General features: G+C 70.3%; 59 protein-coding genes, 1 tRNA gene and 2 pseudogenes (2 of these 62 running past the window's edge). 26 read left to right on the top strand and 36 right to left on the bottom strand.

What is annotated here, in order from left to right; translation table 11 throughout:
• Positions 1-337 carry the beginning of a hypothetical protein gene (locus AB0950_RS24410; protein WP_360572424.1) on the bottom strand. The gene continues 521 nt to the left of window position 1, outside the view, so only the first 337 of its 858 coding nucleotides appear in the window; it begins with the start codon at positions 335-337; its stop codon lies beyond the left edge, outside the window.
• A 123-nt stretch (positions 338-460) separates the two neighbouring features.
• Positions 461-832 (bottom strand): hypothetical protein, encoded by a 372-nt coding sequence (locus AB0950_RS24405; protein WP_366779393.1) that lies wholly within the window; start codon positions 830-832, stop codon positions 461-463.
• Between the two features lie 115 nt (positions 833-947).
• On the opposite strand from AB0950_RS24405, the gene AB0950_RS24400 reads away from it, so the two are divergent.
• Positions 948-1,361, top strand: a complete 414-nt coding sequence (locus AB0950_RS24400) for a VOC family protein (protein WP_360572426.1) — start codon at positions 948-950, stop codon at positions 1,359-1,361.
• Positions 1,362-1,502: 141 nt separating this feature from the next.
• Here the strand turns inward: AB0950_RS24400 and AB0950_RS24395 are convergent, their stop codons facing one another.
• Positions 1,503-2,645, bottom strand: coding sequence for an ROK family transcriptional regulator (locus AB0950_RS24395; RefSeq protein WP_360145297.1), 1,143 nt, complete (start codon positions 2,643-2,645; stop codon positions 1,503-1,505).
• A 225-nt stretch (positions 2,646-2,870) separates the two neighbouring features.
• Here AB0950_RS24395 and AB0950_RS24390 point away from each other — a divergent pair, with 225 nt between their 5' ends.
• The 3 genes from AB0950_RS24390 to AB0950_RS24380 all read left to right on the top strand — a co-directional run bounded on the left by AB0950_RS24390 (position 2,871) and on the right by AB0950_RS24380 (position 5,446).
• Positions 2,871-3,950: a Gfo/Idh/MocA family oxidoreductase gene (locus AB0950_RS24390; RefSeq protein ID WP_360145300.1), complete on the top strand. Its 1,080-nt coding sequence runs from the start codon at positions 2,871-2,873 to the stop codon at positions 3,948-3,950.
• A complete protein-coding gene (locus AB0950_RS24385; protein ID WP_366779392.1) occupies positions 3,950-4,462 on the top strand; it encodes a heme-degrading domain-containing protein in 513 nt (170 codons plus the stop codon). Before AB0950_RS24390 ends, AB0950_RS24385 begins: the two co-directional genes overlap by 1 nt.
• 111 nt (positions 4,463-4,573) lie before the next feature.
• Complete coding sequence (locus AB0950_RS24380) at positions 4,574-5,446, top strand: LLM class F420-dependent oxidoreductase (RefSeq protein WP_360145306.1); 873 nt, start codon at positions 4,574-4,576, stop codon at positions 5,444-5,446.
• Positions 5,447-5,557: 111 nt separating this feature from the next.
• Here AB0950_RS24380 and AB0950_RS24375 read toward each other — a convergent pair whose 3' ends face one another.
• The 3 genes from AB0950_RS24375 to AB0950_RS24365 form a co-directional block, all read right to left on the bottom strand.
• Positions 5,558-6,415, bottom strand: coding sequence for a fumarylacetoacetate hydrolase family protein (locus AB0950_RS24375; RefSeq protein ID WP_366779391.1), 858 nt, complete (start codon positions 6,413-6,415; stop codon positions 5,558-5,560).
• Positions 6,416-6,543: 128 nt separating this feature from the next.
• The gene (locus AB0950_RS24370) at positions 6,544-7,278 is read right to left on the bottom strand and encodes a YidC/Oxa1 family membrane protein insertase (protein WP_360145312.1); all 735 of its coding nucleotides are present in this window, start codon (positions 7,276-7,278) and stop codon (positions 6,544-6,546) included.
• 89 nt (positions 7,279-7,367) lie between these two features.
• On the bottom strand, positions 7,368-7,679 hold the full coding sequence (locus AB0950_RS24365) for a DUF6412 domain-containing protein (RefSeq protein WP_360145315.1): 312 nt from the start codon (positions 7,677-7,679) through the stop codon (positions 7,368-7,370).
• A 91-nt stretch (positions 7,680-7,770) separates the two neighbouring features.
• On the opposite strand from AB0950_RS24365, the gene AB0950_RS24360 reads away from it, so the two are divergent.
• Positions 7,771-8,604, top strand: a complete 834-nt coding sequence (locus AB0950_RS24360; RefSeq protein ID WP_360145318.1) for a serine hydrolase domain-containing protein — start codon at positions 7,771-7,773, stop codon at positions 8,602-8,604.
• Positions 8,605-8,608: 4 nt separating this feature from the next.
• On the opposite strand, the gene AB0950_RS24355 is transcribed toward AB0950_RS24360, so the two are convergent.
• Positions 8,609-9,136, bottom strand: a complete 528-nt coding sequence (locus tag AB0950_RS24355; protein ID WP_360145321.1) for a helix-turn-helix domain-containing protein — start codon at positions 9,134-9,136, stop codon at positions 8,609-8,611.
• A 147-nt stretch (positions 9,137-9,283) separates the two neighbouring features.
• Between AB0950_RS24355 and AB0950_RS24350 the strand changes: the two genes are divergently transcribed.
• From AB0950_RS24350 to AB0950_RS24340, 3 genes are all read left to right on the top strand, one after another.
• A complete protein-coding gene (locus tag AB0950_RS24350; RefSeq protein WP_366779390.1) occupies positions 9,284-10,690 on the top strand; it encodes an MFS transporter in 1,407 nt (468 codons plus the stop codon).
• 243 nt (positions 10,691-10,933) lie between these two features.
• The gene (locus AB0950_RS24345; protein ID WP_366779389.1) at positions 10,934-12,409 is read left to right on the top strand and encodes a beta-1,6-galactanase; all 1,476 of its coding nucleotides are present in this window, start codon (positions 10,934-10,936) and stop codon (positions 12,407-12,409) included.
• A 70-nt stretch (positions 12,410-12,479) separates the two neighbouring features.
• Positions 12,480-13,490: an SEC-C domain-containing protein gene (locus AB0950_RS24340; RefSeq protein ID WP_360572446.1), complete on the top strand. Its 1,011-nt coding sequence runs from the start codon at positions 12,480-12,482 to the stop codon at positions 13,488-13,490.
• Positions 13,491-13,592: 102 nt separating this feature from the next.
• On the opposite strand, the gene AB0950_RS24335 is transcribed toward AB0950_RS24340, so the two are convergent.
• From AB0950_RS24335 to AB0950_RS24325, 3 genes are read right to left on the bottom strand one after another with little or no spacing between them, the layout of a single operon-like run.
• Positions 13,593-13,826 carry a hypothetical protein gene (locus tag AB0950_RS24335; protein ID WP_360572448.1) on the bottom strand — a complete coding sequence of 78 codons (234 nt, stop codon included), beginning with the start codon at positions 13,824-13,826 and terminating at the stop codon, positions 13,593-13,595.
• 60 nt (positions 13,827-13,886) lie between these two features.
• Positions 13,887-14,480: a HEPN domain-containing protein gene (locus AB0950_RS24330; protein WP_366779388.1), complete on the bottom strand. Its 594-nt coding sequence runs from the start codon at positions 14,478-14,480 to the stop codon at positions 13,887-13,889.
• A 31-nt stretch (positions 14,481-14,511) separates the two neighbouring features.
• Positions 14,512-15,723, bottom strand: a complete 1,212-nt coding sequence (locus AB0950_RS24325) for a DUF262 domain-containing protein (RefSeq protein ID WP_360572452.1) — start codon at positions 15,721-15,723, stop codon at positions 14,512-14,514.
• A 191-nt stretch (positions 15,724-15,914) separates the two neighbouring features.
• Between AB0950_RS24325 and AB0950_RS24320 the strand changes: the two genes are divergently transcribed.
• The gene (locus tag AB0950_RS24320) at positions 15,915-16,577 is read left to right on the top strand and encodes an HAD family hydrolase (RefSeq protein ID WP_360572454.1); all 663 of its coding nucleotides are present in this window, start codon (positions 15,915-15,917) and stop codon (positions 16,575-16,577) included.
• Here the strand turns inward: AB0950_RS24320 and AB0950_RS24315 are convergent.
• The gene (locus AB0950_RS24315) at positions 16,558-17,835 is read right to left on the bottom strand and encodes a transcriptional regulator (protein WP_360572457.1); all 1,278 of its coding nucleotides are present in this window, start codon (positions 17,833-17,835) and stop codon (positions 16,558-16,560) included. The genes AB0950_RS24320 and AB0950_RS24315 overlap by 20 nt on opposite strands.
• 777 nt (positions 17,836-18,612) lie before the next feature.
• Between AB0950_RS24315 and AB0950_RS24310 the strand changes: the two genes are divergently transcribed.
• Complete coding sequence (locus AB0950_RS24310) at positions 18,613-18,837, top strand: DUF397 domain-containing protein (protein ID WP_360572459.1); 225 nt, start codon at positions 18,613-18,615, stop codon at positions 18,835-18,837.
• Between the two features lie 80 nt (positions 18,838-18,917).
• Positions 18,918-19,385 (top strand): hypothetical protein, encoded by a 468-nt coding sequence (locus tag AB0950_RS24305; protein ID WP_366779387.1) that lies wholly within the window; start codon positions 18,918-18,920, stop codon positions 19,383-19,385.
• 381 nt (positions 19,386-19,766) lie between these two features.
• Here AB0950_RS24305 and AB0950_RS24300 read toward each other — a convergent pair whose 3' ends face one another.
• Both AB0950_RS24300 and AB0950_RS24295 read right to left on the bottom strand, forming a co-directional pair.
• Positions 19,767-20,246, bottom strand: coding sequence for a DUF2267 domain-containing protein (locus AB0950_RS24300; protein WP_360145377.1), 480 nt, complete (start codon positions 20,244-20,246; stop codon positions 19,767-19,769).
• A gap of 281 nt (positions 20,247-20,527) precedes the next feature.
• A complete protein-coding gene (locus AB0950_RS24295; protein WP_360145380.1) occupies positions 20,528-20,953 on the bottom strand; it encodes an Hsp20/alpha crystallin family protein in 426 nt (141 codons plus the stop codon).
• 171 nt (positions 20,954-21,124) lie between these two features.
• On the opposite strand from AB0950_RS24295, the gene AB0950_RS24290 reads away from it, so the two are divergent.
• Positions 21,125-21,427, top strand: coding sequence for a hypothetical protein (locus AB0950_RS24290; protein WP_360145383.1), 303 nt, complete (start codon positions 21,125-21,127; stop codon positions 21,425-21,427).
• Between the two features lie 44 nt (positions 21,428-21,471).
• Here the strand turns inward: AB0950_RS24290 and AB0950_RS24285 are convergent, their stop codons facing one another.
• The gene (locus AB0950_RS24285) at positions 21,472-22,425 is read right to left on the bottom strand and encodes a helix-turn-helix domain-containing protein (protein WP_366779386.1); all 954 of its coding nucleotides are present in this window, start codon (positions 22,423-22,425) and stop codon (positions 21,472-21,474) included.
• A gap of 199 nt (positions 22,426-22,624) precedes the next feature.
• Here AB0950_RS24285 and AB0950_RS24280 point away from each other — a divergent pair, with 199 nt between their 5' ends.
• Positions 22,625-23,068 carry a hypothetical protein gene (locus AB0950_RS24280; protein ID WP_360145389.1) on the top strand — a complete coding sequence of 148 codons (444 nt, stop codon included), beginning with the start codon at positions 22,625-22,627 and terminating at the stop codon, positions 23,066-23,068.
• Between the two features lie 11 nt (positions 23,069-23,079).
• On the opposite strand, the gene AB0950_RS24275 is transcribed toward AB0950_RS24280, so the two are convergent.
• Both AB0950_RS24275 and AB0950_RS24270 read right to left on the bottom strand, forming a co-directional pair.
• The gene (locus AB0950_RS24275) at positions 23,080-24,639 is read right to left on the bottom strand and encodes an MFS transporter (protein WP_366779385.1); all 1,560 of its coding nucleotides are present in this window, start codon (positions 24,637-24,639) and stop codon (positions 23,080-23,082) included.
• A gap of 94 nt (positions 24,640-24,733) precedes the next feature.
• A complete protein-coding gene (locus AB0950_RS24270; protein ID WP_366779384.1) occupies positions 24,734-26,050 on the bottom strand; it encodes a DUF445 domain-containing protein in 1,317 nt (438 codons plus the stop codon).
• 246 nt (positions 26,051-26,296) lie between these two features.
• Here AB0950_RS24270 and AB0950_RS24265 point away from each other — a divergent pair, with 246 nt between their 5' ends.
• Both AB0950_RS24265 and rdgB read left to right on the top strand, forming a co-directional pair.
• Positions 26,297-27,631 carry an SGNH/GDSL hydrolase family protein gene (locus AB0950_RS24265; protein WP_360572473.1) on the top strand — a complete coding sequence of 445 codons (1,335 nt, stop codon included), beginning with the start codon at positions 26,297-26,299 and terminating at the stop codon, positions 27,629-27,631.
• Between the two features lie 28 nt (positions 27,632-27,659).
• Entirely contained in the window at positions 27,660-28,262 is a 603-nt protein-coding gene (rdgB, locus tag AB0950_RS24260; RefSeq protein ID WP_360145401.1) for an RdgB/HAM1 family non-canonical purine NTP pyrophosphatase, read from the top strand.
• 52 nt (positions 28,263-28,314) lie between these two features.
• On the opposite strand, the gene AB0950_RS24255 is transcribed toward rdgB, so the two are convergent.
• The 4 genes and pseudogenes from AB0950_RS24255 to bcp form a co-directional block, all read right to left on the bottom strand.
• Positions 28,315-28,398: transfer RNA gene (locus AB0950_RS24255), tRNA-Leu, on the bottom strand.
• Positions 28,399-28,439: 41 nt separating this feature from the next.
• Positions 28,440-29,072 (bottom strand): annotated as a pseudogene (locus AB0950_RS24250) (HNH endonuclease signature motif containing protein); the annotation flags it as partial.
• A gap of 11 nt (positions 29,073-29,083) precedes the next feature.
• Positions 29,084-29,390, bottom strand: a pseudogene (locus tag AB0950_RS24245) (HNH endonuclease); the annotation flags it as partial.
• A gap of 137 nt (positions 29,391-29,527) precedes the next feature.
• On the bottom strand, positions 29,528-29,995 hold the full coding sequence (gene bcp, locus AB0950_RS24240; RefSeq protein WP_360145404.1) for a thioredoxin-dependent thiol peroxidase: 468 nt from the start codon (positions 29,993-29,995) through the stop codon (positions 29,528-29,530).
• 103 nt (positions 29,996-30,098) lie between these two features.
• Here bcp and AB0950_RS24235 point away from each other — a divergent pair, with 103 nt between their 5' ends.
• Together AB0950_RS24235 and AB0950_RS24230 are read left to right on the top strand one after the other, a co-directional pair.
• Entirely contained in the window at positions 30,099-30,428 is a 330-nt protein-coding gene (locus AB0950_RS24235; RefSeq protein ID WP_360145407.1) for a DUF3618 domain-containing protein, read from the top strand.
• Between the two features lie 43 nt (positions 30,429-30,471).
• Positions 30,472-30,831, top strand: coding sequence for a co-chaperone GroES (locus AB0950_RS24230; protein WP_360145410.1), 360 nt, complete (start codon positions 30,472-30,474; stop codon positions 30,829-30,831).
• A gap of 119 nt (positions 30,832-30,950) precedes the next feature.
• Here the strand turns inward: AB0950_RS24230 and AB0950_RS24225 are convergent, their stop codons facing one another.
• Complete coding sequence (locus AB0950_RS24225) at positions 30,951-33,653, bottom strand: transglycosylase domain-containing protein (RefSeq protein WP_366779440.1); 2,703 nt, start codon at positions 33,651-33,653, stop codon at positions 30,951-30,953.
• A gap of 1,057 nt (positions 33,654-34,710) precedes the next feature.
• Here AB0950_RS24225 and AB0950_RS24220 point away from each other — a divergent pair.
• The 4 genes from AB0950_RS24220 to AB0950_RS24205 are packed head-to-tail and all read left to right on the top strand — an operon-like array spanning position 34,711 to position 38,046.
• Positions 34,711-35,511, top strand: coding sequence for an ABC-2 family transporter protein (locus AB0950_RS24220; RefSeq protein ID WP_366779383.1), 801 nt, complete (start codon positions 34,711-34,713; stop codon positions 35,509-35,511).
• Between the two features lie 49 nt (positions 35,512-35,560).
• Complete coding sequence (locus tag AB0950_RS24215) at positions 35,561-36,325, top strand: ABC transporter permease (protein WP_366779439.1); 765 nt, start codon at positions 35,561-35,563, stop codon at positions 36,323-36,325.
• A 2-nt stretch (positions 36,326-36,327) separates the two neighbouring features.
• On the top strand, positions 36,328-37,290 hold the full coding sequence (locus tag AB0950_RS24210) for an ATP-binding cassette domain-containing protein (protein WP_366779382.1): 963 nt from the start codon (positions 36,328-36,330) through the stop codon (positions 37,288-37,290).
• A gap of 9 nt (positions 37,291-37,299) precedes the next feature.
• Complete coding sequence (locus AB0950_RS24205; protein ID WP_360145419.1) at positions 37,300-38,046, top strand: DUF1707 domain-containing protein; 747 nt, start codon at positions 37,300-37,302, stop codon at positions 38,044-38,046.
• A 21-nt stretch (positions 38,047-38,067) separates the two neighbouring features.
• On the opposite strand, the gene AB0950_RS24200 is transcribed toward AB0950_RS24205, so the two are convergent.
• From AB0950_RS24200 to AB0950_RS24190, 3 genes are all read right to left on the bottom strand, one after another.
• Positions 38,068-38,463, bottom strand: coding sequence for a hypothetical protein (locus AB0950_RS24200; RefSeq protein WP_360145422.1), 396 nt, complete (start codon positions 38,461-38,463; stop codon positions 38,068-38,070).
• Positions 38,464-38,558: 95 nt separating this feature from the next.
• Entirely contained in the window at positions 38,559-39,302 is a 744-nt protein-coding gene (rph, locus tag AB0950_RS24195; RefSeq protein WP_360145425.1) for a ribonuclease PH, read from the bottom strand.
• A gap of 78 nt (positions 39,303-39,380) precedes the next feature.
• Positions 39,381-39,614, bottom strand: a complete 234-nt coding sequence (locus AB0950_RS24190; protein WP_360145428.1) for a PTS glucose/sucrose transporter subunit IIB — start codon at positions 39,612-39,614, stop codon at positions 39,381-39,383.
• Between the two features lie 183 nt (positions 39,615-39,797).
• Between AB0950_RS24190 and AB0950_RS24185 the strand changes: the two genes are divergently transcribed.
• Complete coding sequence (locus AB0950_RS24185; RefSeq protein ID WP_366779381.1) at positions 39,798-41,114, top strand: PTS transporter subunit EIIC; 1,317 nt, start codon at positions 39,798-39,800, stop codon at positions 41,112-41,114.
• 131 nt (positions 41,115-41,245) lie between these two features.
• On the top strand, positions 41,246-42,493 hold the full coding sequence (locus tag AB0950_RS24180) for a PTS transporter subunit EIIC (protein WP_360145434.1): 1,248 nt from the start codon (positions 41,246-41,248) through the stop codon (positions 42,491-42,493).
• A 72-nt stretch (positions 42,494-42,565) separates the two neighbouring features.
• On the opposite strand, the gene AB0950_RS24175 is transcribed toward AB0950_RS24180, so the two are convergent.
• Positions 42,566-43,318 carry an MBL fold metallo-hydrolase gene (locus AB0950_RS24175; protein WP_360145437.1) on the bottom strand — a complete coding sequence of 251 codons (753 nt, stop codon included), beginning with the start codon at positions 43,316-43,318 and terminating at the stop codon, positions 42,566-42,568.
• A 215-nt stretch (positions 43,319-43,533) separates the two neighbouring features.
• Between AB0950_RS24175 and AB0950_RS24170 the strand changes: the two genes are divergently transcribed.
• Positions 43,534-44,046, top strand: coding sequence for a type II toxin-antitoxin system PemK/MazF family toxin (locus AB0950_RS24170; protein WP_360145440.1), 513 nt, complete (start codon positions 43,534-43,536; stop codon positions 44,044-44,046).
• Here AB0950_RS24170 and AB0950_RS24165 read toward each other — a convergent pair whose 3' ends face one another.
• The 9 genes from AB0950_RS24165 to clpS form a co-directional block, all read right to left on the bottom strand.
• A complete protein-coding gene (locus AB0950_RS24165; protein WP_360145443.1) occupies positions 44,047-44,499 on the bottom strand; it encodes a hypothetical protein in 453 nt (150 codons plus the stop codon).
• A 128-nt stretch (positions 44,500-44,627) separates the two neighbouring features.
• Positions 44,628-46,697 carry a putative Ig domain-containing protein gene (locus AB0950_RS24160; protein WP_360572480.1) on the bottom strand — a complete coding sequence of 690 codons (2,070 nt, stop codon included), beginning with the start codon at positions 46,695-46,697 and terminating at the stop codon, positions 44,628-44,630.
• 276 nt (positions 46,698-46,973) lie between these two features.
• A complete protein-coding gene (locus tag AB0950_RS24155; protein ID WP_360160436.1) occupies positions 46,974-47,924 on the bottom strand; it encodes a cysteine synthase in 951 nt (316 codons plus the stop codon).
• 8 nt (positions 47,925-47,932) lie between these two features.
• Positions 47,933-48,211: a MoaD/ThiS family protein gene (locus tag AB0950_RS24150; protein WP_330339705.1), complete on the bottom strand. Its 279-nt coding sequence runs from the start codon at positions 48,209-48,211 to the stop codon at positions 47,933-47,935.
• Positions 48,212-48,306: 95 nt separating this feature from the next.
• The gene (locus tag AB0950_RS24145; RefSeq protein ID WP_313905537.1) at positions 48,307-48,402 is read right to left on the bottom strand and encodes a putative leader peptide; all 96 of its coding nucleotides are present in this window, start codon (positions 48,400-48,402) and stop codon (positions 48,307-48,309) included.
• 102 nt (positions 48,403-48,504) lie between these two features.
• Positions 48,505-48,927, bottom strand: a complete 423-nt coding sequence (locus AB0950_RS24140) for a M67 family metallopeptidase (protein WP_360160437.1) — start codon at positions 48,925-48,927, stop codon at positions 48,505-48,507.
• 135 nt (positions 48,928-49,062) lie between these two features.
• Complete coding sequence (locus AB0950_RS24135) at positions 49,063-50,496, bottom strand: amino acid permease (RefSeq protein WP_360160438.1); 1,434 nt, start codon at positions 50,494-50,496, stop codon at positions 49,063-49,065.
• A 371-nt stretch (positions 50,497-50,867) separates the two neighbouring features.
• Positions 50,868-51,473, bottom strand: coding sequence for a DUF2017 domain-containing protein (locus AB0950_RS24130; RefSeq protein WP_360160439.1), 606 nt, complete (start codon positions 51,471-51,473; stop codon positions 50,868-50,870).
• A 42-nt stretch (positions 51,474-51,515) separates the two neighbouring features.
• Complete coding sequence (gene clpS, locus AB0950_RS24125; protein WP_097264689.1) at positions 51,516-51,833, bottom strand: ATP-dependent Clp protease adapter ClpS; 318 nt, start codon at positions 51,831-51,833, stop codon at positions 51,516-51,518.
• Between the two features lie 57 nt (positions 51,834-51,890).
• Here clpS and AB0950_RS24120 point away from each other — a divergent pair, with 57 nt between their 5' ends.
• Complete coding sequence (locus tag AB0950_RS24120) at positions 51,891-53,219, top strand: nicotinate phosphoribosyltransferase (protein WP_360160440.1); 1,329 nt, start codon at positions 51,891-51,893, stop codon at positions 53,217-53,219.
• Positions 53,220-53,335: 116 nt separating this feature from the next.
• On the top strand, positions 53,336-53,929 hold the full coding sequence (locus AB0950_RS24115; RefSeq protein WP_360160441.1) for an isochorismatase family protein: 594 nt from the start codon (positions 53,336-53,338) through the stop codon (positions 53,927-53,929).
• 3 nt (positions 53,930-53,932) lie between these two features.
• Here AB0950_RS24115 and AB0950_RS24110 read toward each other — a convergent pair whose 3' ends face one another.
• Both AB0950_RS24110 and AB0950_RS24105 read right to left on the bottom strand, forming a co-directional pair.
• A complete protein-coding gene (locus tag AB0950_RS24110; RefSeq protein WP_360160442.1) occupies positions 53,933-54,253 on the bottom strand; it encodes a hypothetical protein in 321 nt (106 codons plus the stop codon).
• 121 nt (positions 54,254-54,374) lie between these two features.
• Positions 54,375-54,390: the 3' end of an immune inhibitor A domain-containing protein gene (locus tag AB0950_RS24105; RefSeq protein WP_360572482.1), read on the bottom strand. 2,360 nt of this gene lie beyond the right edge of the window; the window shows 16 of its 2,376 coding nt (coding positions 2,361-2,376); its start codon lies beyond the right edge, outside the window — the gene reads right to left on this strand; the stop codon is at positions 54,375-54,377.

Genomic DNA, 54,390 nt, shown 5'->3' with positions numbered 1-54,390 from the left:
GAGCGCCGTCGTAGAACTCCAGCTGGGGCTGGTCGGGGCGCAGCGCGTGCTTGTCGTCGACGAGGACGACCACCGGGTGGATGCCGGTGCAGGTCTCGCCGGCCGTGTTGGTGAGGTCGAGGTACCAGGTGCCGTATCCGCCGCCCGCCTCGTAGGACGGCGGACCGCCCCGGATCCGGGCGGCCAGCGGGAAGGCCCGCGCGTCCGCGCCCGCACACGCGGGCGGCGGGGCGGCCGACGCGGCGGCCGGCGCGGTGGTGACGACCACGACGACGGACGCGGACGCGGCGGCCGCGGCGAGCCGGAGCGACGGAGGCAGGGGTGGCGGCAGTCTCATGAACACATGAGCATGCCGGTCGGCCGGCTCGCCGTGGCCCGCCACTCCGGCAGGGGGCGGGAAGTCCGCTCGATCAGCGGGATGGGGGCGGGATGGCTCGTGACGGTGTGCCGGTGAAGCAGGTCAGCTGGTGACGGTGACGTCCACCGTGACCACGTTGTCCGGATCGGAGGCGCAGGCCATGTAGATGTGCTGCACGCCCGGGCGCGTGTTCCGCTCGATCCCGGCGACCCCGACCAGCACACCCTTCTTCGTCGGCCTCAGCTGGGTGGTGCGGATGGGGGTGCGTTCCGAGGTGTGCGCGCCGACCTGCTCGCCTTCGGCCCGGCCGCCCTCGGCGGGATCACTGCATCCCCTGAGCGTGAGGGAGACGGTCTGGCCGGGCTTCACCTTCGCGGGACTGACGGTGCCGGCCGGGGAGGCGGCGGCCGTCCCGGCGAGGGCGACGACGCTGACGCCGACGAGGGTGGCGGTGGTGATGCGGGAGCAGCGCATACTCACTCCTCACCGCGCCGCGAGGCGCTTGATGCGATTGGATGCGCTTGATTCAGTCGATGCTGTTGGTTCCATTGTGGGCACAGGTATGGATCCGTGTCGAAGGAGCGGTGGGATGAGGATCGAGTCGTCGCAGAAGATCACCACGTTTCTGATGTTCGAGGGCAACGCCGAGGCCGCGATGACCTTCTACACCTCGCTCTTCGACGACGCCGAGATCGTGCACATCACCCGCTACGGCGCCGACGGGCCCGGCAAGGAGGGCAGCGTGCAGCACGCGACGTTCTCGCTCGCCGGTCAGCAGTTCATGTGCATCGACAGCCCCGCGCAGCACGAGTTCACCTTCACGCCGGCGATCTCGCTCTTCGTCCAGTGCGACGACGAGGCCGAGATCGACCGCCTCCACACCGCCCTCTCCGACGAGGGCACCGAACTGATGCCCCTGGGCAACTACGGCTTCAGCCCCAAGTTCAGCTGGGTCAACGACCGCTTCGGGGTGTCGTGGCAGCTGAACCTGCCGGGGGCGTGAACCGAGCGCCTACCCATCGGGTCGTCCGGGACCGTGCGCGGCTGCGGGCCCCCTGTGGCTGGTCGCGCAGTTCCCCGCGCCCCTTACGGGGCGCTGCAGTGCCGCCGGCTTCATGACCCGCCGCCGCAGCACAGCACACCGTCACGCCTCCCCCCTCCCGAACACCGGCGCCAGCAACAGCTGCGCCGCCCCCTCCACCACCACCCGCTCCCCCCGCGGAGCGCACCGCACCGGCACCGCCCCGCCCGTCGCCCCCTCCCGCCGGGCCCGGGCGTCGAGGACCTCCCCGACCCCCCGGACGAACACCTCCGGCGCTCCGGCGACGGTCCGCCCACCCAGCAGCACCGCGTCGATGTCCAGCAGCCCGACCAGGTTCGCGGCCCCCACCCCGAGCACCCGCGCCGCCTCCGCCGCCTCCCCGCGCCGTACCGCGTCCAGGCACAGCGCCTCCACGCACCCCCGGTCCCCGCACTCGCACACCGGCCCGTCCAGCTGGATCACCTGGTGCCCGAACTCCCCCGCCCCGGTCCGCGCCCCCCGGTGCACCCGCCCGCCGATCACCAGCCCGGCACCGAGCCCCGTACCGAGATGCAGATACGCGAAGGACCCACCGGTACCCCCCTCGCCGCCCACCGACAGCCCGAGCGCCGCGGCGTTGGTGTCCTTGTCCACCACGACCGGCACCCCCAGCCGCTCCCCGAGCGCGTCCCGCAGCGGGAACCCGTCCCACTCGGGAAACCCGGTCACCCGGTGCAGCACCCCGCGCGCATGATCGAGCGGCCCCGGCACCGCCACCCCCACCCCGAGCAGCGTCCCGGCGCCGGAAAGCCCCGGGCCGTCGCAGCCCAGGCTCTCCCGCACCACCGTCTCCACCGCGTCCCCGACCACCGCCGGTACGGCGTCCACGCCGGCCCCGAGCCCCAGCTCGGCCCGCCGCTCGCCCACCACGGCCCCGTCGAGATCGACCAGCACCACCCGCAGCTCGTCCCGGTCCAGATGCACCCCCACCGCGTGCCCGGCCTCCGGTACCAGCCGCAGCACGGTCCGCGGCTTGCCCCCGGTCGACGCCCGCCGCCCGGCCTCCGCCGCGAACCCCTCCTCCCGCAGCCGCGCGGTGATCTTGCTGACGGCCTGCGGGGTCAGCCCCGTACGCTCGGCCAGTTCCAGCCGGCTGATCCCCTCGGCCCCGGCGTCCCGCAGCAACCCCAGCACCAGCGCGGCGTTATGACTCCGCACCGCCCCCAGATTCGCCCCCGCACGCCCCGCGGCCTGACCACGCCCCATCCCCGCTCCCGACGCGGACCCGACCCGACCCCCCGGCCCGGACCGCGACCCCACCCCGGCCTCGTCCCCGGACCTCACCCCGCCCCCAGCCCCCGGCCGCCCCATGCCCGGCCCCGAAGCGGACTGCGCCCCCATCTCCGCACCCGACCCCGTACTCGCCCTGTTCACGCCACCCATTCTCCCCACCACTTGCACTTTGGCAACAGCGTTGCGAAAGTGGACGGCATGACAGGACGCACGACTGCCACCCCCCTCCGCGTCGGCCTGATCGGCTACGGCCTCGCCGGCTCCGTCTTCCACGCCCCGCTGATCGCCGCGACCGACGGGCTCGCCCTCGACACGGTGGTCACCTCCAGCCCGGAGCGGCAGCGGCAGGCCCGCGCCGAGTTCCCGGACGTGCGGCCGGCCGCCACCGCCGAGGAGCTGTTCGACCGCGCGGACGAGCTGGACCTGGTCGTCGTCGCCTCCCCGAACAAGACGCACGTACCGCTCGCCGCCACCGCCCTGAAGGCGGGCCTGCCGGTCGTCGTCGACAAGCCGCTCGCGGGTACGGCGGCCGAGGCCCGCGACCTCGCCGCCCTCGCCGAGGAGCGCGGTCTGCTCCTGTCCGTCTTCCAGAACCGCCGCTGGGACAACGACTTCCTGACCCTGCGCAAGCTGATCTCCCAGGGCGACCTGGGTGACGTATGGCGCTTCGAGTCCCGCTTCGAGCGCTGGCGCCCCCAGCTCAAGGGCGGCTGGCGCGAGTCCGGCGACCCGGCAGAGATCGGAGGTCTGCTGTACGACCTCGGCAGCCATGTCGTCGACCAGGCGCTGGTCCTCTTCGGCCCGGTCACCGAGGTGTACGCCGAGACGGACGTCCGCCGCCCCGGCGCCGAGACCGACGACGACACCTTCATCGCGCTCACCCACGCCGGCGGCGTCCGCTCCCACCTCTACGTCTCCGCGACGACCGCCCAGCTCGGCCCCCGTTTCCGGGTGCTCGGCTCCCGGGCGGGCTATGTGAAGTACGGCCTCGATCCGCAGGAGGCCGCGCTGCGCGAGGGCCTGCGCCCCGGCCCGCAGTGGGGCGCGGAGCCGGAGTCCCTGTACGGCCGTATCGGCGCCGGGGAGTCCCCGCTGACCGGCGGCGGCACCGCCGTCCCGACCGTCCCCGGCGACTACCCCGCCTACTACGCGGCCGTCGCCCGCGCCCTGACCGGCGCCGGCCCCAACCCGGTGACCGCCCTGGAGGCGGCCGCCGCCCTCGACGTACTGGAAGCGGCCCGCACGTCGGCCCGAGACAAGGTGACGGTGACCCTCTGATGCCCCACCAGCAGCACCATCCGCAGCTCACGCCCAGGTCCACCCCCGAACTCACGCCGTCCGTCGAGGAGCTGGAGGCGCAGGAACGCCGCCTGGTCTTCCGGCAGTTCACCTACGACGACGCCTGGGCCCTCGGTTCGCTCCTGGTGGAGCTGGCCCGGGAGCGGCAGGCCCCGGTGGCCGTCGACATCCACCGGGCCGGCCAGCAGCTCTTCCACGCGGCCCTGCCGGGCTCCACCCCGGACAACGACGCCTGGATCGCCCGCAAGCGCCGGGTCGTCGAGCGCTACGGCGCCTCTTCCTACCTGGTCGGCGCCCGCTTCCGCGCCAAGGGCACGACGTTCGAGGACTCCTCCCGCCTCGACCCGGACGTCTATGCGGCGCACGGCGGCTCGTTCCCGGTCACCGTGGAGAACGTGGGCGTCATCGGCGCGGTCACGGTCTCCGGCCTGCCCCAGCTCCAGGACCACCGGTTCGTCGTGGAGGCGCTGGAACAGTTCCTCAAGGTGTGACCACCGCCGGTTCTGAAGGTGTGACACCCGCCGGGATTACGTGAGGGATCCCTCCGGTTGGGAATGGCTGCAGACGTCGACGATCACGGCCCCACCCGGAGGGACGGCCCCATGAGCACCCTGAGCACCTTGAAGGACAGGATCGGCCGGTACGGCGTCTGGAGCGTCGGACTGCGCGCCGAGGACCCCGCGCTGCGGGGCGAACTGGCGGAAGCGGCGGCCGAGTTGGAGCAGCTCGGCTACGGCGCCGTATGGCTGGGCGGCAGCAGCGCCGCCCGGCACGCCGTACCGCTCCTCGAGGCGACCCGCACCCTCACCGTCGGCACCAGCATCCAGAGCATCTGGGACTACGACGCCGAGACCAGCGCCGCGTCCTTCGCCGAGGTGGACGCGGCCCACCCCGGCCGCTTCCTGCTCGGCCTCGGCGTGAGCCACGCCAAGCTCGCCGACCAGTACCGCCGGCCGTACTCGGCCCTGGTGGCCTACCTCGACGCCCTCGACACGGCCGGCGTCCCCGCGGACCGCCGTGTCCTGGCCGCCCTCGGCCCCAAGACGCTCGAGCTGGCCCGCGACCGGGCGGCGGGCGCGGTGCCGTACCTGGTCACCGCGGAGCACACCGCCCAGGCGCGCGAGATCCTCGGCCCGGACCCGCTGCTCGCCCCCGAGCTGAAGGTGATCCTGGAGACCGACCCGTCCCGCGCCCGCACCCTCGCCCGCGGGACCCTCGCGATGTACCTCGCCCTGCCGAACTACACCAACAACTTCCTGCGCCTGGGCTTCACCGAGGACGACCTGACGAACGGCGGCAGCGACCACCTGGTCGACGCGGTCTTCGCCTGGGGCGACGAGACCCGGATCCGGGACCGCATCAACACCTTCCACGAGGCGGGCGCGGACCACGTGGCCCTCCAGGTCGTCACAGGCGGTGACAGGGACACTCTGCCGAGGGAGGAGTGGCGCAGGCTCGCTTCTCTCCTGGGGTGAGCGGAAACGCCCTTCAGGGGCGCGGGGCTGTGTCGGATGTGCGGCTCCGCCGCGCGGGCGTGAGAAACCGCGACGGACCCGCACCCGCCGCACTCACGCAGCCCCACCCCCTCAGACGTCTTTCAACTCCTGGCGTTGCCGACCCAGCCCCGCGATCTCCAGCTCCACCACATCCCCGGCCCGCAGATACGGCTTGGGCTCGGGCTGTCCCATCGCCACCCCCGCCGGCGTCCCCGTGTTGATGACATCCCCGGGGTACAGCGTCATGAACTGGCTGACGTACCGCACGACTTCGCCGACCGGGAAGATCTGCTCGGCCGTCGTGCCGTTCTGCTTCAGCTCGCCGTTGACCCACAGCTTCAGCGACAGACTCTGCGGATCCGGAACCTCGTCCGCCGTGACCAGCCACGGGCCCAGGGGATTGAAGGTCTCGCAGTTCTTGCCCTTGTCCCAGGTCCCGCCGCGCTCGATCTGGAACTCCCGCTCGGACACGTCGTGCGCCACCGCGTACCCGGCGACGTGCGCGAGCCCTTCTTCGGCGGAGCCGAGGTAGCGGGCCGTCCGTCCGATGACGACCGCCAGTTCCACTTCCCAGTCGGTCTTGGCCGACCCCCTCGGGACGAGCACCGTGTCGTTGGGCCCGACGACCGTGTCCGGCGCCTTGAAGAAGACGACCGGCTCGCCGGGCGGCTCGGCGCCCGTCTCGCGGGCGTGGTCGTGGTAGTTGAGCCCGATGCACACGATCTTCCCGATGCGGGCCAGCGGCGGCCCGATCCGCAGTCCGGTCGCGTCCAGCGCGGGCAGCTCGCCGGACTCGGCCGCCGCCCGTACCCGGCCGAGCGCGCCGTCGTCGGCGAGGAGCGCGCCGTCGATGTCGTCCACGAGGCCCGACAGGTCCCTCAGGGTCCCCTCGGCGTCGAGCAGCGCGGGCCGCTCGGCCCCTGCCGTACCGACTCGCAGCAGCTTCATGGTCACAATCTCCCTCGATCGCGGACGCCCGGACCGATGGGTGCAGCCATCGGAGGACTGGTCGATCCTCCAATCCGCCGGTCCACTAGGCAAGACCCTGTTCACGTACTGGACCGTAACCCGGCCCTCTACCGGTACAGCACGGCCCGCTCGACCGCGCTCCACGCCGTGCTGGTGACGACGTAGAGCGCGGCGGCCAGCGGGACGACCGCCACGGTGACGAGCGTGAAGAAGGACATGAACGGCATGGCCTTGGTGACCGCGCCGAGCCCCGGCACCTGCTCGCCACCCCCGGCGCCCACCGCGACCGGGTTGTCCGCCGTCATCCGCTGGGTGCGGCGGTAGTTGAAGGTGGCGACGGCCGCGACGACGGCGAAGAGCCCGAGGTAGACCAGCCCGGCCGGGCCGAACACCCCGCCGCCGGCGAGGGCGTCGGCCCAGCGCCCGCCGAGCGGTGCCGCGAACAGCCGGTGGGCGAGCAGGCCGTTGCTCGCGCCGCCGATCGTGGTGCTGGAGAAGAGGTGGTAGAGCAGGAAGAAGGCGGGCATCTGGAGCAGGCTGGGCAGGCAGCCGGACAGCGGCGAGACGCGTTCCTCGGCGTGCAGTTCGAGCACCGCCTGCTGCAGCCGGCGCGGATCCTCGGCGTGCTTCCGGCGCAGCTCGGCGACGCGCGGCTGGAGTTCGGCGCGGGCCCGCTGGCCGCGGGCGGCGGCGCGGGACAGCGGGTGGACGAGGAGTCGTACGAGCGCGGTGAACAGGACGATCGCGGCGGCGGCCGCGGAGGCGTGGAAGAGCGGCTGGAGCAGGTCGGCGAGGCGCTCGACCAGGTGGGCGAAAACGGAGAAGACAGGGAAGACGGACATGGGTGAGCCCTCCGGGGGTCTCGTCGTGCCGGAATGACGCAGAACGGCATGACGACCCGCGCGGGGTCACCTACGGGAGTGCGGGTGCCCTACGCGGCGGTCGCCGGAAGGCCCTGTCCGGGCGCCCTGGGCCGGCGCCGGCCGGGCGCGTCGGGATCGCGCTGCGGCAGGAAGGCCGTACGCCGGGCCCGGTCGCGGATCGCCGTGCGCACCCGGGTGGGCGGTACGGCGGGCGCGGTGCGGGCGGCCATCAACAGGCAGGCGGCGAAGGCGGCCCCGGCCGCCGTGGTCGCGGCGAGCGCGACGGTCGCGGAGAGGTTGCCGGCGTCGAGCAGCAGGACCGGCAGGAGCAGGAGCAGCAGCGGGGCGAGCGCACGCGACCGCGCGAGACGTCGGACCACCTGTCTCCCCCTCCCCACGGCCTCAACCACCCAGGCCTGCTTGCCCTCTCTCTCCTTGTATACCTGATGGCAGACACGCGAAGGGCCCCGCATGCCGCACATCCCCACCTGCGTCCTCACCGACGCCCGCCCCGCCCGCGTCACCGACGGCCACGCCGTGGACCGGTTCGTGGAGATCGGCTCCTTCACCAAGGTGCTCACCGGTACGGCGCTCATGCGTATGGCCGCCGCGGGCCTGCTCGACGCCGACGACCCCGTCGAGCGCTGGCTCCCCGCCGCCCCCGGCACCGGCATCACCCTGCGGCACCTGGCCGCGCACACCTCCGGACTGCCGCGCCTGCCACCCGGAGCGGCCCGCCGCCGCGATCCGTACGCCGCGTTCGACGCCGACGCCATGCGCCGGTTGCTGGGCCGCCTTGACTCGGTCGTCATCCGGCCGCCGGGACAGCAGGAGGAGTACTCCAACCTCGGGTACGCCGTGCTGGGCGCCGCGCTGGCCGGGGCGGCCGGTGCGTCGTACGAGGAACTGCTCGCCGAGCACGTGCTGCGGCCGCTGGACGTCCACGAGGTGAGCGCACGGCCCGAGCGGGACCGGCGTCTGCTCGCCCCGGGACTGTTCGGCAGGGGCCGGCGGCCCTGGACCATGGACGGGGCGATCCTTCCGGCGGGCGGACTGTGGGCGACGCCGCGCGCGGTCGCCGATCTCCTCGTCCGGCTGGTGATCGAGCGCCGGCTGGGCGACCCCGCGCCCTCGTGGCAGACGGCCGGCCCGGTCCACTGGCACAACGGCGCGACCCGCCACGCGTCGGTCTTCGCCGCCGCCCGCGCGGACGGCCGCTGGGTGGTCGTCCACCGGCTGGGCGGCGACTCGGACGCCACCGACCAGGCGGGCATCGAGGTGCTCCGGAACGCGGGCGCCGCCTGAGGGGTCAGGCGGGGTCCGTCACCAGCGGCTCCAGCAGCCGTTTCGGCTTCAGCAGGGCCCGGCTGACCGGATCCGCCGGGTCCGGGTCGAGGCCGGGCCCGGGCACCATGACCACGTCCCCGACCGGTACGGCGACCCCGCACGCGGGACATTCGCCGTACGGGCCGAGTTCCGTGCCGCACTCCGCGTGCCGGAAATACCGCAGCCGCGCCTCGCTGAAGTGCTCGCGCCCCCACACGCCGAGGGCGCGCAGGATGGGCCACAGGGCGATGCCGCGTTCGGTGACGACGTACTCGTCGCGCGGCGGCGACTGCTGGTACCGCCGCTTTTCGAGGATGCCCTCGGCGGTCAGGGTCTGCAGCCGGGCGGCGAGGACGGCGCGCGGGATGCCGAGGTGGACCAGGAAGTCGTTGTACCGCCGGACGCCGTACAGCGCGTCGCGGACGACGAGCAGCGTCCAGCGCTCGCCGACGATCTCGAGCGCGCGGGCGATCGAGCACTCCTGCGACGCGTAGTCCTTGCCCAGTGCCATGCCGTCCACTGTAACCACTTTCCGAGCCTAGGTTCACTGACCGAACCATCGATGTTACGGTGGTGCGGTCAGGTCAGTTCAATGACTGAACCATGAACCGCCCTGCCGCTCACCCCGGCCGCAGCCCCCGATGAACAGGACCACGCCATGACCGGGCTCGACTCCTCCACCGCCACCACGCCCGCCGCCACAGCCGTACGAGGCGCCACCACCCGGGACGCCCCCGTCCGCCCCCGGGCCACACTCGCCCTGACCAGCGCGGCCACCGCCGTCACGCTGATGACGTACACCGCCCCGATGGTCACGCTGCCCGGCACCGCGACCGCCCTGCACACCCCGCTCTCCGCCCAGGCCTGGCTGCTGAACGGCACCCCGCTCGGCCTCGCCGCCGTACTGCTGGTCGCCGGCAGCCTCGCCGACGACTACGGCCGCCGCCGGATCTTCCTCGCCGGCACGCTGGCCCTCGGCCTCACCACCGCCCTCGGCGCCCTCTCGACGTCCACCTGGCAGTTCACCCTCGCCCGCATCGCCCAGGGCGCGGCGAGCGCGGCGATCCTCGCGAGCAGCCTCGGCCTGCTGGTCGCCGCCTTCCCGTCCCCGCGCGGCCGGCTGCACGCGACCGGCGTGTGGGGCGCCTTCGTCAGCGGCGGCATCGCGGTGGGCCCCCTGGTCGCGGGCGCGCTGCCGACCTGGCGGGTGGCGTACGGCGTGCTGGGCGCGGCGGCCGTCGTCCTGGCCGCGCTGGGCACCCGCGCGCTCGCCGAATCACGCGCCCCGCGCGGCGGCCGCCCGGACATCCCGGGCGCCCTGGCCTTCGGCCTGGCCCTGGTGGCCCTGGTGGCGGCCCTGACCCTGGGCCGCGACGGCTGGCTGCGCGCCCCGGTCGGACTGCTGCTCGCGGCAGCCGTCCTCCTCCTGGCGCTCTTCGCCGCCGTGGAGCACCGGACGCGTACCCCGATGATCGAGCTGGGCCTGCTGCGCCACGTCCCGTTCCTGGCCTCGGCCGCGGGCGGGCTGTTCACCGGCCTCGCGGTGATCGGCACCTTCAGCTTCCTGCCGGCCCTGCTCCAGCAGGTCCTCCACCTGTCCCCGATCCGGACGGCCTGGCTGCTCCTGCTCTGGTCCGGCCTGAGCTTCCTGGTCGCCCTCCAGGTCAAGCACCTGGCCGGCCGTATCGCCCCGCGCGCACAACTCGCCGTCGGCTTCGCCCTGCACGCCGTCGCCGTCCTGACCATGCTCGGCGCCCTCGCCTCCGGCTCCTGGACCCGGCTGCTGCCCGGTCTGATCATCAGCGGCATCGGCAGCGGCCTGCTCAACGGCGCGCTGCCGCTGCTGGCCGTGGACTCGGTCCCGCGCGAACGGGCCGCGATGGGCTCCGGCGCCCAGCAGACCCTCCGCTACATCGGCTCCTGCGCCGGCGTGGCCCTGACCATCGCCCTCGCCACCTCCTCCCACACCCTGGCGAGCGGCACGAACACCGCCCTGCTGGTGTCGGCAGGGCTGGCACTGGTGGGGGCCGTGCTGGTGGGGGTGCTGCGGGAGCGGCGGCCCTAGCGGGGCCGGACTGAGACGCGGCCGGCCGCCCGGGGAGCGCGTCCGCGAGCCCGGCGCCTCCACCGGAGCCGCCCGCACGGCAGACACACAGACCACAACCGGCCATATCCGCAAGGAAGTCGGGATACGGCAGCTCTTCCTCAACCCATTTTAGAAAGCACTGTCAGAACTCTCGACAACCCCACCCGCCACCCCCATGCTTCCTGCTGCCGAAAGCCGCAACGGAGAAGCGGAGAGCCACCCATGATCCGACGCAGAACCCTGTTGGCAGCAGCGGGCGGCGCCGCCCTGGGCGGCGCCCTGTCCACGGGCACGGCGAGGGCGGACGCGACCATCCCCGTCGACCCGTCCGCCGCCTACGGCACCTGGGAGGGCTGGGGCACCTCGCTGGCCTGGTGGGCGAACATCTTCGGCACCCGGGACGACTTCGCGGACATCTTCTTCACCACGAAGACGACGCCGTACAACGGCACGTCGCTCCCCGGCCTGGGCCTGAACATCGCCCGCTACAACCTCGGCGCGTGCAGCTGGAACAGCGTCAACGGCGAGTCCATGGCCGCCTCCCCGAACATCCCGCGCTTCAAGCAGATCGAGGGCTACTGGCAGGACTGGACGAACGAGGATCCCACGTCGTCGTCCTGGAAGTGGACGGCGGACGCGACGCAGCGCGCGATGCTGGTGAAGGCGACTCAACGGGGCGCGATCAGCGAGCTGTTCGCCAACTCCCCCATGTGGTGGATGTGCCTCGACCACAACCCCTCCGGCGCCTCGGACGGCGGCAACAACCTCCAGTCCTGGAACTACCGTCAGCACGCCTCCCACCTGGCGTCGGTGGCGCTGTACGCCAAGCAGAACTGGGGCGTGACCTTCAGCACGGTGGAGGCCTTCAACGAGCCCTCGTCCTCCTGGTGGACGGCGACCGGCACGCAGGAGGGCTGCCACATGGACGCGACGGTCCAGGCGGCCGTACTGCCCTACCTGCGCAGCGAGTTGGACAAGCGGGGCCTGACGGCGACGAGGATCTCGGCATCCGACGAGACGAGCTACGACCTGGCCCGCACCACCTGGAACTCCTTCTCCTCCACGACCAAGGGGTACGTGGACCGGGTGAACGTCCACGGCTACCAGGGCTCGGGCGGCCGCCGGGACCTGCTCTACACGGACGTCGTCACGACGGCGCGCAAGGCCCTGTGGAACTCCGAGACCGGGGACGGCGACGCCACGGGCCTGACCCTGGCCGGCAACCTGCTGTACGACTTCCGCTGGCTGCACCCGACGGCGTGGGTGTACTGGCAGGTGATGGACCCCAGCGCGGGCTGGGCGACGATCGCGTACGACGCGGGCACCCTGCAGCCGGGAGCGGTCCAGACGAAGTACTACGTACTGGCCCAGTTCACCCGCCACATCCGCCCGGGCATGACGATCCTGGACACCGGGGTCGGCTACGCGACGGCCGCACTGGACAGTACGGCGAAACGCCTGGTGATCGTGGCCGCGAACACCTCCTCCTCGGCCACGACCCTGACCTTCGACCTCTCCCGCTTCTCATCGGTGACCGGCGGCTCGGGCGGCCTGGTCCCCCGCTGGAACACGGTCACGACGGGCGGCTCCGACCTCTACACCCCCCACGCGGACACCCACCTGTCCGGCACAACGCTGTCGCTCCCCTTCGCCCCGAAGTCGATCCAGACACTCCAGGTGGACGGAGTGACGGTCTGAACAAGGCCTCAAGGGGTCCCTGACCTGCACTTACCCCCTTGAGTCAGTGCTCGGCAGTACGGTGTCCCCCATGCGCCCCGACACGCCTGCCGAGAACGTCGACCACACCGCCGAAGCGGCACGCCTGGAGCGGACCGCCGGACTGTATCCCGAGGACGCCGAGGCCCTCCTGCTGCGCGCCGCGGCCCACCTCGAACTGTCCGGCGACCGCCCCGCGGCCACCGCGCTCTACGACCGCCTGCTGTCCTCACCGGACGGCCTGGACAACCCCGCACTGGTCCGCGCCCTGAAGGCCTCCAACCTCTGGGAGTACGACCACGAGGCGGAGGCGAGGGCGATCATCGACGGCATCCGCACGACGGCCCCGCGGGACCCGGCCCCCTGGGTGATCATCGCGGAGTCCCTGGAGTCGCACGACGAGCTGGAGGCGGCGGAGGAGACGTTCACGGAGGCGGCGCGCCTCCTCCTGCCGGCCGAGGAGGAGCCCCCGCCCGCCACCCACCCCCTCCTCTACGGCCGCCACCGCGTCCGCCGCATGCGCGGCCTCCCGCACGACGACTGGGACACCCTGGCGGACACCCTCCACACCTCCCCCGTGCCGCTCGACGAACTCCACGACCCCAAACGCGTCTGGTCCCTCGGCTCGGACAACCCCGCGGAACTGGTCGCGGAGATCTCCCGCCTCCGAGCCGAACTCGGCGCCTACCGCGAGGCCCTCTCCCGCCCGTTCCCGGTGGCAATCCTCCACTGGCCGGCACCGGAGCTGTCGGAACTCCTGTCGGCCTACCCGGCCCTGGCGACGGAGTACCCGTCCCACGAGACCCACTTGGCGACCATAGAGTCGTCCCTCCGCGAACTCTCCGCCTCCGGCACCCCCAACCTGGGCATCGTCACCGGCACGGTGCCGTCGTACGAGGCCTTCGCAGCGTCGGAGGGCTCGTCCCCGACGGACGCGACCCTGCTCCCGCAGTACGCGACGACACTGGCGGCGCGGGGGCGTGCGGTGGCTTGGCCTCCGGGGAGGGGGGCGGAGTGTTGGTGTGGCTCCGGTCGGACTTACGAAGCCTGCCATGGGAAATGACGCCTGAGGCGCGAGTAACTGGGCCTCTAGCACTGCAGGGAGGGTGGGGCGGCCCAATGCGCCCCACCCTGCCCAAGTCCAGTCCTGCTCAGATTCGCCCGATCACAATTCTGGAAAAACTTCCTGGATGATCTGAACGAGTTTACGGGCCCCTTCGACGTCAAGTTGGATGCTCTGGCTGACCTTATCGAGGATCTGCCGTTCGGTAGATCCATAAGTGTCAAGTTGAAGCACACGTCGACCGTCGACAACAAACGACCGGAATCCGCAAGTTACGGGGCCATGCACTCTTTGCACGTCAGCAGAGACCGACTTAAATTCGTCGATCAAGGCCATGGGGGATCCTCCTACATATCACATCGGCGGCAGGAAACGAAAACCGCCGAGAACTGATTCCTACTTCTTGGCCATCTGTTCATCTAGGTCGCGAAACCCTTCGAGAACAAGATTCACGACCTTTATCTCATTCTGCGGATCGGGTTTCACCTGCATCTTGGCGCCCTTATGCGCAGCGTCTCCCCTGGCTGTAGCCCAAGTCTCCGTGGCGCTCAGCCAGGCGGAATCAATCTCCACCTCCTGAACGCCAATTGGCAAAAGCAAGCGCAGAAGATTCTTTTCCTTTATTCCGTGGTTCTGATTTCTCACATACCGATGAAGGTCTGTCCGAGCTGCATCTACTCGCGCTTCCAGCGATGGAAACTTAGCCGGCTTTGCCGCAGCTTCACTTAAAGAGTCAGGTATGGCAGGTGCAGACTCACGGTATGCCACGATCGCCAACAAGCTCGTGGATATCGATCCAGCAACCTTCCACTTCGATACAGCGTGGTCGACGACTTCGATCACGCGATCCTCTATAAAGGATTCGAATTCAGCGTGCGCCAGAACTCTAAACGCTCGCGTGTGCTCATAGACTGACTCTTCGTATGAGCCGGTGGGATCGAATTCCTTCGGCAGAAAGCACTGACGAAGCTCCTCTATCCGCTTCGCCAACTCCTCGAATCGTGAAGACGCCATCTCGCCTCTACGGAATAAGTCGGTTATCACGCAGTTCCGGCACGCGCAGCTTGACGCCGATAGCGTCACCAAGCGCTTCACCCCAGAGGGAAAGACGCCGATGTGTCGCAAGGGGCGTCTTGGTCGTCGTTTGAATCGACTCGACAAATCGCTGATTGGTGTCACAGAGATTGCGAAAGGCCCATTCCACGATCTCTGCGCGAGAGACAGCGGCAGATCGCACGTTGGCGTCAGAGAAGTAGTAGGTCATGACGTCGAACACAGCCCGATTAAAACGTCCTTCATACTTCCCGCCGGCCCAGCGATAGAAGGAGTTGTCGCCGAACACCTTGAACGTCGCCTCAATAGAGCGGTTGCAGTTCTCCCCTACTTGCTTGATCCGTTCCTCTTCTTTTACCCACTGGGCGTTGAGGACATTAACGGTGTCATCGAGAAACTTCTTGAGGTTGCCCGTGTACTCATCCAGGGTGAACTGGAAACCGAAGTACCGTAGAAGTACCTCGACATCCCGCATACGGAAATCGGGCTTGTCAATTCGGAGGGCAGCCCGAAGCCACTCGCTATCCGATGCGCAGTCGTCCAAGAAGTCTGTAAACGGGCCTGGGTGAAGCGCTTGACGAAGTTCCTGCGGTGACAGCTTCACGCTGCCCGTGTTCAAGCGGAGGAACACCAGATTAAGGAAGTCCTCGTTGGGCCAACGACGAACGACGACAGTTCGAATGGTCTCGTTGAGGAGCGAGTTAAGGTCGTCTACGTAGCTGTCGTCGCTCTCCATCTTCTTGAGAGTGACGAGCCTGAGGTCTTCCCGAACCTCAAGCCCGGTGAGCGAGAACCCTTTGAAGTTCTCTTCTTCGGCCGACGCCGCAAAGGACGAACCAGCCGCAAATTGCCTTAGCGCCAGAAGCCGTTGTTTTCCGTCCAAAACGATGAACTTGCCGCGCCGATTCTTATCTTCGGCGAGGACAATCTGAGGAATAGGTAGGCCAAGAATCAACGATTCAATGAAACGACTCTTCCTGGGCTTATTCCAGGCATCTCGCCGCTGAAATCGCGGATTGAGCTGAATGTTGCCACGGCGCAGCTGGCTCAGAATGGTCTCAGCTGTCCAGTCTGTGTCTGTTACAACGGCCCGTGTGACCTCTTCAGACGTGACTGACGCGGCAGTGTCCTCTTCTTCACCGTCTAGGTCGTCCCAGTCAAGCCCGTCGTCGTTTGCCACGCCGCTCCCCACTTCATGGATCCGAACCTGAGGGTGCTACAGGTTTATCAACCGGTCTAGTTTTACAGACTAGATCGCGGATCGGTACCTGCGGGCACTTTTCACACTGAGACGCCGGCGTCATGTTCGATATGCCCCATTAACACCATATGCACCGTGGGGGGGTGGGCAAGTCCGGCTACCCTTCTCCCATGATTCGCGCAGTCGTCTTCGACGTCGGTGAGTGCCTGGTGGACGAGACCCGGGAGTACGGCACCTGGGCGGACTGGCTGGGGGTGCCGCGGCACACGTTTCATGCGATGTTCGGCGCTGTGATCGCTCAGGGGCGGGACTACAGGGACGTCTTCCAGGAGTTCCGGCCGGGGTTCGATCTCTACGAGGAGCGGGAGAAGAGGGCCGTCGCCGGGCAGCCGGAGACGTTCGGGGAAGAGGATCTGTACGCCGATGTTCGCCCGGCGCTAGCACGGCTCCGGGCCGACGGACTGTGGCTCGGCATCGCTGGAAACCAGACCGTGCGTGCCGGGCGGATACTGCGTGGGTTGTTCTCAAGCGACGTTGACCTGATCGGCACCTCTGACGACTGGGGGGCCAGCAAGCCTGACCCTGAGTTCTTCAAGCGGGTCGCCGAGGCTGTGCCGTACGACGTCGGCGAGATCCTTTACGTCGGAGATCGTTGCGACAACGACATCCGCCCGGCACGTCAGGCGGGCATGCCTACGGCACTCATTCATCGCGGCCCCTGGGCGACCATTCAGTGGAACTCCCCTGAGGCGCGTGAGCTACCTACCTTCCGAGTGAGGACTCTGCTCGAGCTGCCGGTAGCGGTCGAAGACTTCAACCGCTCAGCACGCTGAGCGTTGTCGACCAGTCGTACAGCCGGTCGTCGAGGTCACGAACACAGCGCTCGTGTTGGTGCGGCGTCAGCGCGCGGCGGGCCTCTCGAACGCGGTCCATGCCGGTCGCGTACCAGGTGACGGCCAGCTGATCCAGAGCCTTACCCGCATAGTCGCAGGCCTGCTCCGGATTACCCGCGGCCGCTTCCACCGCGGCCAAGTCGCCATAGATCACCGAGCGTTGCTTGTCCTCGGCCGGTGTCATGGCGTCCAGCGCCTGGAGCAGGCTCTCGCGGGCCTGCGGGAGGTGCCCCGCGATCACTTGGGTGTTTCCCTTGAAGGCAGCCAAGCGAGCTGGGGAGAACCAGTCCATCCACTCCGGCGACGGATGTTCGTTACCGGTTGCCAGGACGTCTTCAGCGTGTCCGATCAGGTGCACAGCGGTACGCGTGTTGCCGCACCGGGTTTCGCATTCGGCCTCCACCGCGTCAAGCCAGGCGAGGAATTCGGCTGAGGCCGAAGCCCGCCGGGCGTACGTCCGAGCCGCTGTCATCCGCTCCAAGGCTCCGTCGCGGTCCGCCACCCAGCCAGGTACGAACGCCATGTGCGCGAGAATCGCCGAGCCGAGCAGTGGATCGTCTGCCTCACCCGCGGCCTGTAGTGCCAGGAGAAGGGTGGCATTGGCGGCACCTGGTTCGCGTAGGTCGAAAAACTCGATCCGACCTGCCAGAAGGTACGTCTCCGCCAGCGCTCCCGCGACCTTTTGACGTGTCGAGGCCGAGGTATCTGGGAGCAAGGCGCAACCCAGTCGCGCGTGGGCGACGACGGCGGGGTGGAGTTGGGGCGGAGCGACGGACCAGTAGAGCCTCCGGTGAGCTCGAGTGACCGCCTGGAAGTCGACGCCGGCCGTTGACGGCTGTGGCGCTGCGGCGGCTCGCCGAGGCATAGCTGCCACACCAAGAGCAGCCGCGCCCCCAGCGGCAACGGCGCGCCGCGTGGGCTCCGTGACTCGCGAACTGTCAGCGCCCCAAGGGGGTGTGAATCCGAGTGCCTCCATGCTTTGGCCCAGCAGGTGAACGAGCACTCGCTGACAATCCGGCTGAGGCCAGGGCGGGCTGTCCGACTCCCAGCGGCGGACTTGTCGTACTCCGATCGACAGCCCTCGGAGGCCCATGCTCTCCGCGTGCCTGGTTAGAGCATCTGCCAAGTCCTGCTGGGAGTTGAAGCCAGCGGCTACTCGAGCGGCCTTGAGTCGAACGTTGCCGGTGGGCCTGGACACGTAGACACCTCCTGCTGCGACTCCTTCAACACTCCCATATCTAGTCCTCTCTCAGGCACTGTTTCCCTCACATGGGTCCATACGAGTCCCATTGAGGTCCTCCTTCCGACCTGTTCAAGTCCTAGATCACCTCGCTGAGTTGCTGGAGGCTGAAGCACGTGCTCGAACGGAACCCAGCACGGGAGGTGGCTCATTGGACACGCAAGAGGCCTTGGACAGAGCGATTGACGAAAGGCTCGCCCGTAGCCACCCGTGCATCAGGGAAGGCACGTACCTCGGAGTGCCGCGAGTCGACCAACAACAGCCACCCGACACGTACTGGATCATTCCTCCACGCTTCGCTGCTGACCTGCGCGCGCCGAGATCGATCACCCCTCTTCTGGAGTTGGGGCGCTCCCGACTGGCCGCCGCACTGCTTCGGCCTGATCGCGCGCAGGCAGGAGACACAAAGCTAACTCGGTGCTGGGGGACATGACGTTGCCTGCTGACTACGAGGGCGGGGCGGCCCGTCTCCGACAAGTTGCCGACCGCCCACTCATGACCATGCGCGTCTCTCGAGACTCCGGGAAGACCTGGGGGCCCGAGCGTGTCGTATTCGCCACAGATGACCTCCCACCTCTGATCGTGAATGAATGGCCGCCGTGTCAATGCATGCGCTGCGAGAGGCGCGGTAAACGCTCCGGGCTCTGAGGTCTCTGACTCCTCCCATGAACTCCCGCCCATCCGGGCGGCGGCGGTCAGTCGTGGCCGTGACCAGTTGAGCAGGAAGGTGCAGTGATGCTGGACGGAAACAAGCTGTATGGGCTCGACATCAGCGGGGTCTCCTTCGTGAAGGCTTGCGGAGGACCCTGCACCGAGGGGTGCGTGACGCTCGCGCGGATCGGCGACGACGCCTGGGCGCTGGGTGACAGCAAGCGGCCGGATGCGGAGCCGCTGCGGTTCACGACGGAGGAGTTGGCCGTGGCCGGCATCGATCCGGCGCGGTTCGGGCTGTCCGTCTGACCTTCACGGGCCGGTCCCGGCTTCCGTGGGGAAGCCGGGACCGGCCCCGCTCGTCCTTCGAGGCCCGACAGGGATGACTGGTGCACTACCACGGCTATCTGTGGGTCGGAGCGAAAGAGCGTTTCGACCAGGAGGCGCTACGGCGGCCTCCGCATCCTGAGCCACCACCGGCCGGGTGCAAGCCTGAGTTGATCGAGCGCTATCGGGAGGTGGCGGCGGCCTTTCCGACCGTGGATCTTCCTCCCTTGGAAACGGCGTACTGGCTCGTCAAGCCGCTCTCGCTGGTGCGTGGCACGTGGGACGAGGCCAAGGATGCCGCCGGGTGGGTGGGGGCATGCGTGGGCGAGTACGCGCCTCGGATGGCATCCGAGTGGGAGCGGGACTTCATGGATCACGCCGTGCTGGTCAACTCGATTGCTGAGAGGCTGGATTCAGGGCGGGATGTGTCGCTTGGGTTCTACCTCGAGCGGCCTTCGTATCTGTCGCTCGCGGTGGTGGCCTGTTCTCCGAACCGTTCGAAGCCTGAGCTGCCGTGTCCTGCCTTATGAGCGGGCGCGGTGTGACAAGCAGCCGTATTGAGTTGCTGTTGGTTACGCGTTGCCGTAGGGCCGCCCGCTTCTTTGGTCAGTGTCGTGCTTCCGCGAGCCGAGTAAGGGCGCGTCCGTTCCGCTGCGCTTCACTGCCGCGTCGCCTTCGGCGATGGCCCTGCGGGCCACCCTTGACTCGGCTCGCTCCAGCACGGGGGAGAAGCGACCGGGCGGCCCCGGGGAAGGGGCGGCTTGGCGGAGTTGGGCCCTGGGGGCGCTGCGTTCGCGTCGTTGGTTGAGGGGCGCGGTCGCGGTGTGGGGCGCCGGATAGGAGTGACGGCTGCGGGGAGGAGCAGGTACGCGGCGGGCGCCGCACGGTGGTGTGCGGCGCCCGGGGCCTTGTCATGCCGTGGGGATCAAGTCCGCGCGACCGAAGAGGAGGGCGTAGCCCGGGGGAAGTTGGGTGAGGAGGTCGGTGGTCAGGGGGTCGCCCACCCAGTCCGCGAGGACGCTGAGGACCGAGCTGACGTCCCAGCGGGCCGTTGCCGGGGTCGCGCCCTCGATGCGGGTGGCGACCGAGTCGACGAACTCCCGGGCTGTGAGGGGATGGGTCGCGGGGATCTGGGAGGCGATCACGCGGCCCGCCTCCTGGGGGAGGGCCTGCACCAGGGCGACGCGTTCGTCGCCGGTGACATGGCCGCCCAGGGCCGAGAGGACGATGCGGGTCACGCGTTCGGCCTCCGCCCTCGTGGTGTACTGGCCCGCCTCGCGCACCCTCTCGGTCAGTTCGTGCCAGCGCGTGGTGTCGGTGTCGCGGTCGCGGGTGACCAGGGGGGTCGGGGTCGGGATCGTCGTTCTCGGCTGCGGGGTCGTCACGGTCATCGTGGTGGCTCCTCCTCCGGACGCTTCGATACTGCGGCGGACCGGCAGATCCGGAGATCGGCAGGTCGCGCCGTGAGGTATCGGGTGTGGACCCCGAATACCCCGTTTTGCTGTTGTTATAGGTGTGATTCGGGCCAACGCGTGGCCCGATCGGGCCTGGTGGCCCGGGTGACCTTCGTGCGGCTTGGGTGGTGGCGGCCGGAGTGCGCAGGGCGGCGCGTCCCGGGGCTCGCTGGGAGTCCGGGACGCGCGGTGTCGTCAGCCGGCCGGCGGGGCCGCCGTCAGCCGCTGATCTCCTTGCGGCCCGCGTCGCCGCCCGTGATCTGGATGCGGCGCGGCTTGGCCTGCTCGGCCACCGGGATGCGCAGGGTCAGGACGCCGGCCTCGTACGACGCGTCGATGTGCTCCGTGTCGAGGGTGTCACCGAGGAACAGCTGACGGGTGAAGGTGCCCGCGGGGCGTTCGGCCACGAGCATGTCGGCGTCCTCGGGGGCCGGGTTGCGGCGCTCGGCGCGGACGTTGAGGACGTTGCGCTCCACGTCCAGTTCGATCGACTCGGGGTCGATGCCGGGCAGGTCGAAGTGGACCAGGAACGCGTCCCCCGCGCGATAGGCGTCCATCGGCATCGCGGCCGGACGCGTGGCGTCTCCGAAGAACTGCTGCGTGAGGCGGTCGAGTTCACGGAAGGGGTCCGTGCGCATGAGCATCACAGGTCACTCCTCTCTTCAGGGGCTGGTATGCGATGCCCTACGGCTTCTTCTTATATAACTCTCCGCCGGAAACTTGACAAGCCTCGACTCAGGTTCGGGGAGTGTGGCCGACCGCGCGCTAGCCTCGGGCTCGGACACCGCGCAAAAGTGGAGAAAGAGGAGGCTGTCGTGGCCAGGGTTCCCAGTGCAGTCGTCGCCGCGACCGGGCTCGTCGGTGGGTACGGCGTCGCCCGTTGGACCAGGAAGCGGCAGCTGGGCGGGGCCGTCCTGGCCGCCGCCGGGGTCGCCGCCGCCCGGCAGTGGCGGGCGCGGGCCGGCGGGAAGGCCGCCGGTGCGCTGAGCGCCGCGTACGTCGCCGGGTTCGCCGGGTCCCACCCGCTGGCCAAGAAGATCGGCGCCTGGCCCTCCGTCCTCGGTGTCGCCGGCGCCGTCGCCCTCGCCTCCTGGGCCGTCGCCGACCGCAAGGCCTGAAACGGACACCGGGAGGTCTGAAAGGCGCGGGCACCGCCCCCGCGCTACGGCCTCTCCCCCGCCCTGAACGCCCTCCGGTACGCCTGCGGGCTCGTCCCCACCACCCTCCGGAAGCGTTCCCGGAACGCCGTGGGCGAGCCGAAACCGGTCTGGGCAGCGATGCGTTCCACCGGGTACGGCGTGGTCTCCAGCAGGTGCTGGGCCCGCCGTACCCGCGCCCGGTGCAGCCACTGCAAGGGCGTCGTGCCCGTCTGCTCGCGGAAGCGGCGGTTGAGGGTACGGGTGCTCATGCCGGCCTGCGCCGCGATCTCGTCCAGCGGCAGATCGCGGCCGCAGTGGTCCTCCAGCCAGTGCAGCAACGGCTCCAAGGTGGCGCCCGACGGCGCCGGCGGCAGGTCGTGCACGATGAACTGGGCCTGCCCGCCCTCCCGTTCCAGCGGCATCACCGACATCCGGGCCGCGTGCGCCGCCACCGCCGAGCCGAAGTCCCGCCGGATCATGTGCAGGCACATGTCCAGCGCCGCCGCCGCGCCCGCCGACGTCAGGAACTGGCCGTTGTCGACGTACAGGACGTTCGGGTCCACCGTCACCGCCGGGTACCGCGCCGCCAGTTGCTCCGCCGCCCGCCAGTGCGTCGTCGCGCGCAGCCCGTCCAGCAAGCCCGTCGCCGCGAACAGGAACGCGCCCACGCACACCGAAGCGATCCGGGTGCCGTTCGCCGCCGCCGCGCGCAGCGCCCCGGTCACGCCCGGCGGCAGCTCCGGCGGGGGTTCCGCCACGCCCGGCAGGACGATCGTGTCGGCCTGGGCCAGCTCCTGGAGGCCGTACGGCGCCCGCATCGTGAACGCGCCCGCGCTCACCTCCTCCCGCACCGAGCACACCCGCACCCGGTACGGCTCCCGGCCGTCGGGCAGCCGCGCCCGGCCGAAGGTGTCGATGGGGGCGGACAGGTCGAACGGGATGACGCCGTCCAGCGCCAGTACGGCCACGGTGTGCATGGCGGGATCGTAGAGCTACGACGGATTACGGCCAACGGCGGCCCCATCAGCACCGAACTGTGCAGGAAGCGGCCCTGCCTGCCGTCCCGAGCCGCTCGGACGCCGGCCCAGCACCCTGTTCCCCCGCCTGGCGGAAAACCGTCGAACCCTGGCACTTTCGCCAGTTCTCCAAGATCCCCCCGGCCCCTACCGTCACCCCGTGACCAAGTTCCTCCTCGTCGTCCACGTCCTCGCCGCGATCGTCGCGGTCGGGCCCGTGACCGTCGCCGCCAGCATGTTCCCGCCCGCCGCGCGCCGGGCCCTCGCCGCCCCCGAGGACGTGAGCGCCACCGGGGCCCTGAACCTCCTGCACCGGGTCTGCCGGGTCTACGCCCTCGTCGGTGTCGCCGTACCGGTCTTCGGGTTCGCCACCGCCGGCGAGATGGGCGTACTCGGGAGCGCGTGGCTGATCGCGTCCATCGTGCTCACCGCCCTCGCGGCCGTCGTCCTCGCCGCGCTGGTGCTGCCCGCCCAGAGCGCGCTGGTGGAAGGGCGCGGCACGGACACCGTGCGGCTCGCCATGCTCACCGGGGTGTTCAACCTGCTCTGGGCCGCCGTGACCGTCCTGATGATCGTGCGGCCCGGCTCCACCACCGGCGCCTGACACCGGCCGGGCTACGGCGTGCTCGCCGCCGGCGGTGCCGCGGGCCCCTCGCTCGGCCCGCGCGTCCCCCGCGTCGCCGCCTTGGCCCGGCTCGCCACCGCCGTCAGCGGGCGGGCGACGTCCTCCAGGGAGCGGCGCTCCGCCCGTACCGCCAGTACGGCGGCGACCAGGCCCGCCGCGCACATCAGGGCCGCGCCGATCGAGAACGCCAGGACCGTGTCGCCGACCCGGCCCGTGCCCGTGAGGTCCGCGAACAGCAGCGGCCCGCTGATGCCGCCGGCCGCGGTGCCGAGGGCGTAGAAGAACGCGATCGACATCGCCCGGGTCTCCATGGGGAAGATCTCCGAGACGGTCAGATACGCGCTCGACGCGCCCGCCGAGGCGAAGAACAGCACCGCGCACCAGCAGGCCGTCAGCGTCCCCGCGCTCAGCGCGCCCCGGTCGAACAGCCACGCCGTGCCGAACAGCAGCAGACCCGAGAGCAGATACGTCGAGGAGATCATCACCCGGCGGCCCACCGTGTCGAACAGCTTGCCCAGCAGCAGCGGCCCGCAGAAGTTGCCGACCGCGATCACCGCGAAGTAGTAACCGGTGTGGTCCGCGGGCACGTTGAAGAACTTGGTCAGGATCGCGCCGAAGCCGAAGGTGATCGCGTTGTAGAGGAACGCCTGCCCGATGAAGAGGGAGAAGCCGAGCACGGCACGCCTGCGGTAGCGGGCGAACACCGTGTGCGCGATCTCCAGGAACGTCACGCTCTTGCGCTGGTGGATCTCCAGCTCGCCCTCCGGCTCCGGCAGCCGTACCCCCTTCTCCTGCTCCACCTGGTGCTCGATCCCGGAGACGATCCCCTCCGCCTCCCGGTCCCTGCCGTGGATCAGCAGCCACCGCGGACTCTCCGGGACGTGCCGCCGTACCAGCAGGATGACCAGGGCCAGGACGGCGCCGAGGGCGAACGTCAGACGCCAGCCGACGTTCTTCGCCAGCAGATCGGTGTTCAGCGCGACGATCGACAGCAGCGAGCCGCCCACCGCGCCCAGCCAGAAGCTGCCGTTGATGATCAGGTCCACCCGGCCGCGGTAGAACGCCGGGATCAGCTCGTCGATCGCGGAGTTGATCGCCGCGTACTCACCGCCGATGCCGAACCCGGTCAGGAAGCGGAACAGGAAGAACCACCAGGCCTCCCAGGACACGGCCGTGAGCGCCGTGGCCGCCAGATACAGCGCCAGGGTGATCATGAACAGGTTCTTGCGGCCGAACCGGTCGGTCAGCCGCCCCCAGAAGAGCGCCCCCAAGCAGGCGCCGGCCACATACAGCGCGGCCGCCGTACCGGTGATCTGACCCGACGTGATCGACACCCCGCTGCCCGGCTCGGCCAGACGGCTCGCGATGTTGCCGACGACCGTGACCTCCAGACCGTCCAGGATCCACACCGTCCCCAGACCGATCACGATCGTCCAGTGCCAGCGGGACCAGGGCAGCCGGTCCAGCCGCGCGGGAATGTCGGTGGTGATCGTCCTGCCGGTCTCCCCGGGCCTCCCGATGCCCGGCGACGACGCCTCGGCTGCGCTCATGGGCTCCCTCCTCCTCGAAGGACGTCCCCACGGCGACGAACGGGGGACGGCACAACGGGTGCCCCCGACCCGCGGAACCAGTCGGAACCGCTCCTCAAGCGCCCAGCGTCCGCGTCACCGTGTAGATCAGCAGTCCCGCCAGTGACCCCACCACCGTGCCATTGATCCGGATGAACTGCAGATCGCGGCCGATGTGCGCCTCGATCTTCCGGGTGGTGTGCTCCGCGTCCCAGCCCGCCACCGTGTCCGTGATCAGCGAGGTGATCTCCTTGCGGTACGTCGTCACCACGTGCACCGCCGCGCCCTCGACCCAGCTGTCGACCTTCCCCTGCACCTTCGGCTCGGTCGCCATCCGCGCCCCCAGCGACAGCAGCGCCGCCCGCACCCGCACCCGCAGCTCGCTCCGCTCGTCCTCGGCCGCCGCCACCACCATCGACCGTACGGCCGTCCAGACCGACGCGATCAGGTCCTGCACCTCGCCCCGGCCCAGCACCTCCGCCTTCAGCCGCTCCACCCGCACCCGGGTGTCCGAGTCGGACTGCAGATCAGAGGCGAAATCGGTGAGAAACCGGTCCAGCGCGCCGCGCGCCGGATGCGAGGGCATGTCCCGCATCTCGGTGACGAACCGCAGCAGCTCCTTGTAGACCCGCTCGCCGACCTTCCGGTCCACGAACCTCGGCGTCCAGCCGGGAGCACCGCCCTCCACCGCCACCATCACATCGTCCCGGTGCAGCACCAGCCAGTCGTGCGCACGCGCCACCACCAGGTCCACCGCGCGCCGGTGCCCGCCGTCCGCCACGATCTTCTCCAGCATCTTGCCGATGCCCGGCGCGACCTCCTGCGTGTTCGCCCGCCGCGTGATCGCCTCGCTCACCACCGCCTGCACATCCGCGTCCCGCAGCACCGTCAGCGCCCCGCGCAGCGCCGTCGCCAGCTCCGCCGTCACCCGGTCCGCGTGCTCCGGCTCCGCCAGCCACGCCCCCAGCCGGCTGCCGATGCCGACCGCGCGCAGCCGCTGCCGTACGACGTCCTCGGACAGGAAGTTCTCCCCCACGAACTCGCCCAGCGAGACGCCCAGCTGGTCCTTCTTGGTGGGGATGATCGCGGTGTGCGGAATGGGCAGCCCCAGCGGATGCCGGAACAGCGCCGTCACGGCGAACCAGTCGGCCAGCGCGCCCACCATGCCGGCCTCCGCGGCGGCCGCCACATAGCCCGCCCACGCCCCCGCCCCCTCGTGCGAGGCGAGCTTGGCCAGCACATAGACCACCGCCACGAACAGCAGCATGGCCGTCGCCGTCAGCTTCATCCGCCGTACCCCGCGCCGGCGTTCCTCGTCGGCCGGGGTGAAGGCCGTCATGGTCCGGTACGACACACCCCGCGCCGGCGCCGTCCCGGTCTCCGTAGGTCCCATCAGCTCCACCCGTTCAGCTCGGCCGTACGATGATCACGTCCGGCGATCACGTCCGGCGATCACGTCGGTGATCCCGCACACAATTGTCCCTTCCTGACCGACTCCCGGAACGGAACAACAGTTCCCGGCGTCTGAAAGACCGGGGGCTCGGACAGGGTCCTGACAGCTCTCCCCCGCCCATGACGCATCATGGGCTCATCACGATCGGAGCCTCGGGCTCCCATCCCCGAGGAGAACAACACAAGCATGACCAAGCGTCATGGTTATGCGGTGCTCAGCGCACTCGTCGCGCTGGTCCTGGCCGTGTCCGCCGCCATCTACCTCACGGTGGCCGCCGACGGCGGCACCGCTGGCGGCGCCCTCACGGACGACCGCCCCCACCACGGAGCCTCCGTCGCCCCCGCCTCCACCGGCATCTGGGTCGGCGCCTGGTCCACCTCCCCCGTCGGCGGCGAGCCCGGCACCGAGACCGAAGGCCTCGCCGGCCACTCCGTCCGCAACGTCGTCCACGCCGACACCGGCGGCACCAGCGCCCGGATCACGCTGTCCAATCTCTACGGCCACTCCCCGCTGACCATCACGCACGCCTCCATCGCCCTCTCCACCGGCGACGGCACCGCCGCGGCCGATCCCGGCTCCATGCGCCGCCTCACCTTCAACGGCTCCACCACCGTCGTCATCCCCGCCGGCGAACAGGCCGCCAGCGACGCCGTGCGCCTCACCGTCCCCCACGGCACCGACGTCCTGATCACCACCTACTCGCCCACCCCCTCAGGCCCCGTCACCTACCACCCGCACGCCCGGCAGATCTCCTACGTCGCCGCCGGCGACGCCACCGAGGACGCCACCGGCACCCCCTACACCGAGCAGACCCCCTACTGGCGCTACGTGACCGGCCTGGACCTCCTCAGCAACGAGGCCGACGGCACCGTCGTCGTCTTCGGCGACTCCATCACCGACGGCATCACCTCCACCATCGGCGCCAACCACCGGTGGCCCGACCTCCTCGCCGGCCGCCTGCGCACCGCCGTCGAGAGCGGACGCCAGGTGCCGCGCTACAGCGTCGTCAACGAAGGCATCAGCGGCAACCAGGTCCTCGCCGACGGACTCGGCCGCCCCGCCGAGAACCAGAGCGGCCTCGGCCGCTTCGGCCGCGACGCCCTCTCCCACCCCGACGTCAAGGTCGTCGTCATCGACCTCGGCGTCAACGACATCCTCCGCAACCCCCGCCTCGCCGACCCGAACAAGATCATCGGCGGCCTGCGCACCCTCGTCCGCGAGGGCCACGCGCACGGCCTGAAGGTCGTCGGCGCCACCCTCATGCCCTTCGAGGGCCACCGCGGCTGGACCCCGGCCCGGGAGGCCGTCCGCCGGCAGGTCAACGCGGAGATCCGCGCCGGCCGCGTCTACGACGCCGTCGTCGACTTCGACAAGGCCCTGCGCGACCCCTACGACCCGCGCCGCCTCCGCCCCGACTACGACTCCGGCGACCACCTCCACCCCAGCGACCTCGGCTTCGCCAGGATGGCCGCGATCTTCGACCTCGGCACGCTCAAGGGCGCGGGCCAGGCGGAACTGTAGGCGCGGAGGCGGGAATAGGGTGGCGGACATGACCCGCTTGATCCTCGCCACCCGCAACGCCGGAAAGATCACCGAACTCAGGGCGATCCTCGCCGAGGCCGGACTCCCCCACGAGCTGATCGGCGCGGACGCCTACCCGGACGTCCCCGACGTCAAGGAGACCGGCGTCACCTTCGCCGAGAACGCCCTCCTCAAGGCCCACGCCCTCGCCCAGGCCACCGGCCTCCCGGCGGTCGCCGACGACTCCGGCCTCTGCGTCGACGTCCTGGGCGGCGCCCCCGGCATCTTCTCCGCCCGCTGGGCGGGCCGCCACGGCGACGACAAGGCCAACCTCGACCTCCTCCTCGCCCAGCTCGCCGACATCGCCGACGAACACCGCGGCGCCCACTTCGCCTGCGCGGCGGCCCTGGCCCTGCCGGACGGGCGCGAGCGCGTGGTCGAGGGCCAACTCCGCGGCGTCCTCCGCCGCGAGCCGGCCGGCACGAACGGCTTCGGCTACGACCCGATCCTCCAGCCGCACGGCGAAACCCGCACCTGTGCCGAACTGACCCCGGACGAGAAGAACACCATCAGCCACCGCGGCAAGGCGTTCCGGGCACTGGTACCGGTGGTACGGGAGCTGGTGGGCTGAGAGCGACGGAAACGGCCTGCGAGTCCAGCTTTCGATTCGCAGGCCGTTCGCGTGCGGCGGAAGGGATTCGAACCCTCAAGCCCGGTCAGGGGCCACAGGACCTAAACCTGCTGCGTCGCCATTGCGCCACCGCCGCTGGTTGCCTGTCATCGTACCGGGAGTGGTCCGTTGCGTTCTGCCGCCCCTGCACCACGTGCTGGTGATCGCGTGGCAGTTGGGACACAGCAACCGCAGGTTCTCCCGCCGGTTGTCGCGCCAGTCCCCGTTGATGTGGTCAACCTCAAGCGTCATGGGCCTCCCCCGCCACTCGGGACCGACCCCGCATCTGGCGCACTGTTCGGGTACGCCCACTTCGCGGAGTGCGCGCCGGAGGCGTTCGGTCGCGATCCGGTGTCCGCCGTCGTGCCGTACCAGGACGTCTTCCGGCCGTCTGGCATTCGGAGCCGGCTTTCCTCGCTGATGCGCTTGACCGACAAAGTGGGCGGTGTCGAGGCCGTCTTCGGCGATCCACGTGCGAAGCGTCGCGCGCTGACCGCCGTTGCTCGGACGGCCCAAGGGGCGAAGCACCTCGGCGACGGACGCCGACTCGTCGACCACCGCTCGTAATTCATCACGAGTGGGACGCGCCTGCCTGCCGCATGGCGAGAAGTGCGAGATGTCGATGCCGAAATCGGCGAATCGCTTCGTGAGGTATCGACGGGCATTGGCGTACGGCCGCGTGCCGAAGAAGGCGATGACCTCGTCAAGGTTCGAGCACTGCGCGGCTGCCTGGACCAGGCGTTCGCGGGTGTACTGCACTCCGCTGCTCATACGGGATGCGCCGCGTGCGCCGATGTGTCCTCGACGAGGATCTCTGCGGGGGTTCGGCGGCGTTGGTTGTGCCTCATCCGCTCGGTTCGGATCGCAGGCGTGAAGTGCGAGGTGTCGAGTCCGTACGTCTTGATCCGCCGGGCGATGTTGGCCTGGTGGCCACCCACAGAGCCGAGCCCGAGCCGGCGCACCACCTCGTTGACGCTGGTGGATGCTGCCACCACTGGTTCAAGAACCGCGCGCGTCAGCCCCCGACACCGTCCGTGCCCCGCGAGCCGCCTCTTCCAGCCGTTCCTTCGTGTATGCGCCGGCCCCCATCGAGCCCCCCTTTCCGGGCAAGCGTTCGTTGCCCGTACGGAGTAACGAGCCGGTTGTCGGACAGTCACGCGCGGTAATAGAGAAAGCGGCTCGCACCAAGTCCTTCCGGTGCGAGCCGCCAGTCGTTGGGGCGGGGGTCAGATGGCCAGGTCCTTGATGATCTTGGCTACGTGGCCTGTGGCGCGGACGTTGTACAGGGCCTTTTCGACCTTGCCCTGTTCGTCGACGATGATCGTGGAGCGGATGACGCCCATGTAGGTCTTGCCGTAGTTCTTCTTCTCGCCGTAGGCGCCGTAGGCCTCGGTGACCTTCTTGTCCGGGTCGGCCAGCAGCGTGACCTTGAGGGACTCCTTCTCGCGGAATTTGGCGAGCTTCTCCGGGGCGTCGGGGCTGATGCCGATGACGTCGTAGCCGGCGTCGGCCAGGAGGGAGAGGTTGTCCGTGAAGTCGCAGGCCTGCTTGGTGCAGCCTGGCGTCAGGGCGGCGGGGTAGAAGTAGACGATGACCTTGCGGCCCTGGTGGGAGGACAGGGAGACCTCGTTGCCGTCGGCGTCGGGGAGGGTGAAGGCGGGGGCCACGTCCCCCGGCTGGAGTCGCTCGCTCATCGGGCCAGCGTAACCGGGGGGCCTTGCGGTGCGCCGTGAGGAGAAGCTGACAGACTGTTCGGGACAGCATCAGGAGACTTCGGCAGACTTCGGAGGCCGTACGGTGGCGGACACGGCGGACACCAGAACCCCGGCGCAGATCGAGGCGGACATCAAGCGCCGCCGTGAAGTGCTGGCCGAGACGCTCGACGAGATCGGGGTGCGGGTGCACCCGCAGACGATCATCGGGGATGCGAAGGCGAAGGTCGTCGCCCAGGTCGATCACACCGTCGGGCGCGCCTATGTGCAGGTCAACCGGGTGGTGAGCGAGGTCAGGGGGCAGTTCGTCGACGAGGAGGGCGCGCTGCGGATGGCGCGGGTCGTGCCCGTCGCGCTGGTCGCGGTCGGTGTCGTCGGGCTGCTGGCCCTGGGTACGCGGCGGCGCAAGGGCTGACCCGGAGGCGGACGAGCGGGTCGAAGGCAGGTAGGTTCGAGGCGTGAGCGCCAACAGAAACGAGCACAGCACCCCCCATCACGACAAGCTTCCCATCCGGATGCTGCACGACCGGGTTCTGGTCAAGCAGGAGACCGGTGAGGGCGAGCGGCGGTCGGGGGGCGGCATTCTGATTCCCGCCACCGCCGCGGTCGGTCGGCGGCTGGCCTGGGCCGAGGTCGTCGCGGTCGGGCAGAACGTGCGGACCGTGGAGCCGGGTGACCGGGTTCTGTTCGACCCGGAGGACCGGGCCGAGGTCGAGGTGCGCGGTGTGGCGTACGTGCTCATGCGTGAGCGGGATCTGCACGCCGTGGCCGCGGACCGCTTCGAGGGGTCGCAGGACTCCACCGGGCTGTATCTGTGAGTCCGCCGCGGTGAAGCGGCTGGCGGCAAGGGGCTGGTGACCGTGGTCACCAGCCCCTTTGTCGTTCGGTTCTGCTTGTCGTCGCCGGTCCGCTCGAGGTGGGCGTGGGCGCGGAAGCGTCAGACGGCCGGGTCGCCGCCTCCCGCGCCGGCGGCCGTGCCGGTCGTACCGCCGCCGTCCGTGGGCCCGCCGTTGGCCGCGCCCCCGTTGGTGGTCTGGCCGCCGGTCGTGCCGCCGCCGGTGGTGTCGGTGCCGCCGTTGGTGCCGCCGCCGGTGGTCGTACCGCCGTCGGCGCCGCCGCCCGTGGTGGGGGTGCCGGTGGTGTTGCCGCCCGTGGCCGTACCGCCGTTGGTGGGCGTGCCGGTGGTGCCGCCGTTGGTGGGGGTGCCGGTCGGGGTGCCGCCGGTCGGGGTGCCGGTGGTGCCGCCGTTGTTCTGGCCGGGGGTGGTGGCGGGCTGGCTGGGATTGTCGGAGCCGGACGGCTGCGGCTGGTCGGCGCCCTGCTCCAACTGCAGGTCGAAGTCGGAGGACGGGGTGCCCTGCAGCGCGTCGTGCGTGTACTGCGCCCAGATCTGGGTCGGGGCGCCGCCGCCGTTGATGCGGTCCTGGCCGAGGGCGCCGTACAGCGGCATGTGCTTGGCGGTCACCGGGTCCTGGCCCATGACGGAGACGACCGTGGCCAGGTCGGGGGTGTAGCCGGCGAACCAGGCGGCGGTGTCGTTCTCGGCGGTGCCGGTCTTGCCGGCCGCCGGGCGGTCCGCGGCCTGTGCGGCGGTGGCGGTGCCGTTGTCGACCACGCTCCGCAGGATGGAAGTGGTGGTGTCGGCGGCCTCGCGGGGCACGGCCTGCTTGACCGCCTGGTCGGGCAGCTCGACCTCGTCCGTGCCGTCCTTGGTGATCTTCTCGATCATCGTGTACGTGCCGTGCCGGCCGTGGTTGGCGAGCGTGGCGTACGACTCCGCCATGTCCAGGACGCTGGCGGTGGCGGTGCCGAGGGCGATCGACGGGTACGGCTGGAGGTCCGGGGTGTCGGAGGGGACGCCGAGGTCGACGGCGGTCTGCTTGACCTTGGCGGGGCCGACGTCGACGGCCATCTGTGCGTAGACGGCGTTCACGGACAGGTCGGTGGCCTTGGTGACGGTGATCTGGCCGTAGGACTTCTGGTCCTCGTTCTGCGGGGCGTAGGGGCCGCCGCTCCAGCCCTGTACGGGGCGCTCGTTGGTGCCGTCGTACATGGTGTTCGGGGTGATGGGGCGGCCGTCCTGGGTGGTCGAGCCGTTCTGCACCGCGGAGGTGAACACGAACGGCTTGAAGGTGGAGCCGACCTGGAAGTCGCCGCGGGTCGCGCCGTTGGTGTACTGCTTGACGTAGTCGATGCCGCCGTACATGGCGACGACCTTGCCGGTCTTGGGGTCGACGGAGGCGCCGCCGGCGCGGACGTAGGTGTCGACCTTGTTGTTCTTCTTGTCCAGCTTGGCGATCAGCTGGTCGTTCACCGCCTTGACGAAGGCGTTCTGCCGGTTCTTCTGGATGGTGGTGGTGATGCGGTAGCCGCCGGCGGCGAGCTGGTCGTCGGAGATGATGTTGTTGGTGGTCAGGTAGTGCTTGACCGCTTCGACGAGGTAGCCGCGCTGGCCGGACAGGCCGGTGGAGACGGTCTGCTCCTTCGGCATCGGGAACTTCATCCCGGCGCGCTCGGACTGGCTGAGCCAGCCCTTCTTGACCATGCCGTCCAGGACGTAGTTCCAGCGGGCGACGGCGGCGGCCTTGTTCTCGGGGTGGGCGACGACGTCGTACTCGCTGGGCGCGTTGACGAGCGCGGCGAGGTAGGCGGCGCGGGCGGGGTCGAGGTCCCTGGCGTCCACGCCGTAGTAGGCCTGGGCGGCGGACTGGATGCCGTAGGCGTTGCGGCCGAAGTAGCTGGTGTTGAGGTAGCCCTCGAGGATGTCGTCCTTGGACTTGTTGCGGTCCAGCTTGATGGAGATGAAGAACTCCTTGGCCTTGCGGGTGAGCGTCTGCTCCTGGGCCAGGTAGTAGTTCTTCACGTACTGCTGGGTGATCGTGGAGCCGGACTGCTTGCCCTTGCCGGTCGCGGTGTTCCAGGCGGCGCGGATCATCGCCTTGGGGTCGATCGCGGACTCGGTGTAGAAGTCGCGGTCCTCGGCGGCGAGTACGGCGTGCTGGGCGTCCTTGGAGACCTGGGCGAGCGTCACGTTCTCCCGGTTGATCTCGCCGTCGCGGGCGATCTGCGAGCCGTCGGCGTAGAGGTAGACGTTGGCCTGCTTGGTGGCGAGCGCGTTGGCCGGCGGGATGTTGACCATGGAGTAGCCGAGGAAGAACAGACCGATGATCAGCAGGACGCCGACGAAGAAGGTGCCGAGCACCATGCGCCAGCTCGGAACGACCCGCCGCCACCCGGTCCGCTTGGGCCGCTTCCCCTTCTTCCCGCCGTCGCCTCCGGCGGGCGCGGCGTCGGAGGGGGTGGCGGCGAGGAGGGTGGTGGGGTCGTCGGGGGATGCGGAGGTCGGGGCGGCGTTGGTGCCGGTGGAGGCGGTGCCGGTGACAGGGGTGCGGGTCCGGGCGGCGGGGCCGGTGGGAGCGCCTGCGCCGGTGCCGCGGGCGGCTGCTCCGGCCGCGCTCGCCGTGCCGGCCGCGCCCGCGGGGCCCGCCTGGGATGCCTGGCCGGCGGAACCGGCGGCCAGGCCGGCGGCGCCGAGCGCCCCGGCGGCCCGGGCAGCGCGGTCCGCGCCGCCGGCCGGGCGCGCGGCGCGGGGGGTGGTGTCGGAGCCGGTCGTACGAGGGGCACGGCCGGCGGCGTCCACGCCGGTCGCCCCGGGCGCAGGGCCGGTGGCGTCCGCGCCGGTCACCCCGGACGTACGACCGACGGCGTCCGCCCCGGTCACCGCGGACGTACGGCCGGTGTCGTCCGCGCCGGTCGCCCCGGACGTACGGTCGCCGGCGTTCGGTCCGGTCCCCGGGGAGGTACGGCCGGTGGCGTTCGGGGTGCCGGACGGAGAAGCGGACGGCGTCTTGGCGGAAGCGCCCGGTTCGGCTGCTCGGGGTGCGGTGACGCGACGCAGGACCTGGGTGGTCTCGGGCGTCCCCGCCGCACCGGAAGCCTGGGCAGCTCCGGCCGCCTTGCCGGACCGGTCCTTCTGGGCCCCGGGTGCCGTGACCCGCCGGAGCACCTGCGTGCTCTCGGCCGACTGAGCCTGCTCGGAGCCGGCACGCGCCGCCGGCACCCGCGCCTTCCCGGAGCCCGCCGGGGACCGCCCGGACGCCGGGGCCGCCGCAGGCTCGTTCGTCTCCTGCCGCTCCGTCCGACCGCCGCGAGCCGCCTGGCGGGCGCGGGCGATCGATGCCGTGCGGTCCGGGGCCGACGAGTCCTGCTCAGCCGAGCCGTCCAGGGCCGCAGCGTGGTCACCCGACCCCGCGGCACGTGATCCGGCCGCACGAGGCTCACGGGCCCCGGCATCACCAACACCACCGGCCCAGGACCCGGACTCCCCGGTCCCCGCCGATGTCCTCGGCGTCTCCGGTTCCGTCTTGCTGATCGGTTCCTCCGTGGTCGTGCTGACCGTCTCCTGGTCCCCGGGGTCACCGGGCCCTTCAGCCGGCAGCGGCTTTCTCGGCGGCACGGCCTCGGTCGGCTGCTGCGGCTGCGGCTCGTCGCTCATGTCGTGCACGGACTCCTGTTTCGCGTCGTACGTTCCCGTACGCCTCGTACGCTTCTGCGCCCCCAGTCTGAAGACTCTCGCACCAGGCGTTCCGTTCCCGGATTCCAGCACGCTTCGGGCACGAAATTGTGTGGCCGGCCGCCGGGCCCCGGGACTAGGCTCCTGCGCTTCGGTGTCGAGCGGTCCCGGGAGGTGGACTGGCGTGGGCGCGGGACGGTTGTACGTGGCCGTCGCGGCGGGGGGATTCAGACGGTACGCGACGTATCGGACCGCCACTGCGGCAGGGGTCTTCACGAACACGGTCTTCGGTCTGATCCTCGTGTACACGTATCGCGCCCTGTGGGACGAGCGTCCGCACCTCGGCGGGTGGGACCAGGCGCAGGTCGTGACCTATGTGTGGCTGGGGCAGGCGTTCCTGTCGACGCTGGCGATCGGCGGCGGTGGCGTCGAGGGCGAGCTGATGGAGCGCATCCGTACGGGGGACGTGGCGATCGACCTGTACCGGCCCGCCGACCTGCAGCTGTGGTGGCTGGCCACCGATCTGGGGCGGGCGTTCTTCCAGCTGCTGGGGCGGGGGCTCGTGCCGTTCGTGTTCGGCGCGCTGTTCTTCCCGGTGTACCTGCCGGCGGACGTGGGCACCTGGGCCGCCTTCCTCGTCTCTGTGGTGCTGGCGATGATCGTCGGGTTCGGCATCCGGTACCTGGTGGCGCTGAGCGCGTTCTGGCTGCTGGACGGCATGGGTGTGACGCAGATGTCCTGGCTGGTCGGCTATTTCTGCTCGGGGATGCTGCTGCCGCTGAACGTCTTCCCGGGGGCGCTCGGCGAGGTCGTACGGGCGCTGCCCTGGTCGTCGCTGCTGCAGGCGCCGGCGGAGATCCTGCTCGAGCACGGTGATCCGCTGGGCACGTATGTGTTCCAGGGCACATGGGCGGTGGTGCTGCTGGGCGCCGGGCGGCTGGTGCAGTCGGCGGCGACGCGGCGGGTGGTGGTCCAGGGTGGCTGAGGCGGGGCGGGTCCGTGCGGGTGTGCGGGCCTATCTGCTGATCGCGGGGATGTGGATCCGGTCGACGATGGCGTACCGCGCCTCGTTCGCGATGACCACGTTCGGCAGTTTCGCGACGACGTTCTTCGACTTCGTGGCGATCCTGCTGATGTTCTCCCGGGTGGACGCGCTCGGCGGCTGGTCGCTGCCGGAGGTGGCGTTCCTGTACGGCCTGTCGGGGACGGCGTTCGGTCTGGCGGATCTGGTGATCGGGTCGATGGAGCGGCTGGGGCGCCGGGTGCGCGACGGCACGCTGGACACGCTGCTGGTGCGTCCGGCGCCGGTGCTGGCGCAGGTGGCGGCCGACCAGTTCGCGCTGCGCCGGCTGGGCCGGGTGACGCAGGGCCTGCTGGTGCTGGGGTGGGCGCTGGTGCGGCTGGACGTCGACTGGACGCCGCTGAAGCTGCTGCTGATGCCGGTGATGCTGGTGAGCGGCTGCGGGATCTTCTGCGCGGTGTTCGTGGCGGGGGCGGCGTTCCAGTTCGTGGCGTCGGACGCGTCGGAGGTGCAGAACGCCTTCACCTACGGCGGTACGACGCTGCTGCAGTATCCGCCGACGGTGTTCGCGAAGGAGCTGGTGCGCGGGGTGACGTTCGTGCTGCCGCTGGCCTTCGTCAACTGGCTGCCCGCCACCTATGTGCTGGGGCGGTCGTATCCGCTGGGGCTGCCCGGGTGGACGGCGTTCGCTCCGCCGCTGGTGGCGGTGGGGTGCTGTGCGCTGGCGGGGCTGGCCTGGCGGGCGGGACTTCGTTCGTACCGGAGCACAGGGAGCTAGGCGTGGGTGACTTCATCGCACTGGAGCGGGTGGAGAAGGTGTTCTCCGTGCGCAGGAAGACCGGGTTCCTGAAACGGGAGCGGCGTGAGGTGCGGGCGGTGGACTCGTTGTCGTTCACCGTGGGGCGCGGGGAGATGGTCGGGTACATCGGGCCGAACGGCGCCGGGAAGTCGACCACGATCAAGATGCTGACGGGGATCCTCACGCCGAGCGCGGGCCGGCTGCGGGTCGCGGGCATCGATCCGTCGCGGGAGCGGCGGCGGCTGGCGCACCGGATCGGGGTGGTGTTCGGGCAGCGTACGACGCTGTGGTGGGACCTGCCGCTGATCGACTCCTACCGGCTGGCGCACCGCATGTACCGGATCCCGGAGGCGCGTTACCGGGAGAACCTGGACCGGTGCGTGGAACTGCTGGATCTGGCCGCCCTGTTGGACGTGCCGGTGCGGCAGCTGTCGCTCGGGCAGCGGATGCGCGGGGACATCGCGGCGGCCCTGCTGCACGACCCGGAGGTGCTGTACCTGGACGAGCCGACGATCGGCCTGGACGTGGTGTCGAAGGCGAAAGTGCGGGGTTTTCTGCGGGAGTTGAACGCGGAGCGGGGCACGACGGTGCTGCTGACCACCCACGACCTGCAGGACATCGAGCAGCTGTGCTCGCGGGTGATGGTGATCGACCACGGCCGGCTGGTGTACGACGGTCCGCTCGCGGGGCTGCACGAGGCCGGGGAGAGCGAGCGGACGCTGGTGGTGGACCTGGAGCGGGAGGTGCCGCCCGTCGAGGTGCCGTCGGCGCGGGTGGTGCGGGTGGAGGGGCCGCGGCAGTGGCTGGCGTTCCCGGCGGGGCAGTCGGCGGCGCCGCTCGTGGCGTATCTCGCGGCGCAGTATCCGCTGGTGGACCTGTCGGTGCGGGAGCCGGACATCGAGGCCGTCATCGCCAAGATGTACGCGGAGAAGGCGGTCTCGTAGGCTGCTGTCATGACCGACGACGCAGTCCCGGACCTGAGGGCGTCCGACGCCGACCGTGAGCGGGTCGCCGAGGTCCTGCGGGACGCTCTGGCCGAGGGCCGGCTGGACATGGGGGAGTTCGAGGAGCGGCTGGACGCGGCGTACAAGGCGCGCACGTACGGCGAGCTGGCACCGCTCACGCGTGACCTGCCGGCGGGCGGCGCACCGGCGCCTGCTCCGGTGTCCTTCACCAAGGAGCCGGCGGACGGCGGCGGTTGGGCCGGCCGGATCGTGGGGGGCGAGGGGTCCTCGGCGGGTGCGGTCGCCGTCATGTCGGGGTTCCAGCGCAAGGGCCGCTGGACGGTGCCGCGGCAGTTCACCTGTTTCGCGTTCATGGGCGGCGGCGAGATCGACCTGCGGGAGGCGGACTTCGCGGACCGCGAGGTCGTCGTCAACTGCGTGGCGGTCATGGGCGGCGTGCAGGTGATCGTGCCGCCGGGGGTCGAGGTCGTGGTGCGGGGCATCGGCATCATGGGCGGCTTCGACCACCCGCGGGACACCGGCCCGCCCGAGCCGGGCGCGCCGCGCGTGGTCATCGGCGGGTTCGCCTTCTGGGGCGGGGTCGCGGTGGAACGCAAGGTCACCCGCGCGGAACGCCTCGCCCTGAAGGAGCAGCGCCGCCAGGAGAGGCTGGAGCGCAGGGAGTCCCGGAACGAGGTGCACCGGGCGCGGCGCGAGGAACGCCGCGATGAGCGGGAGCGGCGCCGGGGGTACTGAGCGGCGCTCTCCCTCGGGGCGCTACTTCGTGCAGACCTTGGTCAGTTCGCCGGCCGCGTCCGTGACCGGGCTGACGTCCGGTGTGCGGTCCCCGTTCCTGAGGGCCGTACGGACGTTGCCCACGGCCTTCTTCAGGTCGTCGACGGCCTTGTTGACGTCGGCGTTGTCGGTCTTGTCGCCGAGCTTGCCGAGGTCGGTCTCGATGGCGTTCAGGGAGCTGTCCGCCTGGGCGGGGTCGTTCGCGGCGTTCTCCACGGCCTGCTGCAGGCTGGTGACGCTGTCGGCGATGGAGTCGGCGGTCTGCACGCAGTCCAGGGCCTTGTTCACGCTGTCGCAGCCGGTGAGGCCGGCGGCGAGCGCGGCGAGCGCCACGGCGGCGGCTGCGGTGAGACGGCGTCGGCGCGGACTGACGGCCATGGCGGTGTTCCCCTCCCCTGGTGGGCTGTCCGTTCCTAGGACGCCGGGGAGGGCGCGGGGGTTGCCCGCGCGCCCTGGTTGGCTTTGTCCGCCGTTTACTTCTGCGCCGCGAGCGTGGCCTCGAGCGCCGTCCGCTGGTGGGCGGCGAGTTCGGCACAGCCGCCGACGGCGAGGTCGAGCAGGGCGTCGAGTTCCTCGCGGGCGAAGGGGGCGGCCTCGGCGGTGCCCTGGACCTCGACGAAGCGGCCGTCGCCGGTGCAGACGACGTTCATGTCGGTCTCGGCGCGCACGTCCTCCTCGTAGCAGAGGTCGAGCAGCGGGACGCCGCCGACGATGCCGACGGAGACCGCGGAGACGGTTCCGGTGAGCGGCTGCCGGCCGGCCTTGATCAGCTTCCTGCCCTGCGCCCAGGCGACGGCGTCGGCGAGGGCGACGTACGCGCCGGTGATGGCCGCCGTACGCGTGCCGCCGTCGGCCTGGAGGACGTCGCAGTCGAGGACGATGGTGTTCTCGCCGAGCGCCTTGTAGTCGATGACGGCGCGCAGGGAGCGGCCGATGAGCCGGGAGATCTCGTGGGTACGGCCGCCGATCTTGCCCTTGACGGACTCGCGGTCGCCGCGGGTGTTGGTGGCGCGGGGCAGCATGGCGTACTCGGCGGTGACCCAGCCCTCGCCGCTGCCCTTGCGCCAGCGCGGGACGCCCTCGGTCACGGAGGCGGTGCAGAACACCTTGGTGTCGCCGAAGGAGACGAGGACGGAGCCCTCGGCGTGCTTGCTCCAGCCGCGTTCGATGGTGACCGGTCGGAGCTGTTCGGGAGTACGGCCGTCGATGCGAGACATGGCCAGGAGCCTAGCCGTTCCCGCGCAAGGGGCTCCTCCCGCGTCGGGAGGAGCCCCTCGGGGGTGAACCGGCGCGGCTCACATCATGTCTTCGATCTCCGCGGCGAGGGGGTCGGCGTCGGTGCCGATGACCACCTGGACGGCGGTGCCCATCTTGACGACGCCGTGGGCGCCGGCGGCCTTCAGAGCGGCCTCGTCGACCAGGGAGGGGTCGGACACCTCGGTGCGCAGCCGGGTGATGCAGCCCTCGATCTCCTCGATGTTGTCGATACCGCCGAGGCCGGCGACGATCTTCTCAGCCTTGCTGGCCATGTTCCTTCTCCCTGATCCGAACCGCTTTGTCGCAGTAACCCACAGTTGGCCCATCTTCGCGAGCGGTCATGCCGTACGTGCCGAATGATGGCGATCACGACAGCGGAACCGTCCGCCAACTGGTCTACACCACAGCGGGTACGGTCGCCAAACCGCGCGGGAGTCGAGTGCCGGGAGGACGCCATGAGTGCCGGGAGCGCGCCCGCCGACAGCACGGCCGGTCCGGCGCGGGAGCGCTGGAACCGCCTGTTCCAGGGCCTGCAGAAGATGGGCCGGAGTCTGCAGCTGCCGATCGCGGTGCTGCCGGCGGCGGGCATCCTGAACCGGCTGGGACAGCCGGACGTGTTCGGGGACCAGGGGCTGGGGTGGACGGCCGTCTCCAAGGTCATGACCGGCGCGGGCGGCGCCCTGCTCGACGGCTCCCTCGGTCTCCCCCTGCTGTTCTGCGTGGGCGTCGCGATCGGCATGGCGAAGAAGGCGGACGGCTCCACCGCGCTCGCGGCGGTGGCGGGCTTCCTCGTCTATTACGGCGTGCTGCACCAGTTCCCCGAGGCGTGCCCCGGCGGGTCGAAGACGGTCCCGCAGGTCGGCTGCCAGGTGAGCGTCGGGGCGGGCGTGGGGTCGGTGACGCCGTTCACCTTCCAGAACCCGGGCGTGTTCGGCGGCATCGTCATGGGGCTGCTGACCGCTTTCTTCTGGGCGCGTTTCCATCGCACCCGGCTGGTGGACTGGCTGGGCTTCTTCAACGGCCGGCGGCTGGTGCCGATCATCATGGCGTTCGTGGCGATCGTGTTCGCGGCGCTGTGCCTGTGGATCTGGCCGCCGATCGGCGGCGCCCTGGAGAGCTTCGGCCACTGGCTGCGGTCCATCGGGGCGTGGGGGGCGGGCGTGTTCGGGCTCGCCAACCGGGCGCTGCTCGTGGTGGGCCTGCACCAGTTCCTGAACGTGCCCATCTGGTTCCAGTTCGGCAGCTACACCAGGCCGGACGGCACGGTGGTGCACGGCGACATCAACATGTTCCTCGCGGGCGATCCGCACGCGGGCCAGTTCACCTCGGGCTTCTTCCCGATCATGATGTTCGCGCTGCCGGCGGCCGCGCTGGCGATCACGCACTGCGCCAAGCCGCACCGCCGCAAGGAGGTCGGCGGGCTGATGCTGTCGGTGGCGCTGACGTCGTTCGTCACCGGCATCACCGAGCCGATCGAGTACTCCTTCCTCTTCATCGCTCCTCTTCTGTACGCCGTCCACGCCGTGCTCACCGGGGTCTCGATGGCGGTGACCTGGGCGCTCGGGGTGCACGACGGCTTCAGCTTCTCGGCGGGCCTGATCGACTATGTGATCAACTGGAACCTGGCGACGAAACCGTGGGCGATCATCCCGATCGGCCTGTGCTTCGCGGTCGTCTATTACGCGGTCTTCCGGTTCGCGATCACGACGTTCGACCTGAAGACGCCGGGGCGCGAGCCGGAGGACGAGGTCGAGGACATCACCAAGGCGTGACGCCTTGGCACACCGGCACTGCGCGTAGCGCTTCCGTCGCGGATTTCGCGGTTCCTTGTCCGGCCTTCATCTGCTAAAACAGGTCTACACCACTGAGTGGTGTAGACCACCACCCGATGGAGGAACCCACCATGAGCACCGCCACCGCCACGGCGGCTCCCGCGAAGAAGCGGGGATCGGGCCTGTTCCAGGGCCTGCAGAAGGTCGGCCGCAGCCTGCAGCTTCCCATCGCCGTGCTGCCGGCGGCGGGCATCCTGCTGCGCCTGGGCCAGCAGGACATCCATGACAAGCTGAACCTGCCCGACAAGGTCACGGCGGTGTTCGCCACGGCCGGTGGCGCGATCTTCGACAATCTGCCGATGCTGTTCTGCATCGGCGTCGCGATCGGCTTCGCCAAGAAGGCGGACGGCTCGACGGCGCTGGCCGCCCTGGTCGGCTTCCTCGTCTACAGCAATGTACTGAAGGCGTTCCCGGTCACCGAGGCCCAGGTCACCAAGGGCGCGGACATAGCCGCGACCTACAACAACCCCGGTGTCCTCGGCGGCATCCTGATGGGTCTGCTGGCCGCCGTGCTCTGGCAGCGCTACCACCGCAAGAAGCTGGTGGACTGGCTCGGCTTCTTCAACGGCCGCCGGCTGGTGCCGATCATCATGGCCTTCGTCGGCACCGCCATGGGCGTCTTCTTCGGTCTGGTCTGGAAGCCGATCGGTGAGGGCATCTCCCACGCCGGCGAGTGGATCACCGGTCTCGGTGCGCTGGGCGCGGGTCTGTTCGGCCTGGTCAACCGCGCGCTGATCCCGGTCGGCATGCACCAGTTCGTCAACACCGTCTCCTGGTTCCAGATCGGCGACTACAAGAACGCCGCCGGCCAGGTCGTGCACGGTGACCTCAACCGGTTCTTCGCCGGTGACCCGCACGCCGGTATGTTCATGTCCGGCTTCTTCCCGATCATGATGTTCGGTCTGCCGGCCGCCGCGCTCGCCATCGCGCACTCCGCCCGCCCGGAGCGCCGCAAGGCCGTCCTCGGCATGATGATCTCCCTCGCGCTGACCTCGTTCGTCACCGGCGTCACCGAGCCCATCGAGTTCTCCTTCATGTTCATCGCGCCGCTGCTGTACGCGATCCACGCGGTGCTGACGGCGCTGTCCATGGCGATCACCTGGGCGCTCGGCGTCCACGCGGGCTTCACCTTCTCCGCGGGCTTCATCGACTACGCGCTCAACTGGAACCTGGCGACCAAGCCCTGGCTGATCATCCCGATCGGCCTGGTCTTCGCGGCGATCTACTACACGGTCTTCCGCTTCGCCATCACCAAGTTCGACCTCCCGACCCCGGGCCGCGAGCCCGAGGAGGAGATCGAGGACCTCACCAAGGCGTAGGACGCGCCCTTTCAAGGACGCACGAAGGCGCCGGAACCCCTCGGGTTCCGGCGCCTTCGTCATGCGCGGAGGCTAGATCTCGTACGTCGCCCGGGGCGCGGCCAGCTCCACCGGCCCCGCGAACACCTCGCGCGCGTCACGGAGGTTGATGCCGGGGTCGGTCCACGGCGGGATGTGGGTGAGGACCAGGCGCCGGGCGCCGGCCCGCGCGGCCGTCTCACCCGCCTGGCGGCCGTTGAGGTGCAGATCGGGGATGTCCTCCTTGCCGTGCGTGAACGCCGCCTCGCACAGGAACAGGTCGGTGTCCCGGGCCAGCTGGTCCAGCGCCGCGGTGACCCCCGTGTCGCCGGAGTACGTCAGCGACCGCCCGCCGTGCTCGATCCGGATGGCGTACGCCTCCACCGGATGGCGGACCCGCTCGGTGTGCACGGTGAACGGCCCCAGCTCGAACGTGGACGGCTTGACGGTGTGGAAGTCGAAGACCTCGCTCATGGAGGAGGCGGAGGGCGTGTCGGCGTAGGCCGTCGTCAGGCGGTGTTCGGTGCCCTCGGGGCCGTAGACCGGGATCGGGTCGCAGCGGCCGCCGTCGTGGCGGTAGTAGCGCGCGACGAAGTAGGCCAGCATGTCGATGCAGTGATCGGCGTGCAGGTGGCTCAGGAAGATCGCGTCGAGGTCGTAGAGACCGCAGTGGCGCTGCAGCTCGCCCAGGGCGCCGTTGCCCATGTCGAGAAGCAGCCGGAAGCCGTCGGCCTCGACGAGGTAGCTCGAGCAGGCCGATTCCGCGGACGGGAACGACCCCGAGCAGCCGACGACGGTGAGCTTCATGAAGCAGAAACCTCCGTTGGCGGAAAAGATCACAAGGGCGGGGAACGGGGGTCGTGCGGTCCGTCGAGCGTAAGGCGCAAAACCACGGGTCGCTCCTCCGCCAGGGGCCGTTGTGGGCGAACTCACCTGTGCTGTCACCGGTTCGGCTGGACCGGGGGCGCAGAAGGTTCTGCAGAGGGCGCGCATTCCTTGGCGCGCGCCGGTAACGTCGTCGTATGGACACGTCCTGGTGGCTGGCGCTCGCGGCGGTGGTACTGCTCGCGCTGGTCGCCACGCTCGTCGACGGCTGGGGACGCGGCCGCCGGTACGCCGGCCGGCGCCTCGGCGCGTTCGGCCGCGCGGGCACGCGTGAGGGCCGGGCCACCCGGCCGGCCCCCGGGGACATATGGTGGGCGGACGTCCCGTACGAGGACCGCGCAGGATCAAATGGGGCCGCGCGCAGCGCGTCGGACAGGGCGGTGGCGGGAGACGGGCGGGCGAAGGACCGGCCGTGTCTGGTGCTGGCGGTGCGCGGGAACCGGGCCACGGTCGCCAAGATCACCAGCAAGTACCACGACGAGCGGGCCGGGGTGATCCCGCTGCCGCCCGGCGCGGTCGGCGACGCCCGCGGCCGCCCCAGCTTCGTGGAGACCGACGAGCTGCGCGAGGTGCCGGTGGGCGACTTCCGCCGCCGGGTGGGCGTGGTCGACCCCGTGCTGTGGGACCAGGTACGGCACCTGGCCGGCTGATCACTTCACGTTCACCGTGACCGTCCACTCCTGGATCCCCTTGCAGGACACCTGACCCGGAGCCGTCGGCTCGGCGCACAGGGGGCGGGAGGACGTGAGCGTCTCGGTGCCGGTGGCGACCGCCCGGTAGGCGGCCGTGGCCTGGCCCGGCTGGATGACGAAGCCCGCGTTGATGCCCTGCAGCACCCTGCCGTGGGCCGTCACCGGCTTCCAGGGGCGGGACTTGGTGCCGTCCAGGGTGAGGCGGACCTCGCCGCCCTTGGCCACGCAGACGGTACGGCCGCTGTCGGCGGCCTTGAGCTGCACCAGGGGGGCGCAGCCGCGCGTGGCCGGTGCGGAGGGCGACGGCGAGACCCTGCCGGCGCTCGAGTCGTCCTTGCCGCTGTGCGAGCCGCATCCGGCGAGGAGCAGCGCTGCCGCCGCGAGGGCGAGGGGGGTCGTCGTACGCCGCATGGGGGTTCGCCTTTCTGCCGTGGCCGTGAGGGGCGGCCGGTGGTGCGGATGAGACGTACCCGGGCGGAAAAAGGATCCCGCACGCGGACGGCTTCCGCGTGCGGGATCACCTGTTCGGCGGGTGCTGATCAGCTGGTCGTCAGGGCGGTGTCGTCCACGACGAAGCTGGTCTGCAGCGAGGAGTCCTCCACGCCGTTGAACTTCAGGGTGACCGTCTGGCCCGCCAGCGAGGACAGGTCGAAGGTCTTCTGCGCGTAACCCGAGTTGGCGTTCACGTTCGAGTACGTCGCCAGCGTGGTCGAACCGGCGGTGACCGTCAGCTTGTCGTACGCGGTGCTGCCGGTCTCGGCGGTGTCGATGTGCAGGTAGAAGGTGAGCGTGGCCTTGCAGCCGGCCGGGATCGTCACCGACTGGGACAGGGTGTCGGTGTGCGAGGAGCCGTAGCCGTCGAGCCAGGCCTTGTACGAGCCGCCGTGGGCCGCCTCACCGGTGTCGTTGGTGATGACGCCGCTGGAGGCGGTCCAGCCGGTGCTGCCGGACTCGAAGCCGGGGTTGGCCAGCAGCTGGGAGGAGGTGCAGCCGCCGCCGGAGGAGCCGACGGTCCAGGTGAAGGAGGCCGAGCCGGAGGCGCCGGTGGAGTCCTTCGCGGTGACCGTGACCTGGTAGGTGCCCGCGGTGGACGCGGTTCCGGAGATCAGGCCGGTGGAGCTGTTGATGGACAGCCCGGTCGGCAGGCCGGAGGCGCTGTAGGTGAGGGCCGCGCCCGCACTGTCCGTGGCCTTGATCTGCAGGCTGACCGAGCCACCGGTCGTGGTCGACTGGCTGCCGGGGTTGGTGACGGACACCGTGTTGCCGCCGGTGCTGCCACCGGAGGTGAAGGCGGCGGTGCCGTTCGGGGTGCCCCAGCCGGTCGGGCCGTCGTAGCCGGCGCCCGCGGTGCAGAAGTACGAGGTGGAGCAGGAGCCGTTGTGGCCGCTGGTCACGTCGTACAGGTTGCCGGTGTGGCTGTACGGGTACTTCGCCGGGTAGTCGCTCGCGCCCGGGGTGCCCGCGAGGGCGTAGACGCCGGCGACGATCGGGGCGGAGGCGCTGGTGCCGCCGTAGACCGCCCAGCCGGAGCCGCCGTAGGTGTCGTAGACCGCTACGCCGGTGGCCGGGTCGGCGACCGCGGAGACGTCGGCCTCCATGCGCTTGGAGCAGCCGGTGTCGGTCTGCCAGCTCGGCTTCGGGTCGTACGCCGAGCAGCCGGAGCCGGTGCCCTCGGTGGAGCTGGTGTTCCACACCGACTCGCTCCAGCCACGGGAGTTGGAGGCGGTGGTGAGCGCGGTGCCGCCGACGGCGGTCACGTACTGGGAGGTCGCCGGGTACTCGGCGCCGTAGCCGGAGTCGCCCGCGGAGACGGTGATCGCGACGCCGGGGTGCTTGAAGTACTGGGTGTCCTCGGTGGTCTGCGAGGACGCCTCGGAGCCGCCCCAGCTGTTGGAGACGAACTTGGCGCCGAGGGAGACCGCCTCGTTCTCGGCTATGCCGAGGTCGGTGTCGTTGGCGGAGTTGGCCTCGACCAGGATGATGCTGCAGTTCGGGCAGACCGCGCTGACCATGTCGACGTCGAGCATCTCTTCACCGGCCCAGCCGCTGTCGTTCGTCGGCAGCTGGGTGGTGGAGCCGGTCTGGCTGACCTGCTTGAAGCAGCCGTTGGCCTTGGTGCAGGCGGACAGGCCGTACGTGGAGCGGTACGTGGCCAGGTCCGACTCGGCGTTGGGGTCGTTGTAGGCGTCGACGATGGCGACCGTCATGCCCGAACCGGCCGTGGTGGGCAGGTTGTAGGCGCTGTGCAGGTTGGCCGGGGAGAGGCCGGACGGCGCGGCCGCGGCGACCGCCGAGGCGAGGCGCTGCCTGATGTCGGTGCGGCGCTGGGCGAAGCAGGACGCGTGGCCCGGCGAGGGCTTGCCGCACAGGTGCTCGGTCGGCACCTTCTGGCCGGCCTTGCCGGTCGCGTGGAAGGTCTGCCGCGCGGGGTCGGTCAGCGCTGTGGCGTTCTGCGTGACCTTGGTGGTGTGGGGGTGTCCGACAGCGGTCTGTGCTCCGGCCGTGGGGGCCGCGACGAGACCGGCGACGGTGAGGGCGAGGGCGGGGAAGGCGACGGCGACCAGTCTTCGCAGACTCCGTCTCCGCCTGCTCGGGCGTGACTCACGCATGGGGTGCTGCCTCCGGTTGACGTGGGGTTTCGCACTGGATTGGCAGGCCCTTGACGCGCGCGAAGCGGCGGCGGAACCGCGCAGTCATGAGCATGACACTCACAGACACCTGACAGCGCGCCGGATGAGCGTGACATGCCAGGTGCGGGAGGAACGTAGCCTCGACCCCGCTGTTACCGGCAGTACCGGGCGGAATTCTTTGCCCTGCCATAGGAATGGCTTAGCCCCCTCATAAGAGGGGGCTGGGCCGCACTTGGAAGGTGCCGGGCCGCCGGGCTACGCCCAGAGCTGGCCCTGCAGCGTCTCGATGGCCTCCTCGGTGGTGGCCGCCGTGTAGACGCCGGTGGACAGGTACTTCCAGCCGCCGTCGGCCACGATGAAGACGATGTCGGCGGACTCGCCCGCCTTGACCGCCTTGCGGCCCACGCCGATCGCCGCGTGCAGGGCGGCGCCGGTCGAGACGCCCGCGAAGATGCCCTCCTGCTGCAGGAGTTCACGGGTGCGGGTGACCGCGTCGGCCGAGCCGACCGAGTAGCGGGTGGTGAGCACCGAGGCGTCGTACAGCTCGGGGACGAAGCCCTCGTCGAGGTTGCGCAGGCCGTAGACCAGGTCGTCGTAGCGTGGTTCGGCGGCGACGATCTGGATGCCCGGCCGGTGCTCGCGCAGATAGCGGCCGACGCCCATCAGGGTGCCGGTGGTGCCGAGGCCCGCGACGAAGTGGGTGACCGAGGGCAGGTCGGCGAGGATCTCGGGGCCGGTGGTGGCGTAGTGGGCGCCCGCGTTGTCCGGGTTGCCGTACTGGTACAGCATCACCCAGTCGGGGTGCTCGGCGGCCAGCTCCTTGGCCACGCGCACGGCGGTGTTGGAGCCGCCCGCGGCCGGGGAGGAGATGATCTCGGCGCCCCACATCCCGAGCAGGTCCCGGCGCTCCTGCGAGGTGTTCTCCGGCATCACGCACACCATGCGGTAGCCCTTGAGCTTGGCCGCCATGGCGAGGGAGATGCCGGTGTTGCCGGAGGTGGGCTCCAGGATCGTGCAGCCCTGGGTGAGCCGGCCGTCCTTCTCCGCCTGCTCGATCATGTGCAGCGCGGGGCGGTCCTTGACCGAGCCCGTGGGGTTGCGGTCCTCCAGCTTGGCCCAGATGCGGACGTCGGGGGACGGCGACAGACGCGGCAGGCGCACCAGGGGGGTGTTGCCCACCGCGGCCAGCGGGGAGTCGTAGCGCATGCCGGATCTCAGGCCATGCCGCCGGCCACGGCCGGCAGGATCGTCACGGTGTCGCCGTCGGACAGCTTGGTGTCGATGCCGTCGATGAAGCGGACGTCCTCGTCGTTCAGGTACACGTTGACGAAGCGGCGCAGCTTGCCCTCGTCCACGATGCGGTCCTGGATGCCCGCGTGCCGGGTCTCGAGGTCGGCGAACAGCTCGGCGAGGGTGTTCCCGGTGCCCTCCACCGCCTTCTGACCGTCGGTGTAGGTGCGGAGGATGGTGGGGATGCGGACCTCGATGGCCATGGCTCAGGGCTCCTGTCGGAAGGTGTCGTCGGTTCGGTCAGGCGCGCGGCGGGGCCGCCCCGCGGCTCACGGCCGGACGGGCGCAGCGGGGTGGATCAACAGATGGCGCTGTTCAGCCTGCACAGGTCGACGTGCAGCCGCGCCACGAGCAGCGTGCCCGGCGCCTTGTCGCTCACGTCGATGAGAACCATGGGCTCATCGTATCGATTCCCGGTCCGGATCCCGGAGTGTGATCCCGCATCGCGGACAGATTTCATCCGCACTGCGAGACCGCACGGCGTGACCGCAGGCTCTCAGTAGGTCTCCACGATCCTGACCTCCTCCTCGGTGACCTCGCCGTCCACGATCCGGAAGGAGCGGAACTGGAAGTCGCCGAGGTCGTCGGTGTCGCGGGTGGAGACCAGGACGTAGTGGGCGCCGGGTTCGTTGGCGTAGGAGATGTCGGTGCGCGAGGGGTAGGCCTCGGTGGCGGTGTGGGAGTGGTAGATGACCACCGGCTCCTCGTCGCGGTCGTCCATGTCGCGGTAGAGCCTGAGCAGGTCGCCCGAGTCGAACTCGTAGAAGGTCGGCGACATCGCGGCGTTCAGCATGGGGATGAAGCGCTCGGGCCGGTCCGAGCCCGCCGGGCCCGCCACGACGCCGCACGCCTCGTCGGGGTGGTCCTTGCGCGCGTGGGCGACGATCTGGTCGACGAGGGCCTGGGTGATGGTCAGCATGGTGGTCAGGATAAGCAGATGGGCCGTTCCGTACCGAGAGGTGGTACGGAACGGCCCACATGGCGGACGTCCTGAGCGGCGGCCGCGAACGGGGCGCCACGAGAGCCCCGTGCGGCCGGACGTCCTCGGGGAGGGTCAGCGCTTCTTGAAGGCCACGGCGTCCGGGTTGCGGCGCCGGAGCGCCCAGTAGGACACGCCGAGGATCGCGGCCCACAGCGGAGCACAGTAAAGCGAGACCCGGGCGTCCTTGTCGATACCCATCAGTACGATCACCATGAAGATGAAGGCCAGTGCGAAGACGCTCGTGTACGGCGCTCCCGGCGCGCGGAACTCGCTCTGCGGCAGCTCCCCGCGGTCGGCCCTGGCCCGGTAGCGGAGCTGGCAGAGCAGGATGACGATCCAGGCCCACATGCCGGAGATGGTCGCGAAGGAGACGACGTAGTCGAACGCCTTGCCCGGCCACTGGTAGTTGATCCAGACGCCGACCAGCATCAGCGCGGCGGAGAACGTGGTGCCGACCAGCGGGGTACCGCTGCGCGTCAGCTTGGTGAAGAACTTCGGGCCCTGGCTGTTGAGCGCCAGGTCGCGCAGCATGCGGCCGGTGGAGTACATGCCGGAGTTGCAGGAGGACAGCGCGGCGGTGAGCACGACGAAGTTCACGATGCCGGCGCCGGCGGCGAGGCCCATCTTCTGGAAGGCGGCCACGAAGGGGCTCACGCCGGGGTGGAAGTTGGTCCACGGCACGACCGACAGGATCATGATCAGCGCGCCGACGTAGAACACGGCGATGCGCCACGGCACGGTGTTGATCGCCTTCGGCAGCACCGTCTTGGGGTCCTTGGACTCGCCCGCGGTGACGCCGACCAGCTCGACGGCGAGGAAGGCGAACATGACCATCTGCAGGGTCATCAGGGTGTTGCCGACGCCGTGCGGGAAGAAGCCGCCGTCGCTCCACAGGTGGCTCACGGACGCGGTGTCGCCGGCGTCGGAGAAGCCGATCGTCAGGATGCCGGCGCAGATCAGGATCATGCCGACGATCGCGGTGACCTTGACCATGGAGAACCAGAACTCCAGCTCACCGAAGAGCTTCACGGAGATCAGGTTGGCGCCGTACAGCACGACCGTGAAGACCAGGGCCGAGACCCACTGCGGGATGTCGAACCAGTACGTCATGTAGGCGGCCGCGGCCGTGACCTCGGTGATGCCGGTGACCACCCAGAACAGCCAGTACGTCCAGCCGGTGACGAAGCCCGCGAAGGGTCCGATGAACTCGCGCGCGTACTCCGAGAACGAACCCGACACCGGGCGGTACATCAGCAGCTCGCCGAGCGCCCGCATGATCAGGAAGATGACGAGGCCCGCGACCGCGTAGGCCAGGATCAGGCTCGGTCCGGCCTTGGAAATGCCCTTGCCCGCGCCGAGGAACAGGCCGGTGCCGATGGCACCGCCGATGGCGATCATCTGGATCTGCCGGGCCCCGAGCCCGCGCTGGTATCCCTCGCCGCCCTCGCTGTCGGCCGGCGCGGCTTCCGTGCCGTCGCGATGCTGGTCGACCTGCGCTGAGGTCATGTGTGGTGCGCCTTTCTCCATGCCGACCCGGGCCTCACCTCGGCCTCGGATCGGGTTTCGATCCCCCCGGATTGCTGGAGCGAGCGGGCTCGACGACGTCCGTGCTCGGGCTTCGTCGGGTCCGCTGAGCCTGGCCGACGGTCGTCGGCTCGGTGGCGCACCCGGCTGGACATGGGTGGTGTCGGCCGGGCGATCGTGAAGATTTATCACGGCCGCAACAGTGATCACAGGGGTCGATTGTGGCGCAGCCCACAAGAAGAAGCGGACATATGATGCGCTGAACGGGCAGACCAGGCCGCAACGGTGACGGGATCGTTATCCGGATTTGAGCGTCCGCTGAGCGAACACCCGTGCACCGTAAAATGCCCGGTTTACGGCATCAGTGTGTGGACGAGCGTCTCCTGGAGTCCGCCGAGCCACAGATAGGCCATGACCATCGGCTTGCGCGGGTCCTCGTCCGGGAGTCCGTAGAGCAGATCGGTGTCGTCGTCATCGGCGATCTCCAGCCGGATGCCGATCGCGAGGCGCAGGTCGTTCAGCGCGCCGAGCCACCGCTGGGAATCCTGAGGCGTCAGCTTCAGCACCGCGCCGCCCTCGTCCACCGGGGCGAGCGCGTCCAGGGCGCGGATCACCGCGAGCGCGTTGTCCCGCTTGCCGGCCCGCAGGTCGTTCTCGGTGTAGCGGCGGAACTCCGAGGAGTGGGCACGCCACTCCTCGGCCTCGGCGGGCGAGTGAGGCGCCTCCTCCGGGTCGCTGTAGGCGTCCGGGAAGAGCCTTTTGAGCACCGGGTCGGCGGGCGGCTCGCTCGGACCGTCGGCGAACAGCTCCGCGAGCGGGTCCTGGGGGCTGTCCGCGCCGGGGCCGGGACCGATGAGCTCCAGCAGCTGGACGGCCAGCGAGCGGATGATCGAGATCTCGACGGGATCGAGCGCGACGGCCGCGCCGCCGCCGGGGAGCGGTTCGAAGAGTCCGGGCATGTAAGTGAGTTCGCTACTTCCGGTCCTGCGGACGGGTTCGGGTCATTTCCGGTCCTGCTGGAGGGTGGCCCACAGACCGTAGCCGTGCATCGCCTGCACGTCGCGCTCCATCTCCTCGCGCGTCCCGCTGGAGACGACGGCCCGGCCCTTGTGGTGGACGTCGAGCATGAGCTTGGTGGCCTTGTCCTTGGAGTAGCCGAAGTACGTCTGGAAGACGTACGTCACATAGCTCATGAGGTTGACCGGGTCGTTGTGCACGATGGTGACCCAGGGGACGTCGGGCTCGGGTACGGCGAAGACCTCCTCCGCCGACTCGGTGCGTTCGATCTCTACGGGCGCGGGTGACGTCACACTGCCCATGCTGCCACGGAGCCCGGAAATCGTCACACCGACGAAAAGGGGTGTAGCATCTTGGTCATGAACACAGCGGACCTTGGGCTGCCGGTGGATGTTCCCTCGACGGCGCTCTTCACGGACCAGTACGAACTGACGATGCTGCAGGCCGCCCTGAAGGGCGGTACGGCCGAACGGCGCAGCGTGTTCGAGGTCTTCTCCCGGCGGCTGCCGGAAGGACGCCGCTACGGCGTGGTGGCGGGCACCGGACGCGTCCTGGACGCGGTGGAGAACTTCCGCTTCGACGAGGGCGTCCTCGGCTTCCTGCGCGAGCGGAAGATCGTCGACGAGGAGACCCTGTCCTGGCTCGCCGGCTACCGCTTCAGCGGCGACATCTGGGGCTACCCCGAGGGCGAGGTCTACTTCCCCGGCTCGCCGATCATGCGCGTCGAGGGCTCCTTCGCCGAGTGCGTGCTGCTGGAGACGGTGATCCTGTCCATCCTCAACCACGACTCCGCGATCGCCGCCGCGGCCTCCCGGATGGCCTCCGCCGCCGGGGACCGCCCGCTGATCGAGATGGGCGCCCGCCGCACCCACGAGCTGTCCGCGGTCGCCGCCGCGCGCGCCGCGTACGTCGGCGGCTTCGCGACCACCTCGGACCTGGCCGCCGGCTTCCGCTACGGCATCCCGACCGTCGGCACCTCCGCGCACGCCTTCACCCTGCTGCACGACCGGGAGCGGGACGCCTTCCAGGCGCAGGTCGACAGCCTCGGCCGGGGCACCACCCTGCTGGTGGACACCTACGACGTCGCCGAGGCCGTCCGTACGGCGGTGGAGGTGGCCGGCCCGGAGCTGGGCGCCGTCCGCATCGACTCCGGCGACCTGTTGCTCGTCGCGCACCGGGTCCGGCAGCAGCTGGACGAGCTGGGCGCGACCGACACCAAGATCGTCGTCACCTCGGACCTGGACGAGTACGCCATCGCGTCGCTCGCCGCCGCCCCCGTGGACGCGTACGGCGTCGGCACCCAGCTGGTCACCGGCTCCGGGCACCCGACCTGCTCCATGGTCTACAAGCTGGTCGCCCGCGCCGAGTCCGGCGACCCCGACGCGCCGCTGGTGCCGGTCGCGAAGAAGTCCAGCGGCGGCAAGACCTCCATCGGCGGCCGCAAGTGGGCGGCGCGCCGGCTGGACGAGGACGGGGTCGCGGAGGCCGAGGTCCTGGGCACCGGGCCGGTGCCGGCGGAGCTGGCCGACCGGCAGCTGCTGGTCCAGCTGGTCAAGGGCGGGGCCATCGTCGCCCGCGAGCCGCTCGACGTGCCCCGGGACCGCCACAAGGCCGCCCGCGCGAACCTGCCGCTGTCCGCGACCCAGCTCTCCCGAGGGGAACCCGTCATTCCGACGGAGTACGTCTGAGGGGACTCGGGTAGCCAGAACGGGACCGCCGTACGCCCCCGTCCGACGCCCTCTCCCGTACGGGCCCGTAAGTCTCTAGGCTCAGTTACTCCATTCACAGTCGAAGGACACCCACCATGCGCCGCGCCTTGATCGTCGTAGACGTGCAGAACGACTTCTGCGAGGGAGGCAGCCTCGCGGTGGCCGGGGGTGCGGACGTGGCCGCCGCCGTCACCGAGCTGATCGGTCAGGCGGCGGGCTCCGGATACCGCCATGTGGTGGCCACCCGGGACCACCACATCGCGCCCGGCGGTCACTTCGCCGACAACCCCGACTTCGTCCGCTCCTGGCCCGCGCACTGCGTCGCGGGCACGGAGGGGGTGGGCTTCCATCCCAACTTCGCCCCCGCCGTCGCCTCCGGCGCGGTCGACGCGGTCTTCTCCAAGGGCGAGTACGCGGCCGCCTACAGCGGCTTCGAGGGCCAGGAGGAGAACGGCGTCCCGCTGGCCGACTGGCTCCGCGCCCGCCACATCGACGAGGTCGACGTGGTCGGCATCGCCACCGACCACTGCGTACGGGCCACCGCCCTGGACGCCGCCAGGGAGGGCTTCCGCACCCAGGTGCTGCTGGACCTCACGGCGGGGGTCGCCCCGGAGACGACGGAGCGGGCGCTGGAGGAGCTGCGGGAGGCGGGCGTGGAGCTGACGGGCAAGCCGGTGGTCAGCGGCTAGAGATCACTGCACCACCGGTGACCTGCGCAGGAGTGCTCTGATCGGGTGCCACAGCTCGTTCACCATGACACCGTTGCCGGCCGGTGCCGTGCGCCATATCAGGCCGTCCGGATGGTGCAGGACCGCCGTGATCTCGTCCGGTGTCGGGGGCGCGGCGTTCCCCCGCAGGTAGATGGCGCGGAACCCCAGGTTGCGGAGCCTGGTCAGGGCTCGGGCGCGGTTCTGGGCGTGCACCAGAACCCGCACCCCGGCGGAGTCGTAGGGCAGGTTCAGTGCCACCACGACCGTGCCGTTCGGCAGCTTGCAGAAGCCTCCAGCGGCCATGCGGTCACATCCCCGTTTCGGTCGGTGTCAATAAGCGGTCCACAGGACGCACCTAAACACGATCGGCGGCGACCCGCCAAGGGGTCGCCGCCGATACGTCTCTGACCTGCAAAAATGCGGACTACTTCACCGCAGGG

The organism is Streptomyces sp. NPDC007189, assembly GCF_040703635.1.
Lineage (GTDB): Bacteria > Actinomycetota > Actinomycetes > Streptomycetales > Streptomycetaceae > Streptomyces.
Note: the sequence above shows the minus strand (reverse complement) of the source record. Positions and strands in the feature narration are given on the sequence as shown.

Coding starts and splice junctions, on each gene's coding strand:
- AB0950_RS24300 (WP_360145377.1), bottom strand. CDS start 20,246: ATGACCGTGACGACCCCGCAGCCGAGAACGACGATCCCGACCCCGACC.
- clpS (WP_097264689.1), bottom strand. CDS start 51,833: ATGGGCAGTGTGACGTCACCCGCGCCCGTAGAGATCGAACGCACCGAG.
- AB0950_RS24395 (WP_360145297.1), bottom strand. CDS start 2,645: ATGGGGCGTGGTCAGGCCGCGGGGCGTGCGGGGGCGAATCTGGGGGCG.
- AB0950_RS24370 (WP_360145312.1), bottom strand. CDS start 7,278: ATGTCCGTCTTCCCTGTCTTCTCCGTTTTCGCCCACCTGGTCGAGCGC.
- AB0950_RS24285 (WP_366779386.1), bottom strand. CDS start 22,425: ATGCACACCGTGGCCGTACTGGCGCTGGACGGCGTCATCCCGTTCGAC.
- AB0950_RS24160 (WP_360572480.1), bottom strand. CDS start 46,697: ATGCGTGAGTCACGCCCGAGCAGGCGGAGACGGAGTCTGCGAAGACTG.
- AB0950_RS24400 (WP_360572426.1), top strand. CDS start 948: ATGAGGATCGAGTCGTCGCAGAAGATCACCACGTTTCTGATGTTCGAG.
- AB0950_RS24405 (WP_366779393.1), bottom strand. CDS start 832: ATGCGCTGCTCCCGCATCACCACCGCCACCCTCGTCGGCGTCAGCGTC.
- AB0950_RS24360 (WP_360145318.1), top strand. CDS start 7,771: ATGCCGCACATCCCCACCTGCGTCCTCACCGACGCCCGCCCCGCCCGC.
- AB0950_RS24335 (WP_360572448.1), bottom strand. CDS start 13,826: ATGGCCTTGATCGACGAATTTAAGTCGGTCTCTGCTGACGTGCAAAGA.
- AB0950_RS24375 (WP_366779391.1), bottom strand. CDS start 6,415: ATGAAGCTGCTGCGAGTCGGTACGGCAGGGGCCGAGCGGCCCGCGCTG.
- AB0950_RS24295 (WP_360145380.1), bottom strand. CDS start 20,953: ATGCTCATGCGCACGGACCCCTTCCGTGAACTCGACCGCCTCACGCAG.
- AB0950_RS24140 (WP_360160437.1), bottom strand. CDS start 48,927: ATGCTGACCATCACCCAGGCCCTCGTCGACCAGATCGTCGCCCACGCG.
- AB0950_RS24385 (WP_366779392.1), top strand. CDS start 3,950: ATGCCCCACCAGCAGCACCATCCGCAGCTCACGCCCAGGTCCACCCCC.
- AB0950_RS24165 (WP_360145443.1), bottom strand. CDS start 44,499: ATGCGGCGTACGACGACCCCCCTCGCCCTCGCGGCGGCAGCGCTGCTC.
- AB0950_RS24155 (WP_360160436.1), bottom strand. CDS start 47,924: ATGCGCTACGACTCCCCGCTGGCCGCGGTGGGCAACACCCCCCTGGTG.
- AB0950_RS24110 (WP_360160442.1), bottom strand. CDS start 54,253: ATGGCCGCTGGAGGCTTCTGCAAGCTGCCGAACGGCACGGTCGTGGTG.
- AB0950_RS24205 (WP_360145419.1), top strand. CDS start 37,300: ATGACCGACGACGCAGTCCCGGACCTGAGGGCGTCCGACGCCGACCGT.
- AB0950_RS24340 (WP_360572446.1), top strand. CDS start 12,480: ATGCGCCCCGACACGCCTGCCGAGAACGTCGACCACACCGCCGAAGCG.
- AB0950_RS24130 (WP_360160439.1), bottom strand. CDS start 51,473: ATGCCCGGACTCTTCGAACCGCTCCCCGGCGGCGGCGCGGCCGTCGCG.
- AB0950_RS24185 (WP_366779381.1), top strand. CDS start 39,798: ATGAGTGCCGGGAGCGCGCCCGCCGACAGCACGGCCGGTCCGGCGCGG.
- AB0950_RS24200 (WP_360145422.1), bottom strand. CDS start 38,463: ATGGCCGTCAGTCCGCGCCGACGCCGTCTCACCGCAGCCGCCGCCGTG.
- AB0950_RS24380 (WP_360145306.1), top strand. CDS start 4,574: ATGAGCACCCTGAGCACCTTGAAGGACAGGATCGGCCGGTACGGCGTC.
- rdgB (WP_360145401.1), top strand. CDS start 27,660: ATGACCCGCTTGATCCTCGCCACCCGCAACGCCGGAAAGATCACCGAA.
- AB0950_RS24145 (WP_313905537.1), bottom strand. CDS start 48,402: ATGGTTCTCATCGACGTGAGCGACAAGGCGCCGGGCACGCTGCTCGTG.
- AB0950_RS24170 (WP_360145440.1), top strand. CDS start 43,534: ATGGACACGTCCTGGTGGCTGGCGCTCGCGGCGGTGGTACTGCTCGCG.
- AB0950_RS24215 (WP_366779439.1), top strand. CDS start 35,561: ATGTGGATCCGGTCGACGATGGCGTACCGCGCCTCGTTCGCGATGACC.
- AB0950_RS24275 (WP_366779385.1), bottom strand. CDS start 24,639: ATGAGCGCAGCCGAGGCGTCGTCGCCGGGCATCGGGAGGCCCGGGGAG.
- AB0950_RS24150 (WP_330339705.1), bottom strand. CDS start 48,211: ATGGCCATCGAGGTCCGCATCCCCACCATCCTCCGCACCTACACCGAC.
- AB0950_RS24390 (WP_360145300.1), top strand. CDS start 2,871: ATGACAGGACGCACGACTGCCACCCCCCTCCGCGTCGGCCTGATCGGC.
- bcp (WP_360145404.1), bottom strand. CDS start 29,995: ATGAGCGAGCGACTCCAGCCGGGGGACGTGGCCCCCGCCTTCACCCTC.
- AB0950_RS24270 (WP_366779384.1), bottom strand. CDS start 26,050: ATGGGACCTACGGAGACCGGGACGGCGCCGGCGCGGGGTGTGTCGTAC.
- AB0950_RS24345 (WP_366779389.1), top strand. CDS start 10,934: ATGATCCGACGCAGAACCCTGTTGGCAGCAGCGGGCGGCGCCGCCCTG.
- AB0950_RS24350 (WP_366779390.1), top strand. CDS start 9,284: ATGACCGGGCTCGACTCCTCCACCGCCACCACGCCCGCCGCCACAGCC.
- AB0950_RS24310 (WP_360572459.1), top strand. CDS start 18,613: ATGCTGGACGGAAACAAGCTGTATGGGCTCGACATCAGCGGGGTCTCC.
- AB0950_RS24120 (WP_360160440.1), top strand. CDS start 51,891: ATGAACACAGCGGACCTTGGGCTGCCGGTGGATGTTCCCTCGACGGCG.
- AB0950_RS24190 (WP_360145428.1), bottom strand. CDS start 39,614: ATGGCCAGCAAGGCTGAGAAGATCGTCGCCGGCCTCGGCGGTATCGAC.
- AB0950_RS24115 (WP_360160441.1), top strand. CDS start 53,336: ATGCGCCGCGCCTTGATCGTCGTAGACGTGCAGAACGACTTCTGCGAG.
- AB0950_RS24355 (WP_360145321.1), bottom strand. CDS start 9,136: ATGGCACTGGGCAAGGACTACGCGTCGCAGGAGTGCTCGATCGCCCGC.
- AB0950_RS24180 (WP_360145434.1), top strand. CDS start 41,246: ATGAGCACCGCCACCGCCACGGCGGCTCCCGCGAAGAAGCGGGGATCG.
- AB0950_RS24265 (WP_360572473.1), top strand. CDS start 26,297: ATGACCAAGCGTCATGGTTATGCGGTGCTCAGCGCACTCGTCGCGCTG.
- AB0950_RS24175 (WP_360145437.1), bottom strand. CDS start 43,318: ATGAAGCTCACCGTCGTCGGCTGCTCGGGGTCGTTCCCGTCCGCGGAA.
- AB0950_RS24135 (WP_360160438.1), bottom strand. CDS start 50,496: ATGACCTCAGCGCAGGTCGACCAGCATCGCGACGGCACGGAAGCCGCG.
- AB0950_RS24320 (WP_360572454.1), top strand. CDS start 15,915: ATGATTCGCGCAGTCGTCTTCGACGTCGGTGAGTGCCTGGTGGACGAG.
- rph (WP_360145425.1), bottom strand. CDS start 39,302: ATGTCTCGCATCGACGGCCGTACTCCCGAACAGCTCCGACCGGTCACC.